A 50,606-nucleotide genomic window follows, 5' to 3' on the forward strand; every position below is an offset into this window, starting at 1 on the left:
GATGGGCGGACTCGGCTTCGGCGACGGTACGCGGCCATGCAGCGCCTGGGATGTCGGATGGCTCGGCGACGGTCTCCGGAGAATCGATCACTGTCACGTTCACGCCGTCGGCGGAGCCGCGCACGAGCCGCACACCTTGCTCGCGCTCAACAGCGACGCTCTCGCCCACCGCTCTCCTCGTTCGAACCTCCGTTCGATTCTAGAGTGCGGGGACGACGAGCTGGCGAATGCTCGACCCTGGGACAAAGGGCACGGCTCGCTCGGCGAACCCGTTGATCAGCTCCCGACACGGGTCAGTGCCGTGAAGCTCATGCTGCTGTAGCCGTTCACACACGTCTGAAAGAGCAGGTCGTATCCCCGCGGAAGATCAGCCGTCGTCGCAGTGTGGCCGTTGAGATACGCCGCGACGCCGACGACGCGGTAGACGCCGGCATCGACCCCCGTGATGCGGACGATCGTTCCCGGAGCGGTCGGAAAGGAACTTCCTCCGCAATCGTCGTGCTCGGCGATCGTGCGAACGCCATAGTGCGCAGTGAGATCGACGGCGCCCTGACAGGCGTCGATCTGTGCCTGCCAGCCACTGGTCCACACATATTCGGTATAGGAGACTGCGGACTCCAGTGCCGCGACCCGGATCTGCTCCGCTGTCCACGCCTGCACTGCGGCGGCGACGGCATCTTCGGGGGTCTTCAGCGCTGAATCCGCGAGGAAGAGATCCTGATAGTCGTACTGCGGCGAGATCGTCGCCTTCGGCGTTGCGACGCCGCCGATTCTGAGCAGAACGGCATTCGATACCGGGGAGGACGCAGGGTCAGCCTGCGGAAACGCGGCGATCACGGCGGAGACCTTCGACTGCCATTGGATGATCGCCTTGCCCAACTGCACCTGTGCGGTCGCGTCGACGGTGTGGCCTCGACTCGAATCGATCGTGGCCTGTGCCGTCTCGATCTGCCTCATCGCGAATGCCACAGCTGCCTTGGCGCCCGCGCCGGTTTCGTGTCGGTGCACAACCGCGACGGGGTCCGCCTGGTCGAAGTCCGCTCCGGCCCCTGCGTAGACGGATGCCTCACCGACGCCGAGAAGCAGTGCAGCGATCAGCACGGCGAACGCGGACAGACGAATGGCGCGCATGCATACCCCCCGAAGCTTGAGGAACACTCACTCCCTCAGGGTTCAGCATGGTGGATATCGCCGCTGATGGGGTGCATTTCTTCTCGAATACGCGGCGATTCGTCGTCTCGTCAGGATCAGTGGTTCGCGATGGCTGCCCAGACATCGTCCATCGCACGTACCGGGTGAGCGGGTCGGTCGCAGGTGCGCGTGTCACGCTGAGCCCGACAAGCCGTCGTAGGTTGCTGGAACTCACATGCGCAGTCTGATGCCGAACAGCAAGCAGGACAGAACTGGAAGCGCGACGATCGACAGCACCGCGACGACCGTGCGCACCCGGTAGCGCTTTCGCAAGAGCAACCTCAGCAGGAGGATCAGCTGAATGCCGATAAGTCCTCCGAGGCAGTTCAGGATGACGTCGCTGACGTCCGACGCCCCCAGGCCGAATACGCCCTGGAGGACTTCCACCGCGATGCTCGCTGAGGCGACGATGATCATCGTCCTCGCCGCCGTCCAGTTCGTCAGGACAGACACGTACGCGCCGAGCGGAACGAAAAGGATGACGTTGCCGGCGATGTTGCCGAACGCGAGGTTCCTCACGCCGACTGAACCGCTGAACAGGAAGTCCGCGACACTTCCGAACGGGATCAGGTTGAACGATCGCTCCGAACCGGGCGGACGAGAGAAGAGCAGAAGCTTCAGCGCGAACCCGACGTAGACGGCGAATACCACACAGATGAGGACGGTCTCGACCCTTGTCCGCGTCGACATGAGTCGCCAGCTCGACCGACCTTCGACCACCGCGGGCAGTGACTGTTCAGGCATTCCCGCACGGTACAAGCAAAGCCTGTCCGCGTGCCGATCACGCGAGTCGAACCGCAGTTGACGGAGAGCAGGTTATCGATCGCCTTCTGACGGCCGACGTCGTGGTCCTGTCGACGGTCGCTGAAGCCCGGCGTAGAGTCCCTTGCATGTCCGCCGTCGGACCGGAATCACATCCCGAGCACGCAGCCGCGCTGGCGGCTCGGGTAGCCGATTCCGGCGAGACGGACCTTGCTCTGCGGCGGGCGGTACTGGCCGGCAGCGAGGTCCCGGACCCATACCGAGAGCTGGTCGACCAGATTGCCGAGAACTCGGCCCGGGTCACCGACGAACAGGTTGCCGCCGTCGTGCAGGCGACCGGGTCGCAGATGGGCGCGTTCGAGGTGATCCTGACCGCTGCGATCGGCGCCGGCCTCAACCGCTGGGACGCCGCTGAGACCGCGATCGGGAAGGCTACCGATGCGCCTTCCTGAGATCGATCGCGGCGACACGTTGAAACACCGCGTCCTGATCGCGATGATTTCACGCGTCTCCGGACTACGCCTGCCGGACGCCGCCAGGGTGGCGTTCTACCATCAAGACTTTGCCGGCCCCGTACTCGGGGCGTGGACACAGCAGACGATGCGCGGTCCCAGCGGTTGGAGCATCTCCGAACGCGAGCTGATGGCTGCCGCCGTCGCAGCGTGGAACTCGTGCCCGTTCTGTGTCGGCGCGCACGGCGCGATCGCCGTACGCGGCATCGACCGCCGCACCGTCAACGCCGTACTGAACGATTATCAGACTGCTCCGGTCACTGATCGGTTGAAAGCCGCGCTCACCTTCAACGACAAGCTGACCCGCACCCCGAACACTCTCAGCGCGGCGGACGCACACACTGCGCTCGACGCCGGCCTCACCGTCGCCGACCTTCGCGACGCGGCGGCGGTCGCCAGCATCTTCAACATCATCACTCGGTATGCGAACGCCCTCGGGTTCCAGATCCCGAGTGACGACGACTTCGACAAGTCGGCCGACATGCTGATCAAACGGGGTTACGCCTGAGCAACGGACGAACGTCGGTACACGTGCTAGACGATTCAGGATTGCGTGTGCTGTCGCGGGCATGGCGTCGGCATGGCCGACGAAAGCTGCCGTTCCCAAAAGTCTTCTAGAGAAGTAGGGCGGACGGGACTTGAACCCGTGACCGGCGGATTATGAGTCCGATGCTCTAACCAGCTGAGCTACCGCCCCTCGGCCGGGCTAGTCGGCCGCGGCAGGCGCGGCATCCGTCACGATCATCTCCGGCACCGCTTCACCACGATACAGGCACTCGAACGTGGACAGCGTGCGCTGGATGTCGTGAGCCGCGATGAGTCGCAACGAAGCCTTCTTCATCGCAGTCAACTCGTCCTGCGGCATGCGGAACACGGCCTCGAGCTTGTCGGCGAGCTCTTGCGTGTCGCCGGGCGTGAAGAGGAATCCGTTCTCGCCGTCGTGCACGAGGTGCGGCAGCGCCATCGCATTGGCGGCGACGACCGGCAGAGCGGATGCCATCGCCTCCATCGTCACGATCGACTGCAGCTCGGCGATCGACGGCATCCCGAGCACTGTCGCACGCGTGTACGCCTCGCGAAGCTCATCGTCGGAGACGTAGCCCGTGAAGGTCACGCGATCGGCTATGCCCAACTGATCGGCGAGGCGTTCGAGATGCTTGCGCTGGTCGCCGTCGCCGACGATCTCGAGCTTGGCGTCGAGATCCAGCGGAAGAAGGCTCACGGCCCGAAGGAGAACGTCGATCTGTTTCTCGCCGGTCACCCGCCCGACGAACACGACTCGGTTCTCCGTGCGCGGTTCGAACCTCGGTGTGTATTTGTGGGCATCCACCCCGCACGAGACGGCGTAGACGCCCCGGAGGCCGGTGTGCTGCTCGAGAAACTGCGCAGCCTTGTGTGTGGGAGTGGTGACCGCCTCGGCCCTGCGGAACGTGCGCTCCGCACCCTTCCAGGCGATGCGCACGGACATGTCCTGCAGCCACTTCGGAATCAGGGAGAACTCGACCATGTTCTCCGGCATCAGGTGATTGGTGCCGATCAGCCGGATGCCACGCTTCTTCGCTTCGATCGACAAGCCGCGGCCGACGATGACCGGGGACTGGAAATGCACGACATCAGGCTCGACGTCGTCGAGCACACGCGCACTGTTCCGCCTGATCGTCCACGGCATGGCGAACCGGAGCCAGGGGTGCGGGGGCCAGCGCCAGCTGTACAGCCGATGCATGATCATCCGCTGGCCTTCGTGCTCTTCGACCCACGTGCCGTGCCTACGACCGGCCGACGGCCCCATCACGTGCACCTCGTGCCCGCGCTCAACGAGGCCCGCAGCCAGACGCTCCGCGAACCTGGCGGCCCCGTTCACGTCAGGGGCAAAGGTGTCGACACCGATCAGAACCTTCAGAGGCTTGCGCTGCGTCGCCGGCGAGGGCGTGGGGGTCGCAGCCGCATCGCGCGAGTCCGACAAGGAGCCATCCTTTTCTTCATGCCGCATGGGGGGCGTCGGCACGATCATCTCGCCGGAGAATCGTCCCCGGCCGGAATACAAGGCACTAGTCTATGCAGCGCTCTGACCACCTGCGGGTTTCGTGTCGGCCTCGTCGTCGTATGACTTGACACCGGGGTGCGCGCGCGCAAGTAGGAACACCCCGATGATCGCGACGACCCCGGTCAGCACGAACGCGATCATCTGCCAGACTGCGGCTCCCGCCGCCTCGTTCAGGATGACGATGCCGATCGTCACGGCGACGAGCGGGTCGATCACCGTCAAGCCTGCGATCACCAGATCGGGCGGTCCCGAGGCGTAGGCGTTCTGCACGAAGTACGCGCCGAGAACGACGGCCGCGATCAGCGCGATCGCACAGAAGAGCGTCAGCAGGTCGAACTCGCTCTGCTCGATACGGGAGATGACGGACTTGGCGAGGGTCGCCACGAAGCCGTAGAGCACACCGGCACCGAGCACGTAGCCCAGCGCGACGAGGCGTTTGCGCAGGAACCAGAAGGCCGAGCCGAAGACCACGACGACGCATCCGAGCACGATGAGAATCTCGATCAGATCACCGTCGGTCACCGGGGTCTCACGGGCCGCGAACGCGGCGATCAGCACGAACATGCCGACGCCACCCACGCAGAGGCAGATGGCGAGGATGGATCTCTTGTTCAGAGGGTTGCCGCTGATGCGCACGTTGATGATCGACGTGATCACGAGCGACACCGCGCCGAGGGGCTGCACGACGATGAGCGGCGAGAACGCCAGACTCGTCAGCTGCAGCGCGATCGCCAGCCCGAGCATGAGGGTGCCGAACACCCAGGAAGGTCTGGCGAGCAGGAGCGCCAGCTGTCGCACCTGCAGTCCGCCGCGGCCGTCGCCGTCTGTGCGACGCTCGACCTTCGTGACACCCCGGTGCTGGAACTGGGCACCGAGGGACAGGAAGACAGCGCCGACGAGCGCGATCGGAATGCCGATGAACTGGCGCGGCTGAAGTGCCGTCAGATCGGTGGTCGAAGCCGCCAGTTCCGAGATCACTCAACGACACTAACGGCATTCGCCGCCGATACCCTTGACGAATGGCCGTTCTCCCCATTCGCATCTGCGGCGACCCAGTGCTGCACTCCCCCGCCTCCGAGGTCACTGGGTTCGACGCAGACCTCGCCGAACTCGTCAGCGACATGTACGACACCATGGCAGCCGCTCCCGGTGTCGGCCTCGCGGGCCCCCAGGTCGGCGTTGCGAAACGGCTCTTCGTGTACGACTGGACCGACGATTCCGACATTCGCCACCGCGGCGCCGCGATCAACCCGACACTCTGGATCTCTCCCCCGCCGGCCGGCGACGCCGATCCGGAGACGGAGGCCGAGGGATGCCTGTCGTTCCCTGGCGAGCGATTCCCGCTGCGACGCGCTGCGTCTGCTGTTCTGCAGGCGTTCGACGTCGACGGCGAACCGTTCGAGGTTCGCGCAGAGGGCTGGCTGGCACGCATCTTCCAGCACGAGTACGACCATCTCGACGGTCTGCTCTACGTCGACCGCCTCACCGATGGATACGCGCGAACGGCCGCCAAGGTGGAGCGCAAACAGGGATGGGGTGTGCCGGGACAGAGCTGGCTGCCCGGCGTCGACCACCCCGAGGGGTGACGAGCCGGGCAGCCGGTGGTCTGTGCCGACGAATCAGCGGGGCCCAGGACCCGGACGGTTCGCCCGCAGCACCTCGAGGCGCTTGCGGTACTCGACCTCGTCGATGTCGCCCTGAGCGTATCGCTCGGCGAGGGTCGACTCGGCGTTGCTGCTCGCCGCCCACGAACCGTACGGTCCGTGTCCGCGCCAGTATGCGCGGCGACGACGCGTCGCGACGAAGATGATCAGCCCGATCACCAGAATCCAGAAGATCGGGATGATGAAGAAGAACGGGAAGAACCCGCCTGCCCATGGCCCGACCCAGTGCGTTGCGGCCACGGCGCCCGAGGCGCCGATCGATGTTGCGGCCAGTGCGCTCATCATGAGTTGGAGAACCTTTCTGTGGAGGGCTCGTTCGAGCCGATTCCAGACTCGCCGCACGGTGACCGGCGCGCGTCGGCCGGGCGGAGGCATCCGCATACTCCGATCGGAGCAGCCTGCGTCGTCAACCGTGCAGGTCTAGAAGCCGCCGGGCGTCACGAGCCCGGACTCGTACGCCAGCACCACGAGATGCACCCGGTCGCGCGCGCCGAGCTTCGAGAGGATGCGCGAGACGTGCGTCTTCGCCGTGAGCGGGCTCATGAACAGACGCGCACCGATCTCCGTATTGCTCAGGCCTTCAGCCACCAGTGCGAGCACTTCGCGCTCGCGATCGGTGAGCGGCTCGAGAACGGATGCCGTCACCTCCGGCCGCGGAGTCGACGCCAGCCGTGCGAGCAGTCGCTTTGTCACTCCGGGCGAGAGCAGCGCTTCACCCGCGGCGGCCACCCGCACCGAGCGGATCAGCTCGACCGGCTCGGTGTCCTTCACCAGGAATCCGCTCGCTCCCGCCCTGATCGCCTCAGCGACGTACTCGTCCAGCTCGAAGGTGGTCACGATCACGACGTGTACGTCGTCGAGCGCCGGGTCACGAGCCAGTTCGTCGGTGGCCCAGAGTCCATCCCCGTCGGGCATGCGGATGTCCATCAGCACCACATCCGGCCGCTCGCGCCGCACCATCGCGACGGCAGCTTTCCCGGTGGCCGCCTCACCCACCACCTCGATGTCGGGCTCGTGGTCGAGCAAGGCGCGAAAGCCCGCACGTACCAATTGCTGATCGTCGGCCAGCACCACTCGGATCATGTTCGCCGCCCTCCGCCCCGCACCGAGCCTCGCACGGGCAGCCGCGCCGTCACGACGAAGCCGCCGTCCGCACGGGGCAGAGCTGTCAGCGTTCCGCCGAGCGCAGCCGCCCGTTCACGCATTCCCAGCACCCCGCGTCCGCCGTCGCTCGCCGCGCCGCGCCCGGGGTGCGAATCTGCGACCTGTTCGCCCGGGCCATTCTCGACGACGAGGGCGACCGCATCCGTCGACACGTCGAGACGCACGGCGGCCTCGCTGCCTGCAGCGTGCCTGCGCACATTGGTCAACGACTCCTGCACGATTCGGTAGGCGGCCGACTGCACGGCGAGCGGGATGTCCGCGTCGTGCGGCATCCCGTCGATTCCGTCCGTCGCGACGACCAATCCTGCCGCGCGCACATCTGCGATGAGCGCGGGAATGGCAGCCAAGGTCGGCCCCGGCGCTCGCGGAGCGTCCGGCGCGTCCGGCTCCCTCAGGATGCCGAGCACCGAACGCACCTCGTCGAGCGCCGTGGTGCTCGTCTCGCGAATCGAGCGCAGGCTCTCCTTCGCCCGTTCGGGTTCCTCGTCGAAGAGGTGCAGGCCCACGCCCGCCTGAACGCTGATCTGGGACAGCGAGTGTGCGAGAACGTCGTGCAGTTCGCGTGCGATGCGCAGGCGCTCCTCCTCCGCCGCCGATCGGCGTCGGCTGGACTCCTCTCGTGCCGCGGCACGGAAGCGCTCTCGTCTGGCACCGGCCCCTGTGGCGACTCCAGCGACGAGGCAGAGGATGATCGTCACGATCAGCACTCGGATGCCGCCCGACCCTGCGCCGCTCACCGCGATCGTCGTCGCGCCGAGGACCCCCATGCCGATCAAGGTCGACCACGCCCATGCACTCGCGCCGCGCAGAACCGCGCCACCCACGGCGAACGCGACCGCGAGCGCCGCCAGCGGGGGCCCCGGCGCGAACGCGATGGCGGGCAGAGCCGCGAGGGCGACGACGATCACCCTGGGTCCCCGCCACGGCAGCAGGAGCAGTGCGGCCGCCCCTATCCCCGCGATCACTGCCGCGACCGTGAGAGCGTCAGCGCTGACGTGATGCAGGTGGGCAGCCCCCGCCAGCGCGAAGGCGAGACCTGGCAGCTGTACGAATGCGCTCGACGCCGCGGCGAACCACCTGGCGCGCAGCGAACGGCGCGCGGACCGCTCGGGCGTCAGCTCGGGGCTGGTGCGCATCCAGGGCGGGTACGGCATCCTCACATGCTAACGAGCGTGCCGGCGCCGCCCATCGGCTCTCGGGTGTTGCCGGCTACTCCGCTGGGAGTACGCGCGGCGCTTCCTCACCGGTCGCCGCCGGGCGATCGGCGTGCTGCGACCACTGGCTCCATGACCCCGGATAGAGCGCCGGCGCGAATCCGGCGAGCATGAGTGCCGCTGCGTTGTGTGCGGCAGTCACCCCCGAACCGCAGTACGTGGCGACGTCGACATCGTTCGTGACGCCCAGTGCGCCGAACCGATCGCGCAGCGCAGGCGCATCGAGGAAACGTCCGTCGTCGCCGACGTTGGAGGCGGTCGGGGAACTGAGCGCTCCCGGAATGTGGCCCGCTCTCGGATCCACCGGCTCGACCTCGCCTCGGTAGCGCTCGGCGGCGCGCGCGTCGAGCAGGACGCCGTGGCGCGGGTACTCCCCCGCCTCGTCGATCGAGATCACAGGGAGATATCCGTACTCGAGGGCCACCGAGCCAGGCGGTACCGCTACGTCGCCTGCCTCGAGCGGATGCCCCGACTCGCGCCACGCACGCAGCCCGCCGTCGAGCATCCGCACTCCGTCCACGCCGGCGTGGCGCAACAGCCACCATGCCCGTGCGGCCGACATGTTCGACAGGTCGTCGTACACCACGACGGTGTCGCCGTCGTCGATGCCCCAGGAGCGGGCATCCGCTTGGAACTGCTCGACGGACGGCAGAGGATGTCTGCCCTCCTGCGGCGCACCGATCTTCGCGAGTTGCCGCTCGAGGTCGACGTATACCGCGCCGGGAATGTGTGCGGCCTCGTAGTCGGGGCGCCCGTTCGGGACGTCGAGTCGCCAGCGGACATCCAAGATTCGAATCGATCGACCGCTGTCGGCTCCGGCGGCCACGGCCGCCGCGAGCTCGTCTGCGGTGATGAGGAGATCGGAGCGATCGGTCATGCTGCAACGCTACCGGCGCTGACACGAAGGAAGCCCTCGCCGTGATGGCGAGGGCTTCTCCTGCTCCCCGTGGTGGACTCGAACCACCAACCTGCCGGTTACATGCCTGCCCCGATACGACTGGTACCGCGCCCCCACGATGCGCCGGTGCGCACGCGTGATGCGGTAGTCACCTCCATCACGGCGGCGATCTGATGGCGACGACCATCGACCTCGGCGACGGACTCTTCATCGCCGGCGACCCGGACGCCGTCCTCGGAGAGCTCAACCACTGGTGTGAGTACTGTCGAGGTGATGGCCTCGACGTCGACGACACCGGCGAGCTGATGCCCTGTTATGCGTGCGCCGGCTTCGGCCAGCTCGAATGCGCTGACCCCGACTGCGAGCAGCATCGTGAACGTCCGTGAGCTGCTCCAGAACCTGCTCGACCATGCGCTCGACGGGCGTGGGGCCGAAGAAACTGTGCTCATCCGTTGCGATGGGCAGTTGAGAACCGTCTCAGGAATCGAGACGCGGGTCGCTGAAACCGGCTCCGATGAGCGCCCGAACCTGTTCATCCTGATCGTTGCTGACGGGCCCTCAGATACACAGGAGACTTCCGCAACAACTACTCGCGCACCGCGCCTCTAGTTGCGGAGATCGACAAGTGGCCTCGGACGCACTTCGTCTAGACAATAGCGTCCACCGATGAGGCACCAGACCCCAGAACTCGGACTGACCGAAAGCTATACGACGGTCGTAATCTCGTGCCACCGGCCAAGCCGCCGGAGATGAACAGGGGAACGAAGTGCTAACCGAATACCGCAACCACCTCTACTTTTCGGGCCGCTCAGAGGGGACGGTGAAGCTCCGGATCACGCACGTCCAAGAGCTCCTGTTCCGGCACCGTGATCTCACCACGATCACTACCCGTGACCTCGAACGTCACCTCAGCGAGATGCGGAAGCGGGGACTGGCGCCGGAGACGATCAAGTCCTTCCGGTCCTCATACCGGCTGTTCTTCGGCTGGGCGCATAAGGCGGGCTTCATGCCGACCGACCCTTCGATCGAACTCGATCCCGTGCACATCCCAGTCAGAGTGCCGCGGATCGCGCCCGATGACGTCGTGCAGGCGGCGCTTATCACGGCGACCCTCGAGCAACGCACCATGGTGATGCTCGCCCGGCTCGCCTGTCTGCGCCTTACCGAGCTCACCACCCTGCACATGCGAGCCCGCGAACACGACGCTCTCCGCATCCGCGGCAAAGGCGACAAGGAACGCATCGTCTACATCAACGACGACCTCATGCAGGTGCTCCTGGACCGGGAACGGGAGGTCGGGTTCGGCTACTACTTCCCCGGCCGCTTCGGCGCCTACATGCACCCGCAGAGCGTGAACAAGATCATCACTCGTCTCATCGGAAGTAACCCTCACTCGCTCCGCCACGCTGGTGCGACTGCCGCCTACCGCGCCACGAAAGATCTCCGTGCCGTGCAGCAGATGCTCGGCCACGCCTCCATGGCTACCACCCAGCGATACCTTCACCTCGACGAAGACGCACTGCGACGGGCAGCAGCGGGCACCGCCTTCATCACCCCGATCCGCTCGCCGCACTTCCCGCGCGACCTCCAGCACGCCGCCTAGACTCGTGAGCATGCAGGACCGGCCAGAGTTCGACTCGACAATGCCCGTCGACGGCGATGAACTCACCGACGAGGAGCGCGCAGCTGTCGCCGAGGGCATGCGGCGACGCGCTCTACTTCAGGTGGCTGAAGACGAGATCCCGGAGATCGGCTGAGCGGTCGTCTAGTGATGGCGGTGCATGCCCACATAGGTGATCAGTGAGCCGATCCCGATGCCGAGCATGATCGCAACGACGGCGACCAAGACGATTCCGAGACCGATACTCACCCGATCAACGCTCGCAGCAGCCACCGGCTACGGCCAGCACCCAGAAGAAGGGGCACCGGAGCCAGCCGGAAACCTAACCTGATGGGTTTTCGAGCGGTATCCCGTTTGAGTCGGTGTCGTGCTCCCGGTCGATTCCGTTCGAATCGTCGTCGCTGTCAGAGTCGCCATCGTCTTGGGAAACGCCGCCAGAGGCTGTGTCCTCGTGACCTGTGTCCGACGAGGAACCATCCGGGATGTCTTCGGCGTTGGGATGCTGCTGTTCAGAGTTGCTCATGCAGGACAAAGTAAACACTGAACCGGCCACCGGCTACCGGTTGACATCTATGCGGCGACGGGCGCACCCTGCATCGATTCACGCTCCTCTTCGTCGGGCACCAGACGACGGCGACTAGGGGCAACCCCTCGACAGCAGAAGGCCCCGTCTACCTAAGTAAACGGGGCTCATGTGTTCATCTACGGATGATTGAGTTCCCTGCGTTGGTACGCGCCAATGACGGCGTCGTAGTCGGCGATCACTGAATCGTGTGCAATCGCTCCAAGTCCGTCTTCGTAGCGCACGTGAACGCTAGACATGTGTAGGCGCACGTATTCGGCAGCGACGGCGGGGTAAAGGATCCTGACCACGTCGTTGACGCCCATCCTGCGGATCCCGCCTCCATTCACGCGACCGTGATGGCTGGTCGCGTAGCGATCATCCGGAATCAGGTACTGATTGACGACGCGGAGCGCAGCAGGATCATCGAAGATCGGGTCTTCTAGGAACGCCGCTTTGACGGTGTGATACGCCGCATAGAAGTAGCACACGGCGAACCATTCGTCGCCGGCCTCGAGGAGATTCTTGCCGGTCTTTTTCGCAGCGATGCCACGCCTGAGACAGACCTCGACAGTGGCCGGCGGCGCGCTCATGCGTAGATGAAGCTCTTTGCCTCCGGGTGGAGAAGGCTCACCTCGTCGATGTCCTGAACGAAGTCGAAACTGAGTGCAGCCTCATCAAAGTACATCTGCTCAATCTCGAACAGTTCGCGAAGAACACGCTTTTGCTCGGCATCAGAGTTGTCCTTGAGCGCAACAGTGATGCGGCCATTGTGGTCGACGCCGTCCATGCTTACCTGGAGACCCGTAACGGTCTCCTTGCCAAGCGTATCGAGGGTGTACTCGCCAATCGAAGTCGTGAGAGCCTGAAGGTCGTTCACGTCGCTCATGCGCGTCACACTACCCGAAATATCTTCATTTTGACTCATCGGTGTCAACTGCCGTAACCGTCAACGCTACTGATCCTCTTGCTGAACCACGTTCGGGTGACGATCAGTCGTAGATGCCGATGAGCTCCCATCCTCCGTCCACGGTGCGCACGTCGAAGACGCTCGAGTCGCCGTGCTCGTCGGTGCCTTGGAATCGCCAGCCGTTCACCTGTGGTGGATGCGTGATGTCGAGGAGCATGTCCTCGAGCCGCGTCGGCGTATCGGTGACGCGGTAGCGACGCCCTGCCCAGACGAGTCGTTCCGGGGCTCCGGTGTCGGGCCAGAGGGTGACGATGTCGCGGGTGTGGGTGATCATGGTGCCGCCTTGCAATTCTCGTAGCCGTGTTCGATGGTTAACGACCATAGGCACGAGGAGAATCGAACGCAACATGGTTCAGACGAATCGCCCGAAGCCGGTCCGGTACGACCTGGACACGTGGCTGGTGATGCGGAACGATCCCGTCGTCCCGAAGGCGGTTATCCAGCGTGTGCATCATCGTGAGGGCGACCGGTATCTGCTCTTCCGGTGGGATCTCGATCCAAAGAAACGCGAGCTGATGAATGTCGTCGACTCGCTCGCGCGCGCGGATGAGCTCGTGAAGTACGACGTGCCGGCTGCCGGAGTTCCAGGGCCGCCGAACGGGCGCCTGGGTAACGGCGAGTGGGCCGTCACTCCGAAAGCGGCTGAATGAGTGTCGGATCGTCCGGGTTCACGGTGCGGGAGTTGTTCACCTTCCGGTCGACTTCGTAACTCGTGATGCTCTTCGCGACCTTCTCCGACTCCGCGGTGAGCAGCTGCACCATGTCCTGCTTCCCGGCGTCGTCGAGCTTCACCGGCTGCAGGAACTCATCCCACACCTCACGTTCGAGGAACACAGGCATCCGGTCGTGCACCTCACCCGACGCGTCGCGCGCCTCGCGCGTGATGATCGCCGTCGACACCTGCCAGTCGTCATCGATCTTCCGCGCCGTGTAGATGCCGGCAGCTGTGAGCAGCTCGCCGTCCTTCGCGTGCAGGAAGTGCGCCTGCTTGTGGCCAGCCTCACCAGTCCACTCGTAGTAGCCACGCATCGGCACCAGAGCGCGCGAGGACGCGAACGCGCCCTTCCACAGACCGTTCGATGTGACGGTCTCGATCCGGGCGTTGAAGTTCGGCCGCTTCGAGTCCCGCATGAACGACGGGTGGAAGTTCCACAGCGCGGCATCGACGGTGCGGCGCACCTCGCCGCTTTCGTGATCAACGCGCTCCCGCACGATCGCCACCGGGTCCGTCGGTGCGTAGGAGTAGCTGGGGCGCCAGTCACGGAAGTCGCCGCCGGCCGCGACGTACTCCTTGATGAGCTCGTCGACCTCTTCGTTCATCGCGAACCGTCCGCACATGGTGTTCACGGTACTCGGCGGCGGCGGCGGCGGCCGCACGTGACGCTACTGTGTGAGGCATGCTCAGCGCCTCAGACAATTGGCCAGTTCTCATAACTATCGGCACGGTCGCCGGGTCACTCCTCGTGCTGATCCTGTGGGTAGTCGTCATCTGGGCGATCATCAGGTCTGCTGTCCTGTCGGCGCTCCGCAAGCATGCGGATGAAGAACGCGCGCTCGAGGCGAAGAGAGAACGGAACCAGACGAAGACGACACGGATCATGGTCCCTCCCTCTGAGTAAGCAACGACGAAACCACGCGCACCAACCTCCGTGAAGTAGTCACGGCGTTCGTTCGCGAGTACGATTCCGGGCTACAGCGCGGAAGCGCCAACGGGTGAGAGATTGGGCGCCGATGACTTATCGAGTGACGTGGAAGCGATTCGACGACGATGAACTCCACGAGAGGGAGTTCGTTGACGTCGACAACGGGTACGACTTTTACGGGATGATGCAGCGGGATGCGAACTCGTACGATGCGACGTGGGAGCGCGTCGGTCCCTGAGCGAAGCCGCCCAGGGCACGACGAAAAACACCCCCACCCAACCTCGAGTGAGGCGGGTGGGGTGTTCATTGCTATGTGTTCAGACGGCGTTGATCTGGTCTATCCACAACCATTCGCGTTCAGGGGTATCGACGATCCGACCCCAAAGCTGGTAGACGCCGACCGGTGTGGTGTCGGGGACCAGCATCTTCACCAGCCGTTGCGACGGTTCCGGCGACTCGTCCACATCGGGTTCGCTGCCGCTCGTGTCAGCCGTGGGCTTCGACGACACGAGCGCGAGGACGATCGTCGCTGACGTGATGTCGGCACCGTTCTCCTCGGTGATGGTGCCGCCGACGTAGACCTCGTCCCCGGCGGTGACTCTCACGGTTCGAGGCATTCGACTCTCCAACGATCGGGTAGCGGGGTGGTGGTGTATCGGGCGCCGGCAGGTGTCGTCGCCCACCGGTCGGGAAGCGATGTCGCGGTGAGGGTGATGTCGCGGCCCGTGGTCGACGTGCCGTGAGCGGATCCGACGTACGCGTACGCACCCACGGCAGCGCCGTGGAGGTCCGTGTGACCGGCAGCCGTCCCGACGTAGGCGAACGCTCCTACGGCGTCGCCGTGGGGCATCCCGATGGTCGGCGCGTGCCCGCTTGCGGTGCCGGTGTAGGCCACGCTGCCGGAGCCATGACCGTGCGGGTCATCGAGCCTCGGTGCATGCCCGGACGCGGCACCTACGTAGGCCGCATCACCGGAGGCTGAACCGTGGAGACTGACGCTTCCGGATGCTGCGCCGGTGTATATGATGCTGCCGCTGGCGGACCCGTGCGGGTCGAGTTCACCGGATGCGGTGCCCTCATAGGCGACCGTCCCGGACGCTGAACCGTGAGGGTCCATGCTCCCGGCCGCGGCACCTTCGTAGGTGTAGCTGCCGGATGCAGATCCGTGAGGCTGCTCGATCTCAGGCGCGTGACCAGAAGCCGACCCGACGTACGAGAGCGAGCCCGCCGCGGCGCCATGCATCGAGGCGTGTCCGGCAGCCGAGCCTGTGAAACTCACCGTCCCCGATGCGGCACCGTGGGAGCTCTTGTGGGCAGATGCGGACCCGATATAGGCGTACGTCCCCGAAGCTGCACCATGCGGCATCGCAACTACGGGCGTGTTCATGTAGGTGGTGATATTCGCTGCGGTCAACGCTGTGTTGTCCACGCGGAGATCATCGATAATCGCGGTGTCGTAACTGCTGTCGTTGACTTGCCCACCCGCGGTTAGGAACGCAAGCGCACCCATCGTGCCGGTGTTCGTCACTGACGCCTTTGATACGCCGTCAAGGAACAGGGTCGTCACGAGCCCTGATCGGGTGATGGCGAGGTGATGCCAGCCCGATGTGATCGCAACAGGTGTCGCGGTCACGAAGTTGCTGACCGTGTTCTGCGACCACAACTGAATGTGCGTTGCATCCGACGCGTACACACCCACTGCTGAACCGGAGGTGCTGTTCGTTGCGCTGAGGGTGAGGTAGTCGCCGGTGATGTGCGCGTTCACCCACGCCATCACCGTCACCGCACCGGATGCCGCGATCAGCGAGCCGGAGTATTCACACGCTGCGTGAGTCGTATCGCCGTCTGCACCGGTGCCCGTGTGCCCAGTCGCCCATGCGGTGACCGTCGCGGTGCGAGAGTTGCCCGACGAATCCGCTGCGGTGGTCCCGGTTCCTTCGTTGAAACCCCACTCTGCGATCAGGGCCACGATCGACCCCCTCGCCTAGCTTGCGGAAACGGTGTCGGGAAGGGTGTCGAGCGTGTACTGTCCTGCAGCGTTCGCCGCCAGGTCACCGGTCAGCGCGTACTGGCCCAGGAACGTGCCGCCCGAGGATGCGGACCACTTCGACACGTACGTGACGGGGCCGGACGCCGTCAGACCGGTGAACGCGACAGCAGAATCCAGTTCCACTTTCCCGGCACCGTCCGTCGTGAACGTTGCCGCAGTGCGCGACCCGTCCTCGTGACCCACCCCAGCAGTCGGGGCAGCAGAATGCAGTTGCAGGTGTGTGGTCGCCGCAGCAATCGCGACACCCCCGATATCGAGGGCAGCAGGGCTCAAAGGCATGATCTTCTCCTAATCGGTTTCGGGTCGCGCGTTCGCGCATTGACAGACGTCGCAGGTTGGACCGCATCCGCAGTCATCAGCAGTGCTGCCACCGTGGCGACACTGATCACTCATCGGGTTCCTCGTCGGTCTCCGCGACGATCCGTCGCACCGCGGCGCCCGGCAGCGTGTGCTCGAATCGGTCGAGGCGTTCCCGGTCTCGGTTCTGTTGGCGGACGTGCTCGGCGTCGTTCTCGTGCAAGGTGCGCAACTCTTGACGGATGCCGCCGATGTCGCGTGCCTGGTCCACTTGGACACGCTGAATCTGCTTCAGCGTGTCCATCGTCTCCGAGTGCTTCTCGTCGTTGTCGTCGCGCAAGTTGATCGGGTCGCCGCGTTCGTCCTTGTGCTCGTTCGCGACGTGATACACGGTGGTCTCGGTGTCCTGCTTCACGCGCTTCAGGCGCCGCAGCACGAAGCCGAGCATCGCCATCAGACCGCCGCCGACGACGGCGATCACGGCGGCGTCGATGGTGGCCCAACCCTGTGGGATATCGGGCATCGTTCACCCCTCCTGGAGCGCGGGAGGGGTTACTTGAGCAGGTTCTCGGCGACCTTGGCGTCCGCGGTAGTGCGGATCTGAATGCCGAACTCGACTGCGACAGCGTTCAAGGCGGCGACACCGAAGACGATCCAATTCGTCGGGCTGATCGATGTGATTGAGGCACCGTTCGCAAGGTACGGCTGCAGGATCGTCAGCACTGCCGCGATGATCGCGATTCCCGTCTTCAGGATGCCAGGCCACGGCCCCTTGGACACGATGCCGGCGAACACGGCACCGATTGCACCGGCCGCGAGGATCCCGAACTGGACCAGGTCGCCCTGCGTGTGATGCGCGGGAAGGATCTGCGCCGCGGAACCGATCGTGATCAGTGCCGTGAACAGCAGGGCCGAGTACTTCGCGAACGTCGTGTTCACAGGCTTCGCGGGCTGCACGGCCACGTCACCCGTGACCACGGCTGGGATGCTCACGGCCGTGTCTGGTGCGCTGGTCGGCGCGATCTCCACCGCGGCTGGAACATCGGAGATGGTGCTGGCGATGGTGGTCGTGTCGGTCATGCTGAGACTGCCTCTCCGGTGATGGTGAGCTTCGTGGGGATCTTGATGCCGGCGACAGCCTTCGAGACGGCAGCCTCGAGTGCGGTCGGATCGATGGTCGCGGTTGCCGTGACGGGACGAATCCATTCGCCGCCACGGTTGTAGTTCACGACCCTCCCGGTCGCGTCCTTCGTGACCGACAGGGCGAGGACCTGCGCGTACGAGATCGCCGTGTTCGCGTAGGCGTATATCGCCTTCTGGCAGTCGTCGTGGTGGTACTGGTGAACGACGATCGACTCAGCGTTCGCGACGACGTTCGCCTCCTGGTTCGTGCCCATGTGCTTGATGCGACCGGCCGTGAACAGGAACACCGGCTGTCCCGGGTCGTCGAGGAACTTGATGAGTGACATTCCGTCTCCTTCGGTAGTGGTCTCGCCGCCGGTCGCGGCGAGGATGATGCTGTAGCCGCAGATGTCGCCGGTCCATCCGAGGTACGGGCGTGCGGTTTGGGCTTCACGCGCGGCAATCGTGGTGACTCCGATGACACCGCCGGTCGGGTAATCGGTAGCGATGATCTGACCGCCGCCGAGAGAGATCGCGACATCGCCGGCGCCAGCGTTCGCGTCGGTGCGGGTCGGTGATGCTCCAAGCCAGACCGCTGCACCCGCAGGCGGATTGCGGTCACCGGCATGCTTCTGCGTTGCCGCATTCCATGCGCTCAACGCAGTCGGGTATGACGCGCCAATGGAACCGGTCTTCTTGCTCGCGTACGCGTCCCAGCACGTGGCGAGACACCAGCCGACCTCGTTCGTCTTCTTCGCACGCATCCACGCAATCGCGGATGCGCCGTCAACGGTTGCCGTCATGATGTGCTCTCCTCGAGTTCCGCAGTTGCATCAATCAACGGGTTGACCGCCCCCGCCGAGAATGAGCGTCTGACTGGTCGTGCCGACCGCTGCCAGCGCGAGAGTTCCCCCTGAAACCGAGATCAGAACCCCGTTTGCCGCCGTGCCACCAACCCAGCCCGACATTCGGATCGTGGCCGCCGTGAGGAGCGTCGAAATGGCACTCGGCAGAGAGGCGGGGATATCGCCAGTCGAATAGTTGGACGACTTCGTGATCGTGCCCGTGAGGAACAGCAATCCGTTCTTCACACGCGCCTGAGCACCCGAAGCCGTGAACCCACTTTTCATCGACATGGCAAGCCAACCGGTGTCGGTTCCTGTCCCAATCCACGACGATCCGACCCTTGTGTACACACCGTTGTTTCCGGCGGCAGGATCGTTGAGCACGATCGCTTGGGTCTGCGCCATGATGTTCGAGCTGCCCACCACGGTGGTCCAGTCGTCGCGGTCCTGGAGCGTAACGAAATAGAGCGGCGCTCCGGTTGCCGAGCTGATCTCCGCGTTGAACGTGACCGTCGGCGAACCCCCGCCGCTGGCGGGAACATTCAAGTACGACAGACGGTGCGACCTCGCCGGCGCTGCCGGCGCTGATCCAGAGCCGGCAGTGCCCTTCGTGTACACAATCGCCACGGACGGCACCGACGAACCATCAGACTCGGCAGGATCAGACACCTGCACATCGAGGCGGTCGATACGCGCCGACCCTTCCGCGGCCGTCACCGCGCCGGTCTGGTTCGAGTCGAACGAATACCCGTACGGGCCCGCAGCGCCTGCAGCTTCTCCGTCGATCACGCCCGCGACCGGTGCAACCGTCCACGTCGTCGACGTGACCGACACGATGCCTCCGAGTTTCCCCGGGCGGATACCGGACTTCGCCCCAAGAGGACGGATCGCGTTCCCCATCGCCAGCGACGGCGCCAACGCTGCTGTGCGGAGCATGCGCCCGGAATACAACGGCGCACCGGAAACTGCAGCGACCGGCCAGATGTTGGCGCCCATGTGCCCTCCTTAGGGGTTTTAACCGGCGACGGATCGGATTAAGGTGAGGCCCGTGACCACCACGGGGGAAAGCAAGAAGACTCACGCGATCCGGAACTGGGTCGCAGGGAGCATCACCGCTGTCGTCGTCGCAGCCGCCGCGGTCGCCACACCGATCGCCGTGAACGCTTCGAATCAGGCGCACGCGACGCAGGTTCAACAGGAAGCGGACGCGCACACCCTCAAGTCAGCGACGACGACGACCGTGACCGACGTCACAAAACTGACGAGTACCGCCGTCGACACGAACACGCAGCTCAAGCACGACGCCGCCGTGAAGCAGCAGCAGGCTGAAGCTGCCGCCGCCGCAAAGGCTGCCGCTGAGGCGGCTGCAGCTCAGGCTGCCGCTCAAGCTGCAGCCGCGGCTCAGGCGTCTCAGACAGACGGCGAGAACGACTCGCAAGCCGACTCTGACGGCACTAGCGACGATTCCGGAACCGAAGGCAGCACCGCATCGGGCGCACCGTCCGGAACTCCCCTGCCCATGCAGAAAGTCACCGATCCGAACAACGGCCAATTCGGTCAGATGGTCCCGAGCGTCGACCCGGCGTCATGGTGCGCCAGCCACTCAGCTTCCACCATCAACGGCGTCCCCACCTGCGACTAACTGCGCGACCTGCGACTCGAGGGTCGCGATCCGGGCATCCTGCTCACGGGCAAGCGCGAGAAGCGGCACCACCAACTGCGAGTAGTTCACAGTCCAGGCCTTGCCAGGCTGGATGAGAACCGGGTCATCTTCGGTCCCGATGTTCCGCGGCGCATCATCGTCAACCGTCGGCGCGACATCAGGACCGAAGCCTGCCGCCTGCACATCCTCGGCAAGAACGAACGCCTTCAGGGGCGAGTCCGGAGCATCCCACTCATAGCGGCCCCAGTAGGGGACGACGTCGAGGATCTTCCTCGAGTCGGCATCCGCGATCACCGCGAGATCGACCTTCACCGCACCAGAGGACGGTGACGTACCGAACGTGCCGTCACCGTCGATCCATCCCGCGACATAGCTCGTAGTGACGTTGTAGCCGTGCGAACCGGGAGATTTGATCGGTGCTGCCGAGACCACCTGTCCGCCGGCGCTCATGTTCCCACCGACGCCGAGACCAGTCGCGATAGACGCTGAGCCCGTCGAGACGAGGCCACCACCCTGCACAGTCCCGGATGCGGTCACATTGCCAGGTGTGATGTTCCCCGGTGACGCGATCGCAGCATTCATCTGCGCTGTCGTCGAATACGTCGCCTGAATCGTGGCAATGATCGTCGCCTGAAGATTCGCAACCACCGGGGCGAACGACGCCGCGATAGACGGGCCAAGCTCCCGGATCTGACGAGTGATCGCCTCGAGCTGTCTGTTCACCCACGCCGGGTCGCTCAAGAGCGACGGATCATCAGCCATCAGTCCGCCTCCGGCGTCGCCCAGATCGGGGTAATGAGATCACGTTGCCCCTCAGAGAAGTCCAGCTGCCATCCAACAGCGCGCGCAGTCCCCTTGTACCCGCCGGGGAACGCGAGCGCGGACTCTTTCCCGTCCTGCCCCGTCCCACCGATCGAGTACCCGAGATCATCACCGATGAACCAGTCCGAACCGAGCCGGACACCGTCTCTAACCACGGCCTGAAGAGCCAGCGTGTTCGAGCCAGCCCCCTGCAGCGCAGCCATCGCGATCGCGTGATCGTTGAGAGTAGGAACGCTCGTGATCGAAGTCGACGGCGTGAAACGTCGTTCAAAGGTCGGACGATCCGGATCAGGAACAACGACATGCGCGGACTGCGGTCGCGTATCACCCGACGCCGTCGACGTCGCCATGAAGTCGTTGCCCGCGTTCGCGGACGAATAGTCCTCCGTGAGTTCCGCCTTCTGAACTGCCAACGACGGCGCCTCGAATGTTGCGTTAGGTGCCAAGCCCGGCATGGCGGCGTTACCGATACGGTCCCCGACCTGCAATACGAACGTCATTCTTTCCGGATTGTGCTGCCACTCGGTTGTGACGGTCCATTCAGGTCCACCGTCAACGCCATAGAGCTCCGTGAGAGCCGAATACAGCGTCTTGTCGGAGATGTCGGTGTAGTTCCGAACCCGAACCGCCCCGTTACCTGCGGTGACGATCTGCACCCTGATAGGAATGCCGCCGTTCGAGCCGACCGCAGCGTACGTGTTCACGAGATCCTGAACGATGAGGTTCTGGCCCACGCTGTTGTAGTTCTCATCGCCGACGAACCGCCGGTCGAAGTAGCCCTCGATCGTGGACAGCGACAACGACAACGTGTTGCCCAAGTTCCGCGGCCGCTTCGTGATGAAGCCGGACCAAACTGGAACGTTCGTGTCCGTGTCGATCGCTGAGTACACCGTGGCGCCGTAGAGGGTGGCGCGTAGCCAATTCTCTGGCGCCGAAGACAACGGGAGAACGGCCGTGGTCGTCTGGTACGACGCAATCTGCGACTTCACCGAATCGACCTGCAGATCCGGCAGATCGGCAATGATGTTCCCTGTTGTCAGCTCGGAGGCTATCCACGCGAAGGGCATCCGATCTCCCTACTGTGACGCTGGTGTGGCGTAGACGGTCAGCTTCGATGCCGGGTCATACCCGACGGCAGTGAACGACCACGTGTTGTCTCCCGGATCAAACCCGGACCACCCGCGGTTCGTGATCCACATCGCACGAGACGACTGCCCATTCGCGAGCGCGGTCTGCGCCTCCATGTCGACGTCGAGCCATTCGCCCACACCAAGCACCAGGGATGAAGCAAAGGTCAGGACAAGGCCAGTACCGATATGCGCGATCTGAGGTCCGGTGGTGGGTCCATCGATGCGCAATCTCACGGGCCCTGTCGTGTTGCCCGGGTTAGTCAACGACACCTGACCGGTGACCTGCGTTGCGTCGATGGTGAACGGGACCGCGAACGGGACAGACAATCCTCCCGAACTCGACGGCAGGAACGTCGATCCGCTGAGTTCCGTGCCGAACTTCCGCCAGTCATCAGACACCATCTGGAGCGAGAACTCGGCATAGTCCGGCCGCGTCCGGTTGATGATCGGTTCATCCTCACGGTGAACCATCACCCACCGATCGACGCCATACTCGGTGACCGTCAACTGGACATCATCGAGCGAGCACGCCGCCACGATCGCGTCCTCTGCATCGAGCATCGCCGCAGGATCCTTGGCGTGAATCCAACCCGCGATCGTCAGATGCCGGCCCTTCGCGAATCCACGACCTGACGTCCCGCCCGAACGGCCGACGTTGTCGGACTGCTGAGCGTTCGACGCGGTCCCTCCACCCCATCCATCGATAGGGGCAGAGAGACCGTACGTCACGCCTGAGTCGATATCACGGGCGGCGAGATTCAGCCCGTTGAGGTTCGCGTTGCCTGGTGCGTACACCGTTTGCATCACGCCCCCAATGCTTCAAGCCTGCGAACAACTGCCATAGACGTACCGATCGGGTCAGATACCTCGTTGATGGTCACATTCGTCCCACCACCACCAACACCGCCAGCGAGCAGCTTGCTCACCAGCGCGTTCGTGTTCTCGATCATCCGGTTCGTCAGACCACGATTGGTCACCGTCTCCGACTTGCCGCCCTCACCGAGAACCACCATCGTTCCGCCGGCCGACGCCTCAACATCGGCACCGGACGCGAGGTGCGGGATCTTCGGAATCTTCGGAATCCCGACCGCACCCGTGATCGTGTTGATCCCAGTGATCGCCGTGTTCACGACGTCGATGACACCGTTGATCGCGCCCTTGATGATGGACACGATGCCGTTGAACGCCCCTGAGACAATGCCTCCCAACGTGGAGAACGCCTTCGAGAACGCCCCACCGATCGTGTTCGCAATCCCGATGATCACGTTCCACTGGGCTCGGAAGAACGTCGTGATCCCCGACCACGTCGCGTTCCATCCCACAGCGAACGTCTGGATTGCACCGCGGAGGAAGTTCACACCGGCCGTCATCGAGGTCTGCATCAGCTTCCAGATGTTGCCGAACGCCGCCCCAGCCCCAGCGAAGTTGCCGTTGAGAAGGTCGATCAGAGCCGTCAGAATGTCAGCCACCAGCTGGATAGCCGGGGTCAACGCCTGAAGGATCGGCGTGAGAATCGGACCCAGTGCGGAAGCCAGATTCGCCAACGGCGACAGGATCGCCGAGATGAGGGGCATGAGCCCCTGGAACAGCGGTGCGAGCGCTCCGATGATCTGCACTAGCGACGGTCCTATAGCCTGCACGATCGGCAGCAGAAGCTGCGCGAGCTGACCAATCAGCGGCGCCACCACCTGCAGCGCGGCGCCGAGCACCGGACCGATGGTCTGCGCCAGCTGGCCAATCAGGGTCAGCAACGGGGCCAAGGCCGTCGCCACCGGGCCCAGGGCCGGCAGGATGGAAAGAAGACCCGAAGCGAGGCCCTGGATTGCGGACTGCAACCCGGCCGCGATCTCCGGCTTGTCCAGAACCTTCGCGATGGTGGAAATGACCGTGCCAAGCGTCTGCCCGATCGTGCCGAGTGATGAGCCCAGGGCGGTCGAAAGTGACCCCAGCAGCTGCCCGATCGGACCGAGCGCCGCACCCAGTCCCTGCACTCCCGCCGCTGCGCCCTGGAAGATCGTTGTCAGCGTCGTCTGGAAAGCCGGGGTATTGATGACCTTCGCGATTGCACCAAGAGCTGATGCGAGAGTGGCCAAGCCACCAGACCCAGCGTTCTCAGCGGCAGAGAACAATCCGCCGAAGATGCCGATCGTGTTGCTGATGATGGAGCCCAGCTGACCGAGAACCGTCATCGCGGTGCTCACCCACGCCTGCAGCGTGCCGTTGGAAGCGACCTGCGCCAACCATCCGTTGAACTGCGTCGCGATGGTCGAGAACCACGTTCCGATCGCCGGCAGGTACTGGCCGCCGAACTGACCCAACGTCGCGATTGACTGTGCGAACGCATCGGTCCCGGCCGTGCTGTTCGTGATCGCCTGCGACAGCTGGGTCATGAGTCCTTGCAGGACTCCGCCACCGAACGCCTTCTGGAACGAGGACGCCACCGACCCGGCCCATGTACCCAGTGCGGTCGAAACGCTGGCGAGCCCGGCCTGGAGTTGCGGGAACACGCTGTGGACTAGATCGAGGATCGGCTGCTTCGCCTTGTCCCAGAAGTTGTCCTGGATCGTCGACTGCAGCTTCTTCCACAACGGGTTCAGCGACTCGAGCTCAGTGCTCGCATCCTGGAATGCCACCACCAGGGCGACCACGCTGACCGCGGCAGCCGCGAACATCGCCGGCAGCACGGAGCCGAGAGCGGCGAGAGTGGACAGCGCTGCCGCCATGGTGACCAGGCCGGCCACGGACGACAGAGCAAGCGACCCGATGGAACCCACCGCGAATGCGACGGCCGCGATCTTCGGGATCGAGGTGTCGAGGTTGCTCAGCCTCGTGCCGAGATCCTTCAGCGCGTTCACCGTCACCCGGCCGCCGGAGATGGCGCCGAGCGCGGCCGTCGCCTTCGCGAGCGATACCTTGTTCAGATTCACGTCAACATCGACCGAACGGCGCCGGGAAAACTCGGTCAGATGCGCTGACGCCGCCGCGGTGGACGCGTCGATATCGAAGTTGATCGCCTGGCCGTTCCAGTCCTTCTGGAACTTCTTGAGATCGATCTCCGCCTGTCGTGTGTCAATCCCGAGAGCCACGTTGAACGTCGTCGACTTCTCGATGCGCTCAAGCGACTTCTTCAGGTCAGCACCGAACTGCGTCGAGTCCGGCACGACGCGAATCGAGACGCGACCGACGCTCTTACCGCCCGGAGAGCCAGCCATCGGTTCTCCCTTCGGGTGTCAGGTGCCGAGAAGGCGTTGGAAACGGTCGACGTCGAACTCGGCGACCGTGGCCGCCTGCTCTGGTTCGTCCTCGCTCGGTCGCGGGTATCGCGACTCATCCGTGAGGTCCTCACCGCTGAGCAAGTAGGTGAGCCGGTCGAAGAGGTTCGCGAGGACGACCTCGGTGCGTCCCCAGCCGAAGAAGTCGAAACCGATCTCTTCGGCGCGCATCCGCGAGTGCGGGATCGAGCCGAGCTGCGGAACCAGTTCGAGGACATGGCGGACCGTGATGCGCCCGTTCCAGACGTCGTCGATATTGATGCCGTAGAACTCCTGCAGGTCTGCGCGGAGAGATGAGCCGTGCTCCTCGATCAGTTCGAGGAGCTGGTCGATTCCCCCACTGCCCGCCCGTACCGCGTGATGATGGCCGTGAACTGCGCGTACTCGGCCTTGCGAGACCACTCGATGTATTCGACGCGATCGTGCGCGATCGACTCTGCGAAGTCGTCGGCATCCGCGATCAGATCCATGAGGGCTCGCACTTCGGGCGAGTCCTTCGACGTGTCGATGTCGACCTGGCCGTCTTCGCCTTCGAGTTCCTTGAGACGCATCAAGATCGACATGACCTTGTTGCGTTCACGGATGCGGAGCTCGGTAGGCGCGTACAGCTCTGGCATGTCCGCCAGTGCTCGGTCCTCGTCGAGGAGTTGCTCACGCTGCAGCTCGGCTTGCGAGGGCTTCTTGTCCTGCGGCTTCTTCGAGCCGGGAGGTGGTGTAGGCATAGCGGACCTTCTTTCAAGCGGACCTGTGGTGGAGCGCCCCGCCCTGCCGGTCCGCTACCAGAGCAGGGCGGGGCGGTCTATCAGGCGCCTCGCGTGTACGGGAACGAGGCGGAAGCACCCGCAGCGTTCGTGACGACGATCGGCGCTGAGCCGGCAGATCCAGCGGGGACGATCGCGACGATGTGCGAGTCATCGATGACGATGAAGCTCGTCGCGTTGCTGCCGCCGATCTTCACGCCCGTCGTCGGGACAGTGCCGGTGAAGCCGGTACCGACGATCTCGAGCATCGAGCCAGCAGTCGCAGCTGTCGGCGTCGCCGAAGTGATCACCGGAATCGCCGGGACGTTGCCGGTCTTGAAGATCTTCATGATCGCGGCGCGACCATCCGACACAGCCAGCACTTCCGGATCCGCGGAGAGGATCGACACCCCCAGCGGGAGCTCGAAGAACTTCGTCGGATCGATCGACGGGTCGTCGCCGAGCGTGACGTTCGTGTTCGGCATCCAGAACCCGAGAGAACCAGTCCCGTCGGTGCCGAGCAGGAATGCCTGCTTGTCGATGCCCGTGGACGATGCCGGGACGATGTAGCCGCCGTCGGTGTCCGTCTCGCCGTCGAACGCGAGGTCCAGGTTCGTCTGGTCCAGCTGCAACGAGTTCACCTGCAGAGACCACGTCACCGCGTCATAGGTGACGACCACGCCATCCTGCAACCAGGAGTCGAGCGAGTTCTTGTCGCCGCCATCGCGCGTGAACGCGGCCGTGTTGTCCTTCGACGTGTGGCCGACGTTCACCCACCCGGTCGGCGGGGTGCCGGTCAGGGTGAAGGCTGTGAGCGGGTTCTCTGGAAAGGTCGCGCCGATGTCCGCGGTGAAGAACGTTCCGTGGCCCGGCACAATCGTCTTGGTCTTGTCGACCGACATGTTGAATCCTCCGAGGGTTGTGCGGACCCACCCCGGGAGGGGCGCTGGAGGGTTGTCAGTTACGAAGTGTCAGGCCGAACGATGCGGCGTACTGAGACACGTTGAGGCCGGTCAAATCAGGTGTGCCGGCTCGTGAGAAGTAGGAGATATCGGAGACGTCGGACACCCATCCGACGCCGTCGACGATCGCGGAGAGCGGGTCAGACGCCCATCCCCAGACCGTCTGGTAGGCGATGGCAGCTTCAGCTTTCGCTGCGGCGATGCCGTTCCCGAAGACGTTGATGTCGAGGATGATGTCCCACTCGCCAGGCCCGTTGAACGTCTGCCCGTCACCGAGGACGTTGAACTGCCACAGCGGCAGGTCACCGAGTGAATCCGAGTCCGTCTCCGGAATGATCCGCTTTCCCGGGTTCGCGCGCGTGAGCAGGTCGTACACGAGTTGCTCGGCGTCGAGCAGGATGATCTGCTCAACCACCGGACACCACCGGCATGCTCGCTACGGCCTTGCCCATGCTGTGCTGGCCCTTCACGTACCCCAGGACGGGACCGCCGGCTTCGTTCTTGATCACGTGGCCGAGTTCCTTCGGAACAGCCAAAGGATCAGTCGCAGCAACGAGCCTGTCGGTCACGCCACGCTTCCCCCGGGCCTTCATCACGATGATGCTCGAGGAGAACGCTCCCCCATCGCGATGCTTCTGCGCCTCAGCTTTCGCTCGAGCCGCGAGCTCCTCCGCGACGACATCCATCTCGGCAGACTCCCCCGCGATCTGCGCGGCAGTGATGCCAGCGGTCACATCGACGTCAGCCATCAGGTGCCCCCTGTCGAGTTCCTTTTCCGGAGAATGACCTCGAAGTGCCGGGTGCTCGGCGACATGTCGTACAGCTGCGCTTCGCCGACTTGGTCCCACTCCGCGCCGTCGAACGTGACGACGCAGAGCGGGCTGCCAGGCCAGGAGAGGCTGTGGAACGACATGGTGACGAAGTCGCGCAGGCCGAAGCTCACGATCTCGTCAGAGGACAACGGATGCTTGTTGCCGCGCACCTTGACCGGTGCCCCGTCGTTGACGAGCTCGTTCTGCCCGATGCTTCCCTCGACCTGCTGGCGGTTCTGCACGGTCACCACGTGTCGCGGTGCTGTGAGCAGACTCATCCCCACCCCCGTTCGACCCCGAGTCGCATCGTGCGTGGCACGGTCTTCGTCTGAGGCCCAGCGAGCGTCTCAACGTCGTCGTCCGTGAACCAGAGGTTTCCGGACGCGACCTGAGCGCGGAGTCCGTAACCGTACCCGCCGTCGTTCTCATTCGAGAACCCTTGCGGGTTGCGGATCACACGGAGCACCGCATCAGCGATGACACGCTTGTACAGGTTGATAGTGAGGTCGCCGCTGGCGAGCCGAGAAGTGATCTCAGCCCGCCAGCGCGACAGGGCGTAATCGACGGCATCCTGCACCTGCGTGGAAACGTAGGTGCAGGAGAACGCGTCCAGGTCGCCTTCGTATCGAGCAGCGACATCGCCGGCCGAAACCTCCGGGATGTCGTCCACGGTCTACTCCTGGTTCTCGGCGTCGTCCTGCGTGAGGCGCTCGACGAGTGCGGCGGTGTCGCCGTCGACAGGCAGCTCGCGTTCCGTGAGGACCGCGCGGAGCTCGTCGTCCGACTTTCCGTCGTAGGCACCCGGCTCGGATTCCTCCGCGGCCGGTTCGCCATCGTCGGGTGCGTAGACGTCCGGGTTGGTGATGAGCTTCGTGGCCCACGCGGGAATCTCTTCCCCGGCCCCGAAGATGACCACCTGCCCGTTCTTCTTCTCGACGTGCACGTGCGTGCGAGCGATCTTGGCCATGGTCAGATCACCTGCGCAGCGAACGTGTAGTTGGCCGACTGGAGGACGGGCAGCACGATCGCGGACGCGAGCACGTTGTGGCCCTCGGGGTCGCTGTCGTGGAACGCCGCAGCGAACACGCCCGGCGCCTCGGCGGTGGAGATGCCGTAATCCGAGTTGATCGCCTCCGCAGGGATGCCCCACTGAGTCGAGCCGAGCACACCACCGACACCACCGAGCTGAGGACCACCCGATGCGGGGAGCCAGATCAGCTTGTTCGAGCCGACGATGCGCTGTGTCGCACCCTTGTAGACGATCTGGTCGTCGTTGATGATGATCTGACCGAATCCGAAGGAGGAGAACACAGCCTTGACCTGGTCCTGGCTGATGATCGCCGGAAGGCTGGCGGACGCGAGTCCGGTCGCCGCACCGATGATCGACGTGTTCTTCTGCAGAGCCGCAATGACCGAGCTTGAGATCATCGCGATTGCCGGCGAAACACCGGTCACCGCGCGATACGCGGCCGCCCAGGTGGTCAGGTCGCTGAGCGCGTTCGCCGATGTGGTTGTCCACACCGTTCCCGCGGTGACGGTGTTGCCTGCAGCGCGAGCGAAGTCGATCGTGAAGATCAGCCCGTTCTCGTTCAGGGTGATGGTGCCCGTCTCGACCGCCTGGCCCTGAGCGAGTGCGACGCGTGCGGCGATCGCGGCGCCGTTGCGCTCGGCGTAGTCCTCGAATTTGCCGCCGATTGCGTCCGTCTGCCCGAACAGCGTGAGCTGGTCGTACTCGGAAACGCGCAGCTTGCGCGAGATCGCCGGGAGCTTGCCCTGAACGGACTTGCCCCCGGGCGTCTTGCCGAACGGAGACTCAGCGTCGTAGGCGCGGAACGACGCAGCTTCGGTCAGCTGCAGCGAGTTGATGTCGAAGTCATACGACAGGCCGATGTTGTCGACCGACGGAAGATACGACGGCAGGACGAACGACGCGAGAGTCGCGTCGGCCGCGGCACGCGCGACAGCGGTGAGCTGAGCCGCGGTGCGGAAAGAACTGCTGTACACCATGTCTGTTTCCTCAGCTCTCGAAGACGAACTTGCCGGCCGTGGTCGCAGCGGTGACGTCGGATGCGGCGCCGGCCTTCTGCGCCGCGATGGGCAGGTTGGCGGGAATGATGAATCCGTGCTGAAGCACGGCGACGGCGACCTTCGCCGAGACGCTGCCGTCCGGGCGCAGCAGCCCCTCCTCGAACAGGAGGAAGCCGTCGAGCGACAGCTGGCGGCCGTCGGAAGCGGTCGTGTCGTACGGGCCGTACAGACCCGACGCGGTGATCTTCGCCAGCGCGATGCCGGAGTAGAGCACCTTCGTCGACGCGTCGTAGTGTGTGCCCGAGGTGAACTTGGTGACGTCCAACGTGCGGGACTGACCAGTCGAAAGACCGTGGTCGCTTGCGAGCCAGGTCTGGTCGCGGCCGCCCGTCGAGGACACCAAAGTGGAGTAGTCCACGATGTTCCTTTCAGTGAGAGGTTTACTTGCTTGCCGGCCGGAGCTTCTCGAGACGCGCCTTGCGCATCTCAGCTATCGAGCCGGAGCCGGAACCGCCGGCGGCGGATCCGTTGCGTTGCCTCTCCAGCGCCGCCTTGACAGGGTCAGCCGGAGTGCCATTGCTGGAATCCGCGGGACCGAACGTCCCAGCGAACTCCGTCAGAGCGACCACATTCAGGTCGCCCTTCTCATCAACGAACGAGTGCGCGTCGATGTGCGCGAATGCCTTCGCCACGTCGTCATTGCTCTTGCCCGTCAGAGCCTGAAATCGGCCCATCACGGCATCCTTGAGGTACCGTTCCGCGCCGATGTTCTCGCCTTCGCGGCGAGCTTCGTCACGGGCGTCGGTGAGCGCCTTCTCCTGCTCGGTCTGATTCGCGGCCTTGAGCTGTTCCAGCTCGTCAGCCTTCGTCTTCAGATCGTCGTAGTCGGCGCGCGACTTCGCTTCGTTCTCGTGCTTCCGTGCCTGAAACTTCCAGTACGCGACTTGCTGCTCAGCCGTCATCTGCTCGATCGGCGTCTCGGCGGGGAACCCGCGCGACGCCTCCAGAGCTGCCTTCTCCGCTGCGGCTTTGTCCGCTGCTGCCTTGTCGGCGGCCGCCTTCTCTGCTGCGAGCTCTTCGGCTGTCTTGGGCATGTTCTTCCTCCGTGTCGGTGGTTGGTTGCCCATGACGGGCATGCCGGGAATCCCGGCGCATCACAGGGACTTCGCGGTCGCCTGCAACATCGCGACATAGCCGCGAAGATTCGATGTCAATCGAGTGAGAGTCGTGCGCCGATCCACGAGCGCAGTCATCTCCGGTGTGAGCCGGTCGTAGTCGAGATCCGCTGGGATCTGCTTCTGCAAGTCCGCGAGCTCCGTCGTCGCCTCGTCCAGTTGCCTACTCGCTGAGGACAGCGCGGCCGCGTTCTGCTTCCGCATCACCTCCAGCGTCGGCTTCTTGAACGCCGGCCGACCAGCCTCTTCCGGAGTGCGGAAGTGATCGCCGTGCTTCACCAGGACCGGGCCGAGCTCGCCGTGCTCGTTGATCGTGACGCGTGTGTTCAGCAGGTCCGAACCGAACTTGCTGCCCGCGCCCCGATAGAGCTCGTCGAGGTCGTCCTTGTTCAGACGGAATCCCGGGTCGTCACCCGCCACGATCGGCATCGTCGTGCAATTGTCGCCACCGTGAATCGGCATCAACTCGCCCGACTTGTAGAAGCGTTGCGACGCTACGACGCAGAGGCCGCAGCTGCCGTTTCGCGACAGTTCAGGATGGATCACACGCCGGTAGCCGACGATCGAAGGTGTCGCGTCGTAGATCCTCGTCGCCTCGTCGCGCTCGGCCAGCATGACGTCCTGCTCGGCGATGTCGCTCAACCGCTCGGTGGCCGCCTCGACTGCGTCATCGACGCTCGAGCCTTGCGACAGCGCGTAGATGAACTGTGTCGACGGCCGCGAGTAGACATCCAGTGCCGAGACGTTCGACCTCGGATACGGGTTGATCGCCGGAGGCAAGGTCAGCTTGCCGCCAAGCTCGCGCATCACCGTGGTGTTGTACGACCTGGCCTGCAACCGCATCCGCGAGGTCGCCGACGACACGAGAGTCGCCGACTTCGCCGCGAGTGCGGTCACCGCGTCAGGGTCGCGGGAATCACCGAAGTCGCCCCACAGCCCGAGCAGAAGCTTCACGAGCTGCGAGACGATCGAGTCCCGCTGCGTCGCGTGACGGTCCGAGATCGCCGCGAGACGATCCGTGGAAGCCATCCGCCTATGCCGCCGGCGCCGGGCTCAGGAACGCCTGATCCTGCAGGTTCTGCTCCTCCTGCGCCATCTCGTCCGGAGTCAGCTGGAAGATCTTCTCGTCAATCATCTTCTGCGACAGACCACCGGTCTTCGCCTGAGCGGATGCCGCGGCGCGCTCTGTGATCGAAGACCGATCGATCGGCGCCCACATCGTTGAGATGTCACCTACCTGAGCACGCTGCGCGTCGCCGAGCGCCTGGAACGCGAGGCTGTGCGCCTGGGCCAGACCTGCGTCAGCACGATCCACGAGATCCTCAACTGCGAAGATGAGCGACTCCCGGGCGAGCGACGCACCCTCCGCGGAACCATTCGCGGCGTCAGGCGACAGGATGTAGATCGGCGTCGACGTCACCGCCGCGAGGTTCTTCACGTCGTCCTTGAGCGCACCCGAGATGGGGGTGATGTCGGTGACCGCCGACTCCCAGATCTTCGCTTCCGTCGGAAGCATCCAAAGCGCGCCCGGACCGGCCTTGTAGACCTCGTCGTAGTTGATCAGCTCGCCAGCACGAGGATGCCCCGCCGGATACCGTTCGGGCAGATCACCCTGGATCGCAAGCTGACGGAACGCCTGCATGGCGATGATCTCGGACCGCTGCAGGATCGTGTGGTTCACCCGATCCAAGGAGTCGAGGTGGTTCTCGTAGACACCGACGCCGTTCCGCGTGCGGTACGACACGACCGGGACGTCCTGCGTGTATCCCAGCGGAATCGGATCTGATACCCACGTCCAACCGTCTCCGGGCGTCCACGTCGTGCCGTCGGAAGGGATCGACGACACCGCGGCGGCACGGAATGCCTGACGCATGTAGCCCGGCCGGAACAGGGTCATCAGGTCGGCGCGGTTGATCGGGTCGTACCCGACGGTGATCGCCGCCTCAGAGAGCCACGGCTGCGCCGCGAGCGGAGATGCCGCGGTGGTCCACCCGTTCGAAGGCAGGATCGTCGGCTGTGCGTCCGACGACGGCGACTGCGGGCCAGTCGTCGTGGTGAACGCTTCACCGAAGTCGACCATGTCCGAGAACACGTCCCGGATGCCGACCTTCATCGACGAACGCTTCCACGTGGTCATCGCCAACGCGTCACCGTTATCGTCGCCGGGCGCGGCCGTCTTGAACGCCAACGGCTTCATCCGGTTCGTGCGCGCCGAAGAGATCAGCTCCGCCATGTTCAGCCGCGACTGACGGATGAAGGTCTGAAATGCGATAGACGTAGCGACGGATGCCGCGGCCGGGATCATGCACGTGTTGTCCCGGTACGACTGCAGCAGCCTCAGCCTCGGGAACCCGCGACCCAACTTCGTCGCGAGTCGAAGAATCCACCAGTCATCGGAGCCAGTGACGCCTGCCTGCGTGAACATCGCCACCGCCCTCTCATCATCTGACCGCGAACGGCACGAACGTCGACTTCTCTTGCGGCTTCTGCGACACGAAATCCGCAGCAGCCTGGAACGCGAGCGTCCCCGCCATCGCGGCGTCGATCTTCTTCGACGAGTTCTTCGTCTCCTTGCCGATGACCGTCCCGCCGCGGCGCTCCCAACGACGTGCGTTTAGGAAGTGGCGCGACATGACCTTCCCCAGCGGGGTGTCGTCGTCGTGCGACATCGTCCCCGACGCGATCGCCGTATGAAGTAGCTCAAGCGCCTCAGCCATCTGCACGTCACGCTTCGTGTACCAAGCGATCTCGTTCTTCGCTGACGCCTTCACCTCGAGCTGCTCGCCGTACTCCTTCGCCCACGACCGCACCCAGTCCTGCCAGTACGGCGGGTCAGCGTAGAACGCGACCACTTCGAACTTCTCGAACGCGGCAGACACGGCAGCGTCGACGGCGTCCTGGTCGACTTCCCAGTCGTCCGCCTCCGGCCCGTCAGGCTTCTCCTGGATGTGCAACGGGAACAGATACCGGTCGCGGATCCTGCAAGCGACCAGCGCAGTCGCATCGTTCGACAGCGAACCATCGAAGCCGAGCGCAACCTTGTCGCCATTCCACGGCCGAACGAAGCCCTTCTCGAGCTTCGCCTTACGGACAAGCGCGCGGATCTGTACGCGACCACGCGGCGTCCAATCCTCCGGACTCACCCACGCGTTCTGCGCAGCCGTCCGCGCGTTCAACCGCATCCGACGCGACCGCGACTGCGGCTGCCGCGGATCCCACACCTTATTGATGAGATCCTCGAGCGAGTTCCATTCCAACGCATCCCCGTACGCATCGATCAGGCCGGCACGCAGCTCGTCCTCGTCGGCGAGATCCTTGACCTCACCCCAACGGTGATCGAACAGCAGCCGTGGCCGCTTCGCGCGGCCCTCCTCGATCGCATCCGCATACGCGTACGTCTGCTCGGCGATCGAATCCTCACCCGGCGCGAACATCGTCGTCGTCTCCAACGACCACGGCTCAGCGATCATCGACCGCTTCCCGAGGTTGTCCGCGACCGTCTGATACATCTCCCGCAACTGCGGCGAGTTGTACAAGTGCGTCTCGTCGAAGACGACGAACGTCTCCAGACCACCATCCTTCGACGATGCACCAGACGTCGACCGCACAATCTGACCGCCGCCAGGGATCACGATGCGACTCAGGCCAGGGATCACACCCCACGCCTGCAAGTCGAACAGCGGCGCCCGCGAATCCGTCAGGTTGTAGTGAATCGTGCCGAACGTGTTCCCGGTCTGCTCCTCCTCTGTCGCGAGGATCCGCACGAACGGGGACGTGACAGTCCGACCCATCGGCTCGCCACGCTTATACGTATACGTGTGGCCGAGGAACTCGTACTTCTCGCCGCCATTCGCCCAACCTGCGAACCGGGCAGGACCGAACGCTTCGAACAACGCCACCTTCGCGGCCAGCCCCGACTTATCGCATCCCTTCGGGCGCGACAGGAACCCTGAGTCATACAGGCGGCGGCCTCGCGCGTCGAGCGTGTAGCAGTCGACGATGAAGCCGGTGTACTCGTCGCCGAAACGCACCGGCTGCCCGACAACATCGCCAGGGCCGTGCACGGTGAAGGTCTCAATCCACCAGGTGGCCAACCACCCCAGGGAAAGCTTGCGGTCATGTCCGGGCGCCGTGATCACCCGGCGAGGCATCAGGCCCCGGTCAAACGGGAACGACGGTCATCGATCGACGTCACGTTTCCCGACGCCGCCTGATGTGTACCAGGGGTGTCCGACGGCAGCCCGACACCGATCTCCACACGGAGCCTCGAGCGGTCCTCCGGCGTCGCACCGAACTTCTGCACCCGCAACCGCACCTCGGCGGCGAGCTCCCACTTGCCGGCGCTCCACATCTCGTGATGCATCAGGGCAGTGTCCAGCAGGAAGTCCCAGTCAGGGCCGGTCATCATCCGCAACGCCTGTGGCGACTCACGCCAGTGATTCCACCAGGCGATCGTGCGCGGATGCCACTTCGTTCGAACGCTCTTCCCGTCGCGGCCGACCTTCATCAGAGGCGGCAACGCCATCCCACGCTTCTTGCCATCAGCGACAAGCTTGACGGTCTCCTTGTTGTCCCGCTCACGCGAACGAGAACCAGCAGGAGCAGGGCCACGACCAGCCATGACGAACCTCCATGTCGGATGTCCCGGCACCATGACGGCGCGCGAGAGCGCGGTTGAAACGAATCCACCCAGACCCGCGCAGATCGCGAGCAGCAGAACGCGAAGCGAGCTGGAAGGGGTCTGGGGGGGTGTTCCCCCCTCCCCTGTTGTGGGGTGGTGACCGGTCCGGATGGGTACTAGTCGACTTTGCGAATGGCCAAGGTCTGCCGGTAGCGCTTTCGTCCACCGGGCGTGGTGTATTCCACGTATGCGCTGAGATACGGTCCCACGACGTCGGTGGTGCCGGCGAGTGGCGTGTTCGGTTGTGGAGCATCAGGGGTGAAGATGAGGTCTTCCCTGGTATGCCCGTACACTGCGCCTTCGATGGAGGCACGGTATTCGTGTCGTTTCTGCCCGCGTTCGTACTCGATTGTGATCGTCGGTGACACGGCTGTTCCGTCCGCCGTGTTCTCGAGCGCCCACCCTGCGATGCGGTGAATCTTTCCGGCAGCCGCGGCCTGGTTTGGAATCAGAGTGAATTGCACGCGACGCGCGTCTGCGCGTGTCCAGTGTGCCGACAGCGCCTGCCAACCAGTAAAGGCTGCCGCGAGGATCGCGACTATGAGTGCCGCAACGCTTAGCGCGATCGCCATCAAAGGTGAGCTTCGAGGTGATCGAGGTCGTTGTCGAATGGCGATTGATTGATGTCGACCTTCTTGACGTACCGCCGGAGCACGCCGCCGCGAGGGTCAGGTGTCTCCACAATGTCACCTTCGTACACGTGCTCGTGGACGGCGAAGAATGCCGAGTCTTGCACCACGGTTGCTTTGGTGCTGATTCGTTCCTCGACTGCCGTCCCGGGCGCATGCACGATCACGACATCTTGTGGCGGAAAGTGATCGAAGATCCCCATGGTCACCATTGTGCTCCGTACGCGGCGTGTGTCCGCACCCCCGAACGGAGGGAATCAGAACGGCGGAGGTTCGAGCTCCCGTCGATCGGCGACGAGGCCAGGATGCACGGGCTTCGGTGCGGCCTGCTTATGCGCGCGACGTGCGGCACCTGATGCTTGGCCGCCTTCGTGGCTCGACTTCCATCGGTGATGCCAACCACAGAGTGACTGCAGGTTCGAGTCGTCGTCGGTGCCGCCGTCGGCGCTGCTGATGCGGTGGTCGACGTCGGTTGCTGGTCGGAGGCACTTGCGTTGGGTGTCGCCGCGGACCCATTGGCAGCGGCCGCCGTCACGCTTCAGGATGCGCGAGCGGATCTCCGCCCAGTTCGGTGGCAGTGTCTGCCGGCGGTTGCTGCCTTCCCAGCCAGCCATCACCACCCCTGTTCGTGTGGTCGCGAGCCGTCGAAGCCAGGCGTACGATCCGCCTCGTGAGCAGCAACGGAGCTAGCATTCCGGCCGGTTGGTACGACGACGGTTCGGGCAATCGGAGATGGTGGGACGGGTCGACGTGGACCGACCATGTCCAGCAGAGTGTCGCTGCAGGTTGGTATCCGGACCCGGATGACTCCCGACGTAGACGTTGGTGGGACGGCATCGCATGGGGTGCTGTCGAATCCGTCCCGACACCGGTCGTATCCACGGCTCCTGCTACGCCTGCTGCTAGCCGACGTGAGAAGCGCGCCGTTCAGCGTGGGGACGGGTTCGTTCCGTCGACACTGGTCGAATACTTCGACCTGCGCGGTTATGGTGACGTCGAGGTCGTTGGCGAGGCTTATCACGATCGTGCGATGGAGATAGTGGGCCGTGGTCTGCCTGAGGGCGGCCACGTCATCGCGGTGCTTGTTCCCGAGCCGGAGAACTCCCACGACCGGAACGCTGTACGGATCGACGTATTGCTCGAGAGCATGCATTACACGGTCGGGTACCTTTCGCGTGATATTGCCGCGTCCTATCAGGCCGTGTTGTTGCCTGAGCTTCAGCGTGGACGCTACGGCATGGTTCGCGCGGACTATTGGCGTGGGCACTCGACCACTCAGGTGTATCTGCGGCTCGGCGACCCGGGCTCGATCCTGCCCCCAAAACTGCCGGTTGAAAACGGCGTCTTCATTGGAGGCATCCGTTCCGTGACAGTCACTGGAGAGGAAGACCACCAAGACGTGCTCAACGCCGCAATAGGCCGGAACGAGGTCCTTGTTGACGTCTTCAGTCTTGGGTTCTGCGACATCGTCAAGGGCAAGTACGCCGGAGCGCGGGCAATCGAGGTCGTCTATGCCGGTCAGCGAGTTGGTCAGCTCACGCGAGCGATGTCTGAGCGTTACGAACCTCGTGTCACTCGAATCATCGACGAGGGTGGCATGGCGTTCAGCGAGGGTGTCGTACAGCGTTCAGGTGATCGAGGTCTGCAAGTTGAACTGATGATGCCTTAGACGGAAGCTGGTCGTCAGCCTTTACCCAACGGGTTCTTGCCCTTCGCTTCCGCTGGCCAGTGGTGGAAGACGTCGTGGTACCAGGCGGAGACGATCTGGTCGAGGTACTGCGGTGGCACCTTGTCGGCCAGGTGAGTGTGCAGGGCGGTCCATGGATGCGGGCTCGCTGCCCACTTCGCCAGGCCCGGACCGAGCGTCCAATACCAGCGGAGATAGCCGCGTGAACCGGGTTTCGGATCGGGCGCGGCGTCGACATAGATGGGATTGGCCATCAGGATCACCCCCGATCGTGTGCCAGGCTGCCGAGCCTTCTCGGCGGTACGATCCGGGCATGGGACTCATCAGGAAGACGATGAGCGTCAGCACGCTCGGAATGATCGACTACCGCTCCGACAAAGAGCGGACAGCTCGCAGCACCAGGCTGACGAAAGAGGCGACCCGGAAGGGCAACAAGCAGCATAAGAGGCTGCTCGAGGCTCAGAACGCGATGATCGCTCAGCAGATGGCGGCGCAGCAGCAGATCATGGCGATGCAGGCTGCACAGTTCGCGCCGGCGACCGCGCCGGGTTGGTTCGACGACGGCAATGGTCAGATGCGTTGGTGGGACGGCCGCCAATGGGGTGCCGTCACGCCGCCTCAACCGACCGCCGCGTTGACTGCTCCGGCCGGATGGTACGACGACCCTGACGACGCGGGCCAGCAACGGTACTGGGATGGCTCAGCGTGGACTGAGCATCGGCACGACCCGTACGTGAAGTGAAGGCGGGGCGGTCGTCTGGCCGAATGGGTACGACCGCCCCGAGCTGACCGTTTCGCGCCCCCACGGCAGCGGAGGCCAAGTCCGCACCGCCGGGCAGAAGGGCTGCCACACATGGCAAACGCCCCGGATCGATCTTCGATCCCGGGGCGCTGACACCTTGCGGTGACGCTAGTCTACGTGATGAGTGGTGCACTATTCGGCAGTGGTTCGTCGGCGTGTCCGACGATCAGGGTCGGCTGCCCATCGGAGCAGTTCGGCTCGGTTCACGTATCGGTGGTTGCCGATCCTCACGGCAGGTAGGCCTTGCTGAATCCACCTAGTGATCGTCGACTTGTCTCGGCGTATCAAGAACGCGGCATCCGTCGGCCGTAGATGATCGCGCCGACGGAGCTGTGCCCGGCGCTCGTCGTCTGTCATGCGTTCGCGAGTTCGAGCAGCACATCCGCGTGACACGGCTGATCGAGCCGGCACCAGCAGGCCAGATTATGCCCGGCGAGCTCGTCGCGAATCCGTTCCGAGCCCAGCACCTGGATCGCGTAGAGACGGAACATTCCGATCGCCGCATCACGCCCGTACCGTTCGACGCTGTATGGGTTGCCCCACTTCGACGGCCGCGCCACAACAACGGTGTTCTCCGGCTTGCGCCACCCCTTCGTGCGGCGCAGCTGCACACGCTCAGGCATCGGTTCCCTGCTCTCGTATCGCCCGGACAGTATCACCCGGCGTCTCGCTTGCAATCCACGGACGGTCGAGATTGGATGCGGCGATCTGTGCGTCTTTCTCGCGTTGCTCGGCTGCGGCTTCACGACGCACACGAGCGATTACGTTGGGCAGAAACTCAGCCAGGATCGCATCAGCGAGGAACCAACCGGCTTCGTATCCCGCATCCCCGTCGAGCTTCTTGTTGATCAGGTTCGCCAGCTTGTCGCGGTCGGTGTCGTCACTCATCGATCGCCCCCAATGCGTCGGTCACGGCACGGACGGTCGGGCACGGCCACGCCACGCTGCACGTTGAGCAGTAGTGCATCCGATCCGTGAGCGCTTCCTCGGAGTGCAGTGCGAGTACGTTCTCGACCGCCGACAGAAGCGCAGGAATATCGCGCCAGGATTGACTTGGGGCGGCACTAGCCCTCTTGCACATCCGCGCCAGGGTCTCGTTCACGTCAGCCATCACTCGCCTCCGTCCTTCGTTTCGCGATAGTCATATGTGATTCGGTGGGTCCGTGTTTCAAAAACCACCGGACCGTCCTTGCGACGACGGTGCATGGCGCGGTGATTCGGAACGCCGAAGCTGTTGATCGATCTCTTGCACCATGTACACCACCATTGAGTGCTAGCCATCACTCGCCTCCGTTGCGCTCACACCGCGGGTTATCCGGGTCGTGGACACCGCCCCAACCGCATGTACACGGCTTCGGTTCGTCCGCTGCGGCATCCAGGATGGCGTTGCGTAGCATCTCGACGTGGTCTGTGTAGGTGCCCACCAGGTACACCATCTCGTCCGGATGGTGCACAGCAGCGACGCTCTCCCACATCCCGGCTATATGCTTCACCGCCTGTAGCTGTGCTGTGAGACGCGCGTTCTCAGCCTCGGCGCGCTCCGCACGCTTCTGCCACGCATCCATGCCCCACTCGACGCGAATCTCCGCGAGTTCAGCCTCGGCACGCTCCGCAGTCTTCCGCCACCCAACGGCTGCCTGCTCAGCGGCATGCTTTTCGCCGCGTAGTCGTTCGACTTCGGCATGCTCAGCTTCGAGGGCATCTTGCAGGCGTCGTACCTCGTTCTCGAGCTCGACGATGCCGATCTGCTGGCGTCGACGGATCACTGCTCCTATTGGGTCGGTCATCACATCACTTCCCGTCCCGACGCGTAGTCGGCGCCGCGCTCGATCATCGCTTCGCGCTCCACGTCGATCCCGTGGCACGAGCACATCGTGTTCGCGCACCCGAACCCCGGCGTCTTGCACCTTGCGCAGCAGTGCAACGCTGTCGCCCGTTCACGCGGGCCCACCGTCACCTGCGGCGTGTACGGCTTCCGCAGCTCGTTCATGCGACCCTCCGCAGCTCACGAGCCACCTCACGTGCCGGTGCTTCCCACCCGCACTCATCACACGCGACACGAGCCTTCGTGGAGTCCTCGCCAGCCCAATCGACGAACACGTCCTCCACACCGCACGCCGGGCACGCCCTCGACGCTGTAGGCCGTTCACGACGAGCTCGCATCGGATACCGCTGTCGCAGCTCCCAGAGGAACTCCGTCACATCCGTCCGATAATCGTCGACGCTCGAATGCGCTCCGATCGCGTCATCGTGGATCAGCAGCCACGACGTCTGCAACGACACCAGCATCCGCGCACCCAACGGTGTCGTCGCGGCCTTGAACCCCTGCCAGTCCCGCTTCAGGTTCGCCCACGCCGTCACGTGCGTCGCCGGCGGATCCAGCTGTAGCTTCTCCGCCCAGTACTGCACCCACTCGATCAAACGCACGTACCGTTCATCGCCGTCGTCCACCGCGGTGATCCGCAGCGGTGCCGCCCACTCGCGCAGCGTCTCCCCCGCCTCCGAATGCCCAGACAGCGCGATCGTCCGCACGTGCTCGAACAGCGCCGGCGCTTCCGTCAACGCCCTCTCAGCACGCCACGCCAAGACGCGCGCAGCCTGCTCCTCTTCCGTCTCCTGACGGTCGAGTTCAACGATCACCAGACCCCTTCCCCTTCACGACGACCACCATCTGCTTCACGACACTCACGACCAGCAAAGCCACCACCGCAACGATCACGATCGCCAGCCCGGCGGCGAGCACCCACAACAACAGCACCCATGGGCTCATCAGAACCGCTCCCCCGGCTGCTCCCACGGCTCCGCATCCGGCGCCGACGCTGCTGGGGCTGAGATGTGCTCGATCAGGCGAGCACCATTCAGCGACACATCCGCGACCGGGAACGCTTCACCCTCATCCGGCGTGACCATGCGTCCTCGAGATGATGCGAACCCTGATGCTGAGATCACATCGCCCGGCTCGATGTCTGGCTTCTCTTTGAACCACAACGTCACCCAGCTCTTCCGCTCCGGGCCATCCTTGGGCGTATACGTCTCGTACACTGCCGCGCCCCATGTCCCGTGCTTCGTCTCGAACACTCGATCAACGTGTGCCCGCTCAACGGTTGCCTTCATTGCGTGTTTCCTTCCCAGAATTGAGGCGACTAATCGACCGGCCGCCACGGCCATCTCTGCTGTCCGTCCTTCGCCGCGCGCCCCAACTTCGCTGGCCATGCACGCTGGTCCCTGTCACCACGCCAACGGACGAGATCCGCGTGCAGGGGGTTCTTCGTGTTCCGTCGCAGACCAATCCCGAACTCCGGCCACCCCATAAGCGCCGCCGATCCGCGTGGCCGCATGTCGCGCTCGCCCTTCGGGTTCGTCGCGTGGCCGGCGTGCGCTTCGATCACCAACGCGATGCCGCGGTCACGGATCGTGTCGAGGTTCGCCAGGAGTGGCGCCGCGTCGTCGTCGGAGTTGATCGCGCGCGGGATCAGCCGGTACAGCGGTCCGATGAACAGCACGTCCGGCCGGTTCTGATCGATCAGCCTGTGCACCTGCCCCAGATCGATGTCCCGCGACAGGTCCAGCCGTCGGACGCACGCGAGCTGCATGTTCTCCGACGGATCGGTCGAAGTGATCGTCACCGCCGAGTTCGCCCACTTCCGCGTCTCGCGCGCCCACTGCTTCTCCGTGTTCTCCGCATCGATCACGAGCACCCGTGCAGGCGGGATCGCCCACTCACGGAACGGGTGGATGCCGGCGGCCGCGGTGATCGCCAGTTGACGGACCAGCGTCGACTTGCCGAACCCTTCAGGGCCGGTGATCATGACGCGGTCCTTCCGCTCGAGCAGACCGTCGATCGCCCAGTCGTACTCGGCATCCGTGCTCAACACGTCCAGAAGGGGCACCGCGGTGAGCTCGTCGATGATGTGGTCCTCACGGATGCCGCGCAGATCCTCGAGTGCCTGCTCCAGCACCTTGTCTGGCGTCTCCTGACTGACGGTGTCCTCGATCCGTTTCGCCGCCACGGTGAGGGCGCGCTGCATCGCGTTCCGACGGATCTGCGCCGCGTACACGCTGACGTTCGCCGCGTGCGGAACCTGCGACGTCCACCCGAACAGGTCCGACGCCTCGATGCCGCGCACACCCCAGTCGAGCAGGTGCCCGCTGACAGTGATCGTGTCGATCGGTTCCTGCTGCGCAACCATCCGCGCCATCCCCGAGAACAGCTGCGCAAGCCGAGGATCAGCGAAGTCCCTCGGTGTGCACTCCGCCACAACCTCACGCATCCGCTTGCCGTCAAGCAACAGCGACGCGATCACGACTCGTTCGACGTCGAGGCTCACGCGCGCATCATCCACTCGTCGACGCCGAAATCATCGCCGGTCACACCAGGACGATCATTCCGCTCGGGAAGCAGCTCGTCATCCCAGCTGCCACGGTTCAGCCACGTCATCGGATGCGGGATGAACTTCTTCTCCGGCAGATTCGGGTCCGCCGCGAACCGACGAGCACCCTCGAGGATCACCTCCGAACCGACACGCTTCGCCGCCTTGACGAACGCACTCCGAGCACCCTCCTTAGCGACCTTCCTCGGGTACATAGACCAGAACGAATCGAACGCATCAGTCACCGGATTTACGTCTATACGTATAAGAGAGGTGTGAACCGACACCGTGTCGGGGAATAATGACTCCGCTGTCGGGGAATCCGAACCATTCCCCGACACTTTGTCGGTGGAAGTTTGGGCCCACGGAACAGCTATCGCGAACTCATTCGGCCGGCTCTTCGAGCCCTTCGCGTGTGTCAACAGACCTCGATGGCGGAGACTCGGAATCAGCCTCTCGATCGTCCGTCGATCCACTCGCACCTTCCGCGCGAGCCCGTCATACGTGAGATCGTCCTCATTTGCCATGAACCTGCATCGCCCGTTGTCGTCGGCCACATCGGCCAACGCGAGCAGCAGGATCATCTCGTTCCCGTTGAGCTTGGCAGTCGCACTGTCATGCCAAACCCAACTGGACACCTTCACACTCAATCGCTCTCCTTGTCGAAGTCGCCGCGCTCGATGCGCCGCAACAATCCCTCGTACACCGCAGCCACCAACGGCTTCCCGGTCGCGGCACGCTCACCCAGCCACGTCTTCAGACGCTCGCCGTCGATCACTGGTCCTCCTCGCACGCGCACGGCTTCACAAGCCAGCACACCTGGCACACGTCCGCGGCCTCCGCGTTCCGCAACGCCCACGGCTCGCACTCGAGATGCACAACCTCGTCATCGACGAACACGACCAGCTGACCCGGCATGACCTCGGCGCCGCAGCCTCCGCACTTCCCGCCGTAACGGGCCTGGAATGCGCTCATGCCGCCTGCTCCCATCGTTCATACTCATCCGGGTATATATCCGTCATCAGTGCTCGTGCGGCAGCAGTCGAGATCCACTCCCGACCACCGTCCAGGCGGAGCAGATGCCAACCGCCCAGCAGCGGATACCGCACCGGCACGGCGCCAGCACCGAACCGATCAGCCGCCCAGCCGCGCACCTTCCACCCGTTCAGCAGCGCCCGCTCTTGCAGGTGAGCCTCGAAGCTGTCGTTGCAGAGCACGCACGCCGTCACCCCGTCGGACACGGTCGGCTTCAGCTTTGAGCCGCCCATGCCGACCGCTGAGCGGTGCTGGAATTCCAGTGGCGACCGGTGACCGCAGGCGACGCACTGTCGGCCGTCACGGGCATACACGGCCGCTCTGACACTCGCTGTGGGGGCGGTCATGCGATCACCAGCACCGATAGAGTGCGAGCCGTGCTGATTCCGTCGCCCACTTCATCGCTGCAGGACATTCGCGTGGACGTCCGTGACTTCCCGATGGATTGGTGGACATTCGCGCTTACGGGGCTTGGAATTGTTGCCACGGTAGCGATTGCACTACTTACGCTTCGCGCGACGCGGATCGCCGAAGCGAGCCGAACGACGGCGGATGCCGCGCAGACTCGAGCTCTCGAGGCATATGTGGCTGCTCTGAACACGTCAGAAACTGCAACCAATGGACAGATCCGAGCTATCGAGGCGCTCGTCGAGAGGGTGAACGGCGCGGTGCAGACGCCCGAGACCGAAACAGCGTCGGACTCAGAACCTAAGGACACCGTCATGTGGAGCCTCGAGCGAGACAGCGGTGCCGGAAGAGGGAGATGGATGGTTCGCAACGTTGGAACCGCCATCGCGCGCGCAACATCACTGCACGGTCTAACGGACATCGATAACCGTGATCTATATGTCTTCGGCGACCAACCTCGCGACCTCGACCAAAATGGCTTTATCCAATTCTCGATAGAGCGCAGCATGGCGAGCCCGCCGGCGACTGTAGTGGTCCTCGATTGGACTGACGCCTTCGGCAAGTTCGAAGAAACACGGATGGTCGTCGCGTAATCTTCCGAATTCGCGCCGCACCGTTCCATCAACCTGAAGTGATGCGCAAGCTGCAAGTGCTTCACGCTGCACCGTCCATCTCGATGAGGTCGAACAACGACTTTGTTCGAGCACTTGGGCTGCGCGTCGCACTTGGGGATAACCATGCGATCTTCACCAGGCATAGAGTGCGGCCATGGCGATCAACAGGCAGTACCTGACCGATGCTCGGACGTATTGGCAGCAGTCGTACGACGCGATCTACTCCGCTCAGGAGGGAAGCCGACCGATCCAGAAGAGACTCGATGACGCCATCTCCGGCCTCGACCACTGCCATACCGCAATCGACGATCTGATCCATTGGGCAGAGCAGGCTACTCGAGAGCTTGAACGACTGGGCGTCTCGATCGAGAGCGCAGAGATCGACTGAAGTCACGCCGCCACCCCCAGAGCGTCGACGCAGACGGCGACGAGGTCGCGTGCGGCTGGCGGTGTGACAGCGTTCCCTGCTGCTTTCACGAGGTCGCGGTTCGAGACCGGCTTGAGTCGGTCGATGGGCTGCCACTTGTAGTCGGCGGGGAATGCCATGCCTGCGGCGACCTCGCGCGGCTGAAACATGCGGAACAGCACCTCAGGCACCATCTCCTCGGCCGCGCGCAGGTCGGCCACTGTGACCGGTCGCCGCGGCTGCTGCAGAACGGATACGTTGCCGCGCGTGGTGAGCGTGCGCATGTACTCGGAAGCGGGCGTCGTCATCTCTGCACCTCCTTCGTTGTGCCGGTGGATCAGCGCGTCGTGGATGCCTCCCGCCGCAGTCGTGGTGAGCGGTTCGTGCTCCGGGTCGGACGGCACGAGGCGGTCGCGCTCGTAGTGCATGACCAGCCCGTGATGGTTGCCGCCGGCGGTGAAAGTCCCCGCGGGTTCATCCACGGGTCGAGCCGTCGACGTGCCGTACATCTCGGCGATGAAAGGCATGTGCGCGAGCGCGGTCTCGGCGCGCGTTGTCTGTGCGCGCATCGGCACGTCGACCGGTGAGGCGACCTTCCCGTCACGTCCCTCGACCGGCACCGCGAGTGCTTTCGAGTTCGTCGTGTGCAGCGCCCGCAGCGGCTCGCCTACCGGCCAGATTCGGTAGTACCCGCCCGGGTCACCGTGCGCAACGTGGTGCGGATCGGCAGCGTCGTACGTGTTCCCCGCCGCCTCGAGCGTCAATGGTCCCCAGTAGCGTGCGATGCCTGCAGCGATGCGCGCCCGGGTCTTCGGCTTGAGCCGGTCCCCGATGCGCTCACCAGGAAGGCTCCAGTCGATCGCCGCGGCGGCGGGCAGCCAGCCGGGTTCGACGATGCCGCCACAGCTCGAGCAGCAATACACGTACGCCTGCCGATACCGGCCGACCGTCTTACCCGGCTTGAACGACTGGACCGACTCCGCGACCACGTCGCACTTCGGGCAGTATGCGCGCGGCCGGAGAATCCGATCCAGGTCCGGTGCCTTCGCGCCTTCCGGCCACGCCACCACGTAGATGCGGTCGCGTGACTGCGGGGCTGGTGCGCCGAACGTCTGCGCGTGCATCGAGTTCAGGCTGACGACCCGGAACTGATAGCCGAGTGCCCGCAACTCCTGCCGCCACACCGTCCACGCGGTGCGGTACTTCGCCTGCGTGGCAATGTCGACGACGTTCTCCACGATCACCAACCGGTACTGGTGGTACTCGATGAAGCGGAGCACGTCGAACATCAGCAGCCGGGACCGGTTCTTCGCGTCATCCGACAGCGGATCCTCGAATAGGCCTTCCTCGATCGCGGGCAGCTTCGCACCGTTCGCCTGCGACCACTTCGTGCACTCCGGGCTCGCCCAGAGCATGTCCGTGCGCGGGAAGAACGACGGCCGCTCCTGATGCAGGTCCACAACCGCGTGATCCGTCGTCGGGTGATTCAAGGCATGGATGTCGGTGACGAGCTGCCAGTGATTCGCGGCAATGCGCACGTGCACACCGGGCACCTGGATCGCTCCCGTGCTCGATCCGCCGGCGCCAGCGAAGAGGTCAGTCACCGTAACCCCGCTCATGCGATTGCCCAAGCTAGAGTTCGTGCATGTTCCTTGCCGACGGCACCGACCTCTGGGGTGTGGCCATCCCCGGATGGATTGGTGCTATTGGCACGGTTGGCGCGTCGATCATCGCAGTGATCGGTCTCCTCCTGGGCCGCGGTGCCAGGCAAGGAGTCAAGCAGCTCGCCGAAGACAGCAATCGAAACGTGAACAACGGCGCCGACCAGGATCGCCGAAACGTTGGGGAGGTCCATGCTGTCCTTCCCTTGATTCAAGGAGACATCTCCGGGGATAACGAGCCGGAGCCGGAACGAGCGACGTCTCTTGGCGTTACGTGGAGGCTCGAGCAAAGACCGAATCAGCGCTGGCTGCTTATCAATACGTCGCCCACCAAGGCGCTCATCATCAACGTCCAGTGCTCCGACAACATCGATGTCACGATCGAGGCCACGCTTCCTGCCGACGTCCCACCGGGCGCCGCATTCGCGTTCACTGCACACCGGAAACTTGGCCTGAACCCCGTCGCGTCCCTGTACATCGACTGGACTGTGGCTGACGGGTCGTCCGACTCCGCAACCTTCTACCTGCTCTAACGTGAGGTGCTCGCTCATCAGGCACCGACCTTGATCGTGATCGTGACCGACTGGCCGACAGCCACCTGCACCGGGGCAGGCAGCAAGCCCAACTTCGGCACCGCCGGCTCGAACTCACTCATCGCACGCAGGTCCGCGTTCTCACGCTCGAGCTCCACGATCCGCTTCTGCCGCGTCGTCGCGCGATCAGACCAATCCGCGACCGACTCACGGAGACCACGCAGCTCGGATTCCATCGCACCCCACACGTCGGCCGACGCAGTGAACGGCTCCACGTCGACGACCTCAGCCAGCGCGACTGCGTCCTCCGAAAGCTTCTCAACTGAACCAGCGATGTCGTCGTGCGCGAACGCCTCCTCCACGGCACGCTTCTTCTCGGCCTCCGCCTTGCGACGCGCCGTGTTCGACTTCTGGTGCGCGTTGATCGCGTCCTTGCACGGCCGGCATGCCTCACCGTTCGTCCTCTTGCACCGGTAATAGCCGCTCGCCGTGCCATGCGGAATGCCATCCGCAGGCTGAAGCGTCACCGGCAGCTCAGACTCAGGCACGGCAGGCATCTCTACCTCGACGATCTTCTTCACGATCGGCTCCTCACTCGGCTTCACGCCCCCGCTCTTCACCCGAGGGGTGAACTCCTCGGCACCCGGGAACTCGCCCCGAGCACACGCCGCCGCGAACTCCGCATCCCACGCCGCACGCGTCTTCGCCTCACGACACGACAGACCCCGCTCGACCTTCGCCGGGCACGCACCCCCACGGCACCCGCGCTCGAAGCCCTGCGGTGTCCCATGCGGGAACCCGTCCTCGAACAGATCCGCGGCGCTCATGCTCGACCACTCCTCGCATATGCCAGTTCCCCTTCGAGGCGAACCGCGATGCGACGTGCGCGCTCGGTCTTGTCTCGCTCCATCTCTAGAGCGCCCGAGAAGATCGACGCGGCTATCTCCGCCTGATGCTGGTAATGCACCAGCTCGAGCCGTGAGGCGGCCAGCTCGGCGCGGAGATTGCCCTCCGTCACCTGTGACCACTCCGGACGCTCCGCGAGCCCTCGACGGATCTCCTGCAACATCGAGATCACACCCGACGTCAGAAGTGCTCCCTGCGCACCGAAGTGCAGTTCCCCGATCGCACCATCCAGATAGGCGAGAACACCCTCAACACCACCGTCAATCACGAGTCACCGCCGCAGCGAAAGCATTACCGAACGCGTTCACGAGAGAGGCGAGCACCTTCGCTGCCTCACCGAAGTAGCGACCCACCGCCGCCCACGACTCCCGCAGCTCACGCGCTGCTCGCTCCTCTGGCGACTCCGGCCGAGGCTCTCCCCGCAGCTCCGCGATCGCGACATCGAACCGGTACTCGGCACGCCCCAGGCACCGCTGCACGGCCCGCTCTACCTGCTCCTCCGGGCTCACAGCAGTCCTTCCTCGCGGAGCTTCGCCTCAGCGAGCGTCACCCGCTGGAACATCGCCGCATCGCCGCCTGTGTCCGGGTGTGCTTCTCGCTGCGCTCGACGGAGCGCACGACTCGGCGCGCCAGCGATGAGACGCATCTCAGCATGGCCAAGACCGATGAACTTGCCGAGGAACGCGAGCGCATCGTCGGTGGTCGCGAACCCGCCCGGGATCGCCGTCGCCTCGAGTGCGAGGAAGCCGCGGTACTGCTCGCCGTGCGACGTCACCCCGTACCGGTCGACCTTCCGCAGCGCCTCAAGCGCGAGAGCGATCGCGCGCAGGTTGTCCGTCCACGTCGTGAACGTGTCGCACGGATACGACAGGTCGCCCAGCTTCGTCGTGAACGACAAGATCACACCCGAATGCTCAGCCTTCGCCTGCGCACGCGGCTTCCCATCGAGCCGGAAGTCCGCCGGCGAAATCGCCACCAGCATCACCTGGTTCGTCGCGCCGAGCATCCGCAGCTCGCGATCGAGCAACTCGAGCGTTGACCACAACGGCACTGAGCGCCGCCTGTACGAATCGAACTCGCTCGTCTTGAACGGTGCGACCTTCTTACGCGACTGCGGCGTCAACTCCCCCGGCCACTCCCTGATCGGACCGACATCCAGCCGGTCTGGCCACTCGCTCATCGGACGTCCTCCGCATCCTTTGACAGCGGATCGCCCGCATCATCCAACCGGCGGAAAAACCGCAACATCGCGGCCACCACCACGGCGACGAACGCGGCAAGCACAACAGCCCCACCGACGACCAACGCCAACACGAACACCAATTCCTCAGGCATTCCGAATCCCTCTCAAGCCGTCCGTGCGTGGAACTGATCCGCCGCACGCCTATCCGCATTCACGCTCTGCCACACCTTGATCTGGTCAGCCATCGTGTCCAGCCGCTTCCTCGCCAGACGCTCACGCTGCTCAGCGACCCGATACCGCAGATTCGCCTGCTGCACCTCATCCGTCGCCTCAGCGCGTCTCGTGCACATCTCCCCCGACCGCTCACCGTCATCCCGAAACCGGATGACCGCCTTCGCGACCTTCGCCTCGTACTCCGACTTCGCCACCGCGAACTCATCGCCTGCCTTCTCGAACGCCCACGAGTACACCCACCGCATCGCCGTGAACCGGATGCCGTCTGGCTCTCCCCGGGTCCGACGGAGCGCA

General features: G+C 64.4%; 78 protein-coding genes and 1 tRNA gene (2 of these 79 running past the window's edge). 14 read left to right on the forward strand and 65 right to left on the reverse strand.

The window, feature by feature from the left end:
- From MJ603_RS07965 to MJ603_RS07975, 3 genes are all read right to left on the reverse strand, one after another.
- Positions 1–169, reverse strand: partial view of a bifunctional 3'-5' exonuclease/DNA polymerase gene (locus MJ603_RS07965; protein WP_243063150.1) — the 5' portion only. The gene continues 1,559 nt to the left of window position 1, outside the view; only the first 169 of its 1,728 coding nucleotides appear in the window; its start codon is at positions 167–169; its stop codon lies off the left edge, out of view.
- A 107-nt stretch (positions 170–276) separates the two neighbouring features.
- A complete protein-coding gene (locus MJ603_RS07970) occupies positions 277–1,131 on the reverse strand; it encodes a hypothetical protein (protein ID WP_243063151.1) in 855 nt (284 codons plus the stop codon).
- A 231-nt stretch (positions 1,132–1,362) separates the two neighbouring features.
- Positions 1,363–1,935, reverse strand: coding sequence for a VanZ family protein (locus tag MJ603_RS07975; RefSeq protein WP_243063152.1), 573 nt, complete (start codon positions 1,933–1,935; stop codon positions 1,363–1,365).
- Positions 1,936–2,081: 146 nt separating this feature from the next.
- Here MJ603_RS07975 and MJ603_RS07980 point away from each other — a divergent pair, with 146 nt between their 5' ends.
- Both MJ603_RS07980 and MJ603_RS07985 read left to right on the forward strand, forming a co-directional pair.
- A complete protein-coding gene (locus MJ603_RS07980; RefSeq protein WP_243063153.1) occupies positions 2,082–2,405 on the forward strand; it encodes a hypothetical protein in 324 nt (107 codons plus the stop codon).
- A complete protein-coding gene (locus tag MJ603_RS07985; RefSeq protein ID WP_243063154.1) occupies positions 2,392–2,973 on the forward strand; it encodes a carboxymuconolactone decarboxylase family protein in 582 nt (193 codons plus the stop codon). The genes MJ603_RS07980 and MJ603_RS07985 overlap by 14 nt, the downstream gene beginning before the upstream one ends.
- A gap of 115 nt (positions 2,974–3,088) precedes the next feature.
- On the opposite strand, the gene MJ603_RS07990 is transcribed toward MJ603_RS07985, so the two are convergent.
- The 3 genes from MJ603_RS07990 to MJ603_RS08000 form a co-directional block, all read right to left on the reverse strand.
- A tRNA-Ile gene (locus MJ603_RS07990) sits at positions 3,089–3,162 on the reverse strand.
- 9 nt (positions 3,163–3,171) lie between these two features.
- Positions 3,172–4,428: a glycosyltransferase gene (locus tag MJ603_RS07995; RefSeq protein WP_243063155.1), complete on the reverse strand. Its 1,257-nt coding sequence runs from the start codon at positions 4,426–4,428 to the stop codon at positions 3,172–3,174.
- Positions 4,429–4,518: 90 nt separating this feature from the next.
- Positions 4,519–5,487: a DMT family transporter gene (locus MJ603_RS08000; protein WP_243063156.1), complete on the reverse strand. Its 969-nt coding sequence runs from the start codon at positions 5,485–5,487 to the stop codon at positions 4,519–4,521.
- A 41-nt stretch (positions 5,488–5,528) separates the two neighbouring features.
- Between MJ603_RS08000 and def the strand changes: the two genes are divergently transcribed.
- Positions 5,529–6,095 carry a peptide deformylase gene (def, locus tag MJ603_RS08005; protein ID WP_243063157.1) on the forward strand — a complete coding sequence of 189 codons (567 nt, stop codon included), beginning with the start codon at positions 5,529–5,531 and terminating at the stop codon, positions 6,093–6,095.
- A gap of 33 nt (positions 6,096–6,128) precedes the next feature.
- Here the strand turns inward: def and MJ603_RS08010 are convergent, their stop codons facing one another.
- The 4 genes from MJ603_RS08010 to MJ603_RS08025 all read right to left on the reverse strand — a co-directional run bounded on the left by MJ603_RS08010 (position 6,129) and on the right by MJ603_RS08025 (position 9,428).
- Positions 6,129–6,458 (reverse strand): SHOCT domain-containing protein, encoded by a 330-nt coding sequence (locus tag MJ603_RS08010; protein ID WP_243063158.1) that lies wholly within the window; start codon positions 6,456–6,458, stop codon positions 6,129–6,131.
- A 135-nt stretch (positions 6,459–6,593) separates the two neighbouring features.
- Positions 6,594–7,256: a response regulator transcription factor gene (locus tag MJ603_RS08015; RefSeq protein WP_243063159.1), complete on the reverse strand. Its 663-nt coding sequence runs from the start codon at positions 7,254–7,256 to the stop codon at positions 6,594–6,596.
- Entirely contained in the window at positions 7,253–8,491 is a 1,239-nt protein-coding gene (locus tag MJ603_RS08020; protein WP_243063160.1) for a sensor histidine kinase, read from the reverse strand. Before MJ603_RS08020 ends, MJ603_RS08015 begins: the two co-directional genes overlap by 4 nt.
- A 55-nt stretch (positions 8,492–8,546) precedes the next feature.
- Complete coding sequence (locus tag MJ603_RS08025; RefSeq protein ID WP_243063161.1) at positions 8,547–9,428, reverse strand: sulfurtransferase; 882 nt, start codon at positions 9,426–9,428, stop codon at positions 8,547–8,549.
- A gap of 194 nt (positions 9,429–9,622) precedes the next feature.
- Here MJ603_RS08025 and MJ603_RS08030 point away from each other — a divergent pair, with 194 nt between their 5' ends.
- The 3 genes from MJ603_RS08030 (at position 9,623) to MJ603_RS08040 (ending at position 11,206) form a co-directional block, all read left to right on the forward strand.
- Positions 9,623–9,835 carry a hypothetical protein gene (locus MJ603_RS08030; RefSeq protein ID WP_243063162.1) on the forward strand — a complete coding sequence of 71 codons (213 nt, stop codon included), beginning with the start codon at positions 9,623–9,625 and terminating at the stop codon, positions 9,833–9,835.
- A gap of 380 nt (positions 9,836–10,215) precedes the next feature.
- Positions 10,216–11,052: a tyrosine-type recombinase/integrase gene (locus MJ603_RS08035; RefSeq protein ID WP_243063163.1), complete on the forward strand. Its 837-nt coding sequence runs from the start codon at positions 10,216–10,218 to the stop codon at positions 11,050–11,052.
- 10 nt (positions 11,053–11,062) lie between these two features.
- On the forward strand, positions 11,063–11,206 hold the full coding sequence (locus MJ603_RS08040) for a hypothetical protein (RefSeq protein ID WP_243063164.1): 144 nt from the start codon (positions 11,063–11,065) through the stop codon (positions 11,204–11,206).
- Positions 11,207–11,392: 186 nt separating this feature from the next.
- Here the strand turns inward: MJ603_RS08040 and MJ603_RS08045 are convergent, their stop codons facing one another.
- The 4 genes from MJ603_RS08045 to MJ603_RS08060 form a co-directional block, all read right to left on the reverse strand.
- A complete protein-coding gene (locus MJ603_RS08045; protein WP_243063165.1) occupies positions 11,393–11,593 on the reverse strand; it encodes a hypothetical protein in 201 nt (66 codons plus the stop codon).
- Positions 11,594–11,772: 179 nt separating this feature from the next.
- Positions 11,773–12,225, reverse strand: coding sequence for a hypothetical protein (locus MJ603_RS08050; RefSeq protein ID WP_243063166.1), 453 nt, complete (start codon positions 12,223–12,225; stop codon positions 11,773–11,775).
- A complete protein-coding gene (locus tag MJ603_RS08055; RefSeq protein WP_243063167.1) occupies positions 12,222–12,521 on the reverse strand; it encodes a hypothetical protein in 300 nt (99 codons plus the stop codon). Before MJ603_RS08055 ends, MJ603_RS08050 begins: the two co-directional genes overlap by 4 nt.
- A gap of 103 nt (positions 12,522–12,624) precedes the next feature.
- Positions 12,625–12,876: a hypothetical protein gene (locus tag MJ603_RS08060; protein WP_243063168.1), complete on the reverse strand. Its 252-nt coding sequence runs from the start codon at positions 12,874–12,876 to the stop codon at positions 12,625–12,627.
- Between the two features lie 73 nt (positions 12,877–12,949).
- Here MJ603_RS08060 and MJ603_RS08065 point away from each other — a divergent pair, with 73 nt between their 5' ends.
- Positions 12,950–13,252 carry a hypothetical protein gene (locus MJ603_RS08065; RefSeq protein WP_243063169.1) on the forward strand — a complete coding sequence of 101 codons (303 nt, stop codon included), beginning with the start codon at positions 12,950–12,952 and terminating at the stop codon, positions 13,250–13,252.
- Here MJ603_RS08065 and MJ603_RS08070 read toward each other — a convergent pair.
- On the reverse strand, positions 13,230–13,940 hold the full coding sequence (locus tag MJ603_RS08070) for an SOS response-associated peptidase (RefSeq protein WP_243063170.1): 711 nt from the start codon (positions 13,938–13,940) through the stop codon (positions 13,230–13,232). The two genes, MJ603_RS08065 and MJ603_RS08070, sit on opposite strands and share 23 nt — an antisense overlap.
- Before the next feature lie 393 nt (positions 13,941–14,333).
- On the opposite strand from MJ603_RS08070, the gene MJ603_RS08075 reads away from it, so the two are divergent.
- The gene (locus MJ603_RS08075) at positions 14,334–14,483 is read left to right on the forward strand and encodes a hypothetical protein (protein ID WP_243063171.1); all 150 of its coding nucleotides are present in this window, start codon (positions 14,334–14,336) and stop codon (positions 14,481–14,483) included.
- 79 nt (positions 14,484–14,562) lie between these two features.
- Here the strand turns inward: MJ603_RS08075 and MJ603_RS08080 are convergent, their stop codons facing one another.
- The 7 genes from MJ603_RS08080 to MJ603_RS08110 all read right to left on the reverse strand — a co-directional run bounded on the left by MJ603_RS08080 (position 14,563) and on the right by MJ603_RS08110 (position 19,555).
- Entirely contained in the window at positions 14,563–14,862 is a 300-nt protein-coding gene (locus MJ603_RS08080) for a hypothetical protein (RefSeq protein ID WP_243063172.1), read from the reverse strand.
- Positions 14,847–16,214, reverse strand: a complete 1,368-nt coding sequence (locus MJ603_RS08085) for a LamG domain-containing protein (RefSeq protein WP_243063173.1) — start codon at positions 16,212–16,214, stop codon at positions 14,847–14,849. Before MJ603_RS08085 ends, MJ603_RS08080 begins: the two co-directional genes overlap by 16 nt.
- 15 nt (positions 16,215–16,229) lie before the next feature.
- Entirely contained in the window at positions 16,230–16,574 is a 345-nt protein-coding gene (locus tag MJ603_RS08090) for a hypothetical protein (RefSeq protein ID WP_243063174.1), read from the reverse strand.
- Between the two features lie 106 nt (positions 16,575–16,680).
- Positions 16,681–17,115 carry a hypothetical protein gene (locus MJ603_RS08095; protein ID WP_243063175.1) on the reverse strand — a complete coding sequence of 145 codons (435 nt, stop codon included), beginning with the start codon at positions 17,113–17,115 and terminating at the stop codon, positions 16,681–16,683.
- 29 nt (positions 17,116–17,144) lie between these two features.
- Complete coding sequence (locus tag MJ603_RS08100) at positions 17,145–17,672, reverse strand: hypothetical protein (protein WP_243063176.1); 528 nt, start codon at positions 17,670–17,672, stop codon at positions 17,145–17,147.
- A complete protein-coding gene (locus tag MJ603_RS08105; protein WP_243063177.1) occupies positions 17,669–18,517 on the reverse strand; it encodes a hypothetical protein in 849 nt (282 codons plus the stop codon). The genes MJ603_RS08100 and MJ603_RS08105 overlap by 4 nt, the downstream gene beginning before the upstream one ends.
- A gap of 30 nt (positions 18,518–18,547) precedes the next feature.
- Positions 18,548–19,555: a hypothetical protein gene (locus tag MJ603_RS08110; RefSeq protein ID WP_243063178.1), complete on the reverse strand. Its 1,008-nt coding sequence runs from the start codon at positions 19,553–19,555 to the stop codon at positions 18,548–18,550.
- Between the two features lie 52 nt (positions 19,556–19,607).
- Here MJ603_RS08110 and MJ603_RS08115 point away from each other — a divergent pair, with 52 nt between their 5' ends.
- Complete coding sequence (locus MJ603_RS08115) at positions 19,608–20,201, forward strand: hypothetical protein (protein ID WP_243063179.1); 594 nt, start codon at positions 19,608–19,610, stop codon at positions 20,199–20,201.
- On the opposite strand, the gene MJ603_RS08120 is transcribed toward MJ603_RS08115, so the two are convergent.
- From MJ603_RS08120 to MJ603_RS08225, 22 genes are all read right to left on the reverse strand, one after another.
- The gene (locus tag MJ603_RS08120; protein WP_243063180.1) at positions 20,163–20,984 is read right to left on the reverse strand and encodes a hypothetical protein; all 822 of its coding nucleotides are present in this window, start codon (positions 20,982–20,984) and stop codon (positions 20,163–20,165) included. The two genes, MJ603_RS08115 and MJ603_RS08120, sit on opposite strands and share 39 nt — an antisense overlap.
- A complete protein-coding gene (locus MJ603_RS08125; protein ID WP_243063181.1) occupies positions 20,984–22,111 on the reverse strand; it encodes a hypothetical protein in 1,128 nt (375 codons plus the stop codon). The genes MJ603_RS08120 and MJ603_RS08125 overlap by 1 nt, the downstream gene beginning before the upstream one ends.
- A gap of 9 nt (positions 22,112–22,120) precedes the next feature.
- Positions 22,121–22,735: a phage tail family protein gene (locus MJ603_RS08130; protein ID WP_243063182.1), complete on the reverse strand. Its 615-nt coding sequence runs from the start codon at positions 22,733–22,735 to the stop codon at positions 22,121–22,123.
- 242 nt (positions 22,736–22,977) lie between these two features.
- Positions 22,978–25,386, reverse strand: a complete 2,409-nt coding sequence (locus tag MJ603_RS08135) for a hypothetical protein (protein WP_243063183.1) — start codon at positions 25,384–25,386, stop codon at positions 22,978–22,980.
- An 18-nt stretch (positions 25,387–25,404) separates the two neighbouring features.
- On the reverse strand, positions 25,405–25,848 hold the full coding sequence (locus MJ603_RS08140) for a hypothetical protein (protein WP_243063184.1): 444 nt from the start codon (positions 25,846–25,848) through the stop codon (positions 25,405–25,407).
- A complete protein-coding gene (locus MJ603_RS08145; protein ID WP_243063185.1) occupies positions 25,758–26,168 on the reverse strand; it encodes a hypothetical protein in 411 nt (136 codons plus the stop codon). Before MJ603_RS08145 ends, MJ603_RS08140 begins: the two co-directional genes overlap by 91 nt.
- Before the next feature lie 80 nt (positions 26,169–26,248).
- The gene (locus MJ603_RS08150; protein WP_243063186.1) at positions 26,249–27,088 is read right to left on the reverse strand and encodes an IPT/TIG domain-containing protein; all 840 of its coding nucleotides are present in this window, start codon (positions 27,086–27,088) and stop codon (positions 26,249–26,251) included.
- 55 nt (positions 27,089–27,143) lie between these two features.
- Positions 27,144–27,563, reverse strand: a complete 420-nt coding sequence (locus MJ603_RS08155; protein ID WP_243063187.1) for a hypothetical protein — start codon at positions 27,561–27,563, stop codon at positions 27,144–27,146.
- Complete coding sequence (locus MJ603_RS08160) at positions 27,556–27,897, reverse strand: DUF5403 family protein (protein ID WP_243063188.1); 342 nt, start codon at positions 27,895–27,897, stop codon at positions 27,556–27,558. The genes MJ603_RS08155 and MJ603_RS08160 overlap by 8 nt, the downstream gene beginning before the upstream one ends.
- Positions 27,897–28,238: a hypothetical protein gene (locus MJ603_RS08165; protein WP_243063189.1), complete on the reverse strand. Its 342-nt coding sequence runs from the start codon at positions 28,236–28,238 to the stop codon at positions 27,897–27,899. The genes MJ603_RS08160 and MJ603_RS08165 overlap by 1 nt, the downstream gene beginning before the upstream one ends.
- Positions 28,235–28,630: a Gp19/Gp15/Gp42 family protein gene (locus MJ603_RS08170; RefSeq protein WP_243063190.1), complete on the reverse strand. Its 396-nt coding sequence runs from the start codon at positions 28,628–28,630 to the stop codon at positions 28,235–28,237. Before MJ603_RS08170 ends, MJ603_RS08165 begins: the two co-directional genes overlap by 4 nt.
- Positions 28,631–28,633: 3 nt before the next feature.
- Entirely contained in the window at positions 28,634–28,927 is a 294-nt protein-coding gene (locus tag MJ603_RS08175; RefSeq protein WP_243063191.1) for an SAP domain-containing protein, read from the reverse strand.
- A 2-nt stretch (positions 28,928–28,929) separates the two neighbouring features.
- Positions 28,930–29,967, reverse strand: coding sequence for a major capsid protein (locus MJ603_RS08180; protein ID WP_243063192.1), 1,038 nt, complete (start codon positions 29,965–29,967; stop codon positions 28,930–28,932).
- A 10-nt stretch (positions 29,968–29,977) separates the two neighbouring features.
- On the reverse strand, positions 29,978–30,406 hold the full coding sequence (locus MJ603_RS08185; protein ID WP_243063193.1) for a head decoration protein: 429 nt from the start codon (positions 30,404–30,406) through the stop codon (positions 29,978–29,980).
- Positions 30,407–30,428: 22 nt separating this feature from the next.
- Positions 30,429–31,082 carry a hypothetical protein gene (locus MJ603_RS08190; protein ID WP_243063194.1) on the reverse strand — a complete coding sequence of 218 codons (654 nt, stop codon included), beginning with the start codon at positions 31,080–31,082 and terminating at the stop codon, positions 30,429–30,431.
- A 60-nt stretch (positions 31,083–31,142) separates the two neighbouring features.
- Positions 31,143–32,192: a hypothetical protein gene (locus tag MJ603_RS08195; RefSeq protein ID WP_243063195.1), complete on the reverse strand. Its 1,050-nt coding sequence runs from the start codon at positions 32,190–32,192 to the stop codon at positions 31,143–31,145.
- Positions 32,193–32,196: 4 nt separating this feature from the next.
- The gene (locus MJ603_RS08200; RefSeq protein WP_243063196.1) at positions 32,197–33,594 is read right to left on the reverse strand and encodes a hypothetical protein; all 1,398 of its coding nucleotides are present in this window, start codon (positions 33,592–33,594) and stop codon (positions 32,197–32,199) included.
- Positions 33,595–33,604: 10 nt separating this feature from the next.
- Entirely contained in the window at positions 33,605–35,314 is a 1,710-nt protein-coding gene (locus tag MJ603_RS08205) for a hypothetical protein (protein ID WP_243063197.1), read from the reverse strand.
- A complete protein-coding gene (locus MJ603_RS08210) occupies positions 35,314–35,784 on the reverse strand; it encodes a hypothetical protein (RefSeq protein ID WP_243063198.1) in 471 nt (156 codons plus the stop codon). Before MJ603_RS08210 ends, MJ603_RS08205 begins: the two co-directional genes overlap by 1 nt.
- Positions 35,785–35,960: 176 nt before the next feature.
- Positions 35,961–36,416, reverse strand: a complete 456-nt coding sequence (locus MJ603_RS08215) for a hypothetical protein (protein WP_243063199.1) — start codon at positions 36,414–36,416, stop codon at positions 35,961–35,963.
- A complete protein-coding gene (locus MJ603_RS08220; RefSeq protein ID WP_243063200.1) occupies positions 36,416–36,676 on the reverse strand; it encodes a hypothetical protein in 261 nt (86 codons plus the stop codon). Before MJ603_RS08220 ends, MJ603_RS08215 begins: the two co-directional genes overlap by 1 nt.
- Before the next feature lie 54 nt (positions 36,677–36,730).
- Positions 36,731–37,087, reverse strand: coding sequence for an HNH endonuclease (locus MJ603_RS08225; RefSeq protein ID WP_243063201.1), 357 nt, complete (start codon positions 37,085–37,087; stop codon positions 36,731–36,733).
- A gap of 56 nt (positions 37,088–37,143) precedes the next feature.
- Between MJ603_RS08225 and MJ603_RS08230 the strand changes: the two genes are divergently transcribed.
- Positions 37,144–38,142, forward strand: coding sequence for a DUF2510 domain-containing protein (locus tag MJ603_RS08230; protein ID WP_243063202.1), 999 nt, complete (start codon positions 37,144–37,146; stop codon positions 38,140–38,142).
- Positions 38,143–38,156: 14 nt separating this feature from the next.
- Here the strand turns inward: MJ603_RS08230 and MJ603_RS08235 are convergent, their stop codons facing one another.
- The gene (locus MJ603_RS08235; RefSeq protein WP_243063203.1) at positions 38,157–38,414 is read right to left on the reverse strand and encodes a hypothetical protein; all 258 of its coding nucleotides are present in this window, start codon (positions 38,412–38,414) and stop codon (positions 38,157–38,159) included.
- Between the two features lie 59 nt (positions 38,415–38,473).
- Between MJ603_RS08235 and MJ603_RS08240 the strand changes: the two genes are divergently transcribed.
- Positions 38,474–38,902, forward strand: a complete 429-nt coding sequence (locus tag MJ603_RS08240; protein WP_243063204.1) for a DUF2510 domain-containing protein — start codon at positions 38,474–38,476, stop codon at positions 38,900–38,902.
- A gap of 192 nt (positions 38,903–39,094) precedes the next feature.
- Here MJ603_RS08240 and MJ603_RS18865 read toward each other — a convergent pair whose 3' ends face one another.
- From MJ603_RS18865 to MJ603_RS08295, 13 genes are all read right to left on the reverse strand, one after another.
- Positions 39,095–39,319 (reverse strand): helix-turn-helix domain-containing protein, encoded by a 225-nt coding sequence (locus tag MJ603_RS18865; RefSeq protein ID WP_374230864.1) that lies wholly within the window; start codon positions 39,317–39,319, stop codon positions 39,095–39,097.
- Positions 39,316–39,585 (reverse strand): DUF4326 domain-containing protein, encoded by a 270-nt coding sequence (locus MJ603_RS08245; RefSeq protein WP_243063205.1) that lies wholly within the window; start codon positions 39,583–39,585, stop codon positions 39,316–39,318. The genes MJ603_RS18865 and MJ603_RS08245 overlap by 4 nt, the downstream gene beginning before the upstream one ends.
- Entirely contained in the window at positions 39,578–39,850 is a 273-nt protein-coding gene (locus tag MJ603_RS08250) for a hypothetical protein (RefSeq protein ID WP_243063206.1), read from the reverse strand. The genes MJ603_RS08245 and MJ603_RS08250 overlap by 8 nt, the downstream gene beginning before the upstream one ends.
- Positions 39,851–40,242: 392 nt before the next feature.
- Positions 40,243–40,749 (reverse strand): hypothetical protein, encoded by a 507-nt coding sequence (locus MJ603_RS08255; protein ID WP_243063207.1) that lies wholly within the window; start codon positions 40,747–40,749, stop codon positions 40,243–40,245.
- On the reverse strand, positions 40,749–40,952 hold the full coding sequence (locus MJ603_RS08260) for a hypothetical protein (protein WP_243063208.1): 204 nt from the start codon (positions 40,950–40,952) through the stop codon (positions 40,749–40,751). The genes MJ603_RS08255 and MJ603_RS08260 overlap by 1 nt, the downstream gene beginning before the upstream one ends.
- Positions 40,949–41,602, reverse strand: a complete 654-nt coding sequence (locus tag MJ603_RS08265) for a hypothetical protein (protein WP_243063209.1) — start codon at positions 41,600–41,602, stop codon at positions 40,949–40,951. The genes MJ603_RS08260 and MJ603_RS08265 overlap by 4 nt, the downstream gene beginning before the upstream one ends.
- A complete protein-coding gene (locus tag MJ603_RS08270; RefSeq protein WP_243063210.1) occupies positions 41,592–41,732 on the reverse strand; it encodes a hypothetical protein in 141 nt (46 codons plus the stop codon). The genes MJ603_RS08265 and MJ603_RS08270 overlap by 11 nt, the downstream gene beginning before the upstream one ends.
- Positions 41,732–42,076, reverse strand: a complete 345-nt coding sequence (locus MJ603_RS08275; protein ID WP_243063211.1) for a hypothetical protein — start codon at positions 42,074–42,076, stop codon at positions 41,732–41,734. The genes MJ603_RS08270 and MJ603_RS08275 overlap by 1 nt, the downstream gene beginning before the upstream one ends.
- 29 nt (positions 42,077–42,105) lie before the next feature.
- Positions 42,106–43,290 carry an AAA family ATPase gene (locus MJ603_RS08280; protein ID WP_243063212.1) on the reverse strand — a complete coding sequence of 395 codons (1,185 nt, stop codon included), beginning with the start codon at positions 43,288–43,290 and terminating at the stop codon, positions 42,106–42,108.
- Complete coding sequence (locus MJ603_RS08285) at positions 43,287–43,976, reverse strand: helix-turn-helix domain-containing protein (protein ID WP_374230873.1); 690 nt, start codon at positions 43,974–43,976, stop codon at positions 43,287–43,289. Before MJ603_RS08285 ends, MJ603_RS08280 begins: the two co-directional genes overlap by 4 nt.
- Positions 43,977–43,978: 2 nt before the next feature.
- The gene (locus MJ603_RS18530; protein WP_279238939.1) at positions 43,979–44,110 is read right to left on the reverse strand and encodes a hypothetical protein; all 132 of its coding nucleotides are present in this window, start codon (positions 44,108–44,110) and stop codon (positions 43,979–43,981) included.
- Positions 44,107–44,307, reverse strand: a complete 201-nt coding sequence (locus tag MJ603_RS08290; RefSeq protein ID WP_243063214.1) for a DUF2175 domain-containing protein — start codon at positions 44,305–44,307, stop codon at positions 44,107–44,109. The genes MJ603_RS18530 and MJ603_RS08290 overlap by 4 nt, the downstream gene beginning before the upstream one ends.
- Positions 44,304–44,714 (reverse strand): HNH endonuclease, encoded by a 411-nt coding sequence (locus MJ603_RS08295; protein ID WP_243063215.1) that lies wholly within the window; start codon positions 44,712–44,714, stop codon positions 44,304–44,306. Before MJ603_RS08295 ends, MJ603_RS08290 begins: the two co-directional genes overlap by 4 nt.
- A gap of 30 nt (positions 44,715–44,744) precedes the next feature.
- Here MJ603_RS08295 and MJ603_RS08300 point away from each other — a divergent pair, with 30 nt between their 5' ends.
- Positions 44,745–45,368 carry a hypothetical protein gene (locus MJ603_RS08300; RefSeq protein ID WP_243063216.1) on the forward strand — a complete coding sequence of 208 codons (624 nt, stop codon included), beginning with the start codon at positions 44,745–44,747 and terminating at the stop codon, positions 45,366–45,368.
- Between the two features lie 175 nt (positions 45,369–45,543).
- Entirely contained in the window at positions 45,544–45,777 is a 234-nt protein-coding gene (locus MJ603_RS08305) for a hypothetical protein (protein WP_243063217.1), read from the forward strand.
- A 2-nt stretch (positions 45,778–45,779) separates the two neighbouring features.
- Here the strand turns inward: MJ603_RS08305 and MJ603_RS08310 are convergent, their stop codons facing one another.
- Positions 45,780–47,414, reverse strand: coding sequence for a DNA cytosine methyltransferase (locus MJ603_RS08310; RefSeq protein ID WP_243063218.1), 1,635 nt, complete (start codon positions 47,412–47,414; stop codon positions 45,780–45,782).
- A gap of 26 nt (positions 47,415–47,440) precedes the next feature.
- Between MJ603_RS08310 and MJ603_RS08315 the strand changes: the two genes are divergently transcribed.
- A complete protein-coding gene (locus tag MJ603_RS08315) occupies positions 47,441–47,989 on the forward strand; it encodes a hypothetical protein (protein ID WP_243063219.1) in 549 nt (182 codons plus the stop codon).
- A 17-nt stretch (positions 47,990–48,006) separates the two neighbouring features.
- Here the strand turns inward: MJ603_RS08315 and MJ603_RS08320 are convergent, their stop codons facing one another.
- The 6 genes in view from MJ603_RS08320 to MJ603_RS08345 are tightly spaced (at most 12 nt apart) and all read right to left on the reverse strand, a layout consistent with a single transcriptional unit that may run on beyond the window.
- Positions 48,007–48,816, reverse strand: a complete 810-nt coding sequence (locus tag MJ603_RS08320) for a hypothetical protein (protein ID WP_243063220.1) — start codon at positions 48,814–48,816, stop codon at positions 48,007–48,009.
- The gene (locus MJ603_RS08325) at positions 48,813–49,163 is read right to left on the reverse strand and encodes a hypothetical protein (RefSeq protein ID WP_243063221.1); all 351 of its coding nucleotides are present in this window, start codon (positions 49,161–49,163) and stop codon (positions 48,813–48,815) included. The genes MJ603_RS08320 and MJ603_RS08325 overlap by 4 nt, the downstream gene beginning before the upstream one ends.
- Entirely contained in the window at positions 49,156–49,404 is a 249-nt protein-coding gene (locus tag MJ603_RS08330; RefSeq protein ID WP_243063222.1) for a hypothetical protein, read from the reverse strand. The genes MJ603_RS08325 and MJ603_RS08330 overlap by 8 nt, the downstream gene beginning before the upstream one ends.
- Positions 49,401–50,075, reverse strand: a complete 675-nt coding sequence (locus MJ603_RS08335; protein ID WP_243063223.1) for a hypothetical protein — start codon at positions 50,073–50,075, stop codon at positions 49,401–49,403. The genes MJ603_RS08330 and MJ603_RS08335 overlap by 4 nt, the downstream gene beginning before the upstream one ends.
- Positions 50,072–50,230: a hypothetical protein gene (locus MJ603_RS08340; RefSeq protein WP_243063224.1), complete on the reverse strand. Its 159-nt coding sequence runs from the start codon at positions 50,228–50,230 to the stop codon at positions 50,072–50,074. Before MJ603_RS08340 ends, MJ603_RS08335 begins: the two co-directional genes overlap by 4 nt.
- A gap of 12 nt (positions 50,231–50,242) precedes the next feature.
- Positions 50,243–50,606, reverse strand: partial view of a hypothetical protein gene (locus MJ603_RS08345; RefSeq protein WP_243063225.1) — the 3' portion only. 119 nt of this gene lie beyond the right edge of the window; the window shows 364 of its 483 coding nt (coding positions 120–483); its start codon lies beyond the right edge, outside the window — the gene reads right to left on this strand; its stop codon occupies positions 50,243–50,245.

This window comes from Humibacter sp. RRB41 (genome assembly GCF_022761015.1).
Taxonomy (GTDB): domain Bacteria; phylum Actinomycetota; class Actinomycetes; order Actinomycetales; family Microbacteriaceae; genus Humibacter.

What these genes read in the sequence shown, in the direction of transcription:
- MJ603_RS08315 (WP_243063219.1), top strand. Translation starts at nt 47,441, where the DNA reads ATGTTCCTTGCCGACGGCACCGACCTCTGGGGTGTGGCCATCCCCGGA.
- MJ603_RS07970 (WP_243063151.1), bottom strand. Translation starts at nt 1,131, where the DNA reads ATGCGCGCCATTCGTCTGTCCGCGTTCGCCGTGCTGATCGCTGCACTG.
- MJ603_RS07985 (WP_243063154.1), top strand. Translation starts at nt 2,392, where the DNA reads ATGCGCCTTCCTGAGATCGATCGCGGCGACACGTTGAAACACCGCGTC.
- MJ603_RS08095 (WP_243063175.1), bottom strand. Translation starts at nt 17,115, where the DNA reads ATGCCCGATATCCCACAGGGTTGGGCCACCATCGACGCCGCCGTGATC.
- MJ603_RS08025 (WP_243063161.1), bottom strand. Translation starts at nt 9,428, where the DNA reads ATGACCGATCGCTCCGATCTCCTCATCACCGCAGACGAGCTCGCGGCG.
- MJ603_RS08160 (WP_243063188.1), bottom strand. Translation starts at nt 27,897, where the DNA reads ATGGCTGACGTCGATGTGACCGCTGGCATCACTGCCGCGCAGATCGCG.
- MJ603_RS08040 (WP_243063164.1), top strand. Translation starts at nt 11,063, where the DNA reads ATGCAGGACCGGCCAGAGTTCGACTCGACAATGCCCGTCGACGGCGAT.
- MJ603_RS07980 (WP_243063153.1), top strand. Translation starts at nt 2,082, where the DNA reads ATGTCCGCCGTCGGACCGGAATCACATCCCGAGCACGCAGCCGCGCTG.
- MJ603_RS08145 (WP_243063185.1), bottom strand. Translation starts at nt 26,168, where the DNA reads ATGCCTACACCACCTCCCGGCTCGAAGAAGCCGCAGGACAAGAAGCCC.
- MJ603_RS08015 (WP_243063159.1), bottom strand. Translation starts at nt 7,256, where the DNA reads ATGATCCGAGTGGTGCTGGCCGACGATCAGCAATTGGTACGTGCGGGC.
- MJ603_RS08175 (WP_243063191.1), bottom strand. Translation starts at nt 28,927, where the DNA reads ATGGCCAAGATCGCTCGCACGCACGTGCACGTCGAGAAGAAGAACGGG.
- MJ603_RS08050 (WP_243063166.1), bottom strand. Translation starts at nt 12,225, where the DNA reads ATGAGCGCGCCGCCGGCCACTGTCGAGGTCTGTCTCAGGCGTGGCATC.
- MJ603_RS08240 (WP_243063204.1), top strand. Translation starts at nt 38,474, where the DNA reads ATGGGACTCATCAGGAAGACGATGAGCGTCAGCACGCTCGGAATGATC.
- MJ603_RS08100 (WP_243063176.1), bottom strand. Translation starts at nt 17,672, where the DNA reads ATGACCGACACGACCACCATCGCCAGCACCATCTCCGATGTTCCAGCC.
- MJ603_RS08020 (WP_243063160.1), bottom strand. Translation starts at nt 8,491, where the DNA reads ATGCCGTACCCGCCCTGGATGCGCACCAGCCCCGAGCTGACGCCCGAG.
- MJ603_RS08335 (WP_243063223.1), bottom strand. Translation starts at nt 50,075, where the DNA reads ATGAGCGAGTGGCCAGACCGGCTGGATGTCGGTCCGATCAGGGAGTGG.
- MJ603_RS08220 (WP_243063200.1), bottom strand. Translation starts at nt 36,676, where the DNA reads ATGGGGATCTTCGATCACTTTCCGCCACAAGATGTCGTGATCGTGCAT.
- MJ603_RS18865 (WP_374230864.1), bottom strand. Translation starts at nt 39,319, where the DNA reads ATGACAGACGACGAGCGCCGGGCACAGCTCCGTCGGCGCGATCATCTA.
- MJ603_RS08065 (WP_243063169.1), top strand. Translation starts at nt 12,950, where the DNA reads ATGGTTCAGACGAATCGCCCGAAGCCGGTCCGGTACGACCTGGACACG.
- MJ603_RS08260 (WP_243063208.1), bottom strand. Translation starts at nt 40,952, where the DNA reads ATGAACGAGCTGCGGAAGCCGTACACGCCGCAGGTGACGGTGGGCCCG.
- MJ603_RS08190 (WP_243063194.1), bottom strand. Translation starts at nt 31,082, where the DNA reads ATGCCCAAGACAGCCGAAGAGCTCGCAGCAGAGAAGGCGGCCGCCGAC.
- MJ603_RS08205 (WP_243063197.1), bottom strand. Translation starts at nt 35,314, where the DNA reads ATGCCTCGCCGGGTGATCACGGCGCCCGGACATGACCGCAAGCTTTCC.
- MJ603_RS08010 (WP_243063158.1), bottom strand. Translation starts at nt 6,458, where the DNA reads ATGATGAGCGCACTGGCCGCAACATCGATCGGCGCCTCGGGCGCCGTG.
- MJ603_RS08080 (WP_243063172.1), bottom strand. Translation starts at nt 14,862, where the DNA reads ATGCCTCGAACCGTGAGAGTCACCGCCGGGGACGAGGTCTACGTCGGC.
- MJ603_RS08135 (WP_243063183.1), bottom strand. Translation starts at nt 25,386, where the DNA reads ATGGCTGGCTCTCCGGGCGGTAAGAGCGTCGGTCGCGTCTCGATTCGC.
- MJ603_RS08210 (WP_243063198.1), bottom strand. Translation starts at nt 35,784, where the DNA reads ATGGCTGGTCGTGGCCCTGCTCCTGCTGGTTCTCGTTCGCGTGAGCGG.
- MJ603_RS08215 (WP_243063199.1), bottom strand. Translation starts at nt 36,416, where the DNA reads ATGGCGATCGCGCTAAGCGTTGCGGCACTCATAGTCGCGATCCTCGCG.
- MJ603_RS08245 (WP_243063205.1), bottom strand. Translation starts at nt 39,585, where the DNA reads ATGCCTGAGCGTGTGCAGCTGCGCCGCACGAAGGGGTGGCGCAAGCCG.
- MJ603_RS08030 (WP_243063162.1), top strand. Translation starts at nt 9,623, where the DNA reads ATGGCGACGACCATCGACCTCGGCGACGGACTCTTCATCGCCGGCGAC.
- MJ603_RS08150 (WP_243063186.1), bottom strand. Translation starts at nt 27,088, where the DNA reads ATGTCGGTCGACAAGACCAAGACGATTGTGCCGGGCCACGGAACGTTC.
- def (WP_243063157.1), top strand. Translation starts at nt 5,529, where the DNA reads ATGGCCGTTCTCCCCATTCGCATCTGCGGCGACCCAGTGCTGCACTCC.
- MJ603_RS08060 (WP_243063168.1), bottom strand. Translation starts at nt 12,876, where the DNA reads ATGATCACCCACACCCGCGACATCGTCACCCTCTGGCCCGACACCGGA.
- MJ603_RS08090 (WP_243063174.1), bottom strand. Translation starts at nt 16,574, where the DNA reads ATGCCTTTGAGCCCTGCTGCCCTCGATATCGGGGGTGTCGCGATTGCT.
- MJ603_RS08225 (WP_243063201.1), bottom strand. Translation starts at nt 37,087, where the DNA reads ATGGCTGGCTGGGAAGGCAGCAACCGCCGGCAGACACTGCCACCGAAC.
- MJ603_RS08195 (WP_243063195.1), bottom strand. Translation starts at nt 32,192, where the DNA reads ATGGCTTCCACGGATCGTCTCGCGGCGATCTCGGACCGTCACGCGACG.
- MJ603_RS08055 (WP_243063167.1), bottom strand. Translation starts at nt 12,521, where the DNA reads ATGAGCGACGTGAACGACCTTCAGGCTCTCACGACTTCGATTGGCGAG.
- MJ603_RS08070 (WP_243063170.1), bottom strand. Translation starts at nt 13,940, where the DNA reads ATGTGCGGACGGTTCGCGATGAACGAAGAGGTCGACGAGCTCATCAAG.
- MJ603_RS08180 (WP_243063192.1), bottom strand. Translation starts at nt 29,967, where the DNA reads ATGGTGTACAGCAGTTCTTTCCGCACCGCGGCTCAGCTCACCGCTGTC.
- MJ603_RS08320 (WP_243063220.1), bottom strand. Translation starts at nt 48,816, where the DNA reads ATGAGCGCCGCGGATCTGTTCGAGGACGGGTTCCCGCATGGGACACCG.
- MJ603_RS08270 (WP_243063210.1), bottom strand. Translation starts at nt 41,732, where the DNA reads ATGAGCCCATGGGTGCTGTTGTTGTGGGTGCTCGCCGCCGGGCTGGCG.
- MJ603_RS08130 (WP_243063182.1), bottom strand. Translation starts at nt 22,735, where the DNA reads ATGCTCGATGCAGAGGACGCGATCGTGGCGGCGTGCTCGCTCGATGAT.
- MJ603_RS08290 (WP_243063214.1), bottom strand. Translation starts at nt 44,307, where the DNA reads ATGAGCGCATTCCAGGCCCGTTACGGCGGGAAGTGCGGAGGCTGCGGC.
- MJ603_RS08310 (WP_243063218.1), bottom strand. Translation starts at nt 47,414, where the DNA reads ATGAGCGGGGTTACGGTGACTGACCTCTTCGCTGGCGCCGGCGGATCG.
- MJ603_RS07975 (WP_243063152.1), bottom strand. Translation starts at nt 1,935, where the DNA reads ATGCCTGAACAGTCACTGCCCGCGGTGGTCGAAGGTCGGTCGAGCTGG.
- MJ603_RS08340 (WP_243063224.1), bottom strand. Translation starts at nt 50,230, where the DNA reads ATGCCTGAGGAATTGGTGTTCGTGTTGGCGTTGGTCGTCGGTGGGGCT.
- MJ603_RS08295 (WP_243063215.1), bottom strand. Translation starts at nt 44,714, where the DNA reads ATGACCGCCCCCACAGCGAGTGTCAGAGCGGCCGTGTATGCCCGTGAC.
- MJ603_RS08105 (WP_243063177.1), bottom strand. Translation starts at nt 18,517, where the DNA reads ATGACGGCAACCGTTGACGGCGCATCCGCGATTGCGTGGATGCGTGCG.
- MJ603_RS08255 (WP_243063207.1), bottom strand. Translation starts at nt 40,749, where the DNA reads ATGACCGACCCAATAGGAGCAGTGATCCGTCGACGCCAGCAGATCGGC.
- MJ603_RS08075 (WP_243063171.1), top strand. Translation starts at nt 14,334, where the DNA reads ATGACTTATCGAGTGACGTGGAAGCGATTCGACGACGATGAACTCCAC.
- MJ603_RS08125 (WP_243063181.1), bottom strand. Translation starts at nt 22,111, where the DNA reads ATGCCCTTCGCGTGGATAGCCTCCGAGCTGACAACAGGGAACATCATT.
- MJ603_RS08120 (WP_243063180.1), bottom strand. Translation starts at nt 20,984, where the DNA reads ATGGCTGATGATCCGTCGCTCTTGAGCGACCCGGCGTGGGTGAACAGA.
- MJ603_RS08045 (WP_243063165.1), bottom strand. Translation starts at nt 11,593, where the DNA reads ATGAGCAACTCTGAACAGCAGCATCCCAACGCCGAAGACATCCCGGAT.
- MJ603_RS08165 (WP_243063189.1), bottom strand. Translation starts at nt 28,238, where the DNA reads ATGAGTCTGCTCACAGCACCGCGACACGTGGTGACCGTGCAGAACCGC.
- MJ603_RS08250 (WP_243063206.1), bottom strand. Translation starts at nt 39,850, where the DNA reads ATGAGTGACGACACCGACCGCGACAAGCTGGCGAACCTGATCAACAAG.
- MJ603_RS08110 (WP_243063178.1), bottom strand. Translation starts at nt 19,555, where the DNA reads ATGGGCGCCAACATCTGGCCGGTCGCTGCAGTTTCCGGTGCGCCGTTG.
- MJ603_RS08305 (WP_243063217.1), top strand. Translation starts at nt 45,544, where the DNA reads ATGGCGATCAACAGGCAGTACCTGACCGATGCTCGGACGTATTGGCAG.
- MJ603_RS08275 (WP_243063211.1), bottom strand. Translation starts at nt 42,076, where the DNA reads ATGAAGGCAACCGTTGAGCGGGCACACGTTGATCGAGTGTTCGAGACG.
- MJ603_RS08235 (WP_243063203.1), bottom strand. Translation starts at nt 38,414, where the DNA reads ATGGCCAATCCCATCTATGTCGACGCCGCGCCCGATCCGAAACCCGGT.